We start from the raw sequence: 55,850 nt of genomic DNA, 5'->3' as shown, positions 1-55,850 counted from the left end.
CCCGGAGAGCGTGGACGGCGAGAAGCGCTCGCGCCGCTACAACCAGTGGCTGGATGAATTGCGTGCCAGTCCCATCGCCATCGAGACCCGGGCCGCCAACCAGCAGCACTACGAGGTGCCGGCGGATTTCTTCAAGCTGCACCTGGGCCCTCGCCTGAAGTATTCCTGCGCGCTCTATCCCGAGGGCGGCGAGAGCCTGGGCCAGGCCGAGGAGAAGATGCTGGCGCTCTACGCCGAGCGCGCGGGCCTCGAGGACGGCATGCGCATCCTGGACCTGGGCTGCGGCTGGGGCTCCCTCTCGCTGTGGCTGGCGGAGAAGTATCCCGCCGCGCAGATCGTCGGCCTGTCCAACTCCCATGGCCAGCGCGAGTTCATCGAGAAGCGGGCGAAGGAGCGCGGGCTGGACAACGTCCGCATCCTCACCGGCAATGTCGTGGAGTTCGATTTTCCGGCCAACGGCATCGACTCCGGTTTCGACCGCGTGATGTCGATCGAGATGTTCGAGCACATGCGCAACTACGGCCTGCTGCTGGCCAAGGTCTCGCGCTGGCTGAAGCCCCAGGGCAAGCTGTTCGTGCACATCTTCGCGCACAAGCTGCTGAGCTATCCCTACGAGGTCAGGGACGATACCGACTGGATGACGCAGCACTTCTTCCTGGGCGGCATCATGCCCTCGGAGAACCTGCTCCTGAACTTCCAGGACCACCTGAAGGTGGAGCGGCAATGGTGGGTTTCGGGCCAGCACTACGAGAAGACCTCCAACCACTGGCTCGCCGGCATGGACGCGGCGAAGCGGCAGATCATGCCGGTGTTCGAGAAGGCCTACGGCAGCGATGCGGGCATCTGGTTCCAGCGCTGGCGCATGTTCTACATGGCCGTGGCCGAGTTCTTCGGCTACGCCGACGGCAACGAGTGGGGCGTGGCCCACTACCTGTTCGCGCCGAGGAGCTGAGATGCCCCGCTACACCGGCCCGGTCTCCGACCACTTCGACGGCGAGCGCTTCCACAACGGCACGCCCTTCGGCAAGACGGCGGCGGAGCTGCTGCGCTGGCGGCTGTCGCGCAAGCGCGGCCAGTGGGAGCGCGATCTCAGCCCTCACGATCAGCCGCGGCCGCCGGAGCGGGTGGGCGAGGGCGGCTTGCGGGCCACCTGGATCAACCAGGCGACCGTGCTGCTGCAGGCCGACGGTCTCAACCTGCTGACGGACCCCGTATGGTCGGATCGCGTCAGCCCGGTGCAGTGGGCCGGGCCGCGGCGCTATCGTGCCCCCGGGATTCCCTTCGGCGACCTGCCACGCGTCGACGTGGTGGTGATCAGCCACAACCACTACGACCACATGGATGCCGGCACGCTGCGGCGCCTGTGGCGCGAGCACGATCCGGTCTTCGTCACCGCCCTGGGCGATGCGCACCACCTGCGCGGCTGGGGCCTGGAGAAGGTGGTGGAGCTCGACTGGGGCCAGTCCTGGACCCTGCCCAATGGCCGCCCGCTCACCGCGGCCCGCGCGCAGCACTGGAGCGGGCGCGCCGGCCACGACGCCAACCGGACCCTGTGGATGGCTTGCGTGATCGGAACGGCCGGTGGGCCGGTGTACTTCGCCGGCGACAGCGGCTACGGCGCACATTTCGCCGAGGCGCGCCGCCGCCACGGGGCGATGCGCCTGTCGCTGCTGCCGATCGGCGCCTACCTGCCGCGCTGGTTCATGGCCTACCAGCACATGGATCCTGCCGAGGCCGTGAGGGCGCATCTCGATCTCGGGTCCGCCTTCAGCCTGGGCATCCACTACGGCAGCTTCGAGCTGGCCGACGACGGGCAGCACCAGGCCGTGGACGACCTGCACCAGGCCCTGGACGCACAGGGGCTGCCGCGTGAACGGTTTCACGCCGCCGCTTTTGGCAGGGGCTATGATGTTCCTGCACTCGCCGCAGGTTCCCACCGATGAAGATGACGCTCGCCGTGCTGCTGATGCTGCTGGGGACGGCCGCGCAGGCCGAAGTCCAGCGCTTCTACGGCCACGCCTATGACCTGAAGAGCGGCGCCTATCTCTACACCGAGGTGCACGCGCAGAACATCGAGGGCGAACGCTGGCTCGGCGGCACGATCGACTACTTCGGCCCGCGGGGCGAGAAGCTGGGCCACAAGACGCTGGACTTCCGCAACGACGAGTTCGTGCCGGTGTTCCGTCTCGACATGGCCTACGGCTACATGGAGGCGATCACCGAGAACCGCCAGGCGGTGACCATGGAGCGCCGCGAGCGCGCGGGCGGCCGGACCGAGTCCGAGACCATCGGCAAGGCCTCGCCGATGTGCGCCGACTCCGGCTTCCACAGCTGCCTGCGGACGCATTTCGCCGAACTGCAGGCGGGCAAGACGGTGAAGTTCACGCTGGCGGTGGCCGGCAGTCTCGACAGCTTCCGCTTCCGGGCCGCCAAGGCCGGCGAAACCCAGTGGCAGGGCATCCGGGCGGTGCTGATCAAGGTGGAGCCGGATTCCCTGCTGCGCCTGCTGGCCGGCCCGCTGGAGCTGGTCTACGAGCCCGGCCAGCGCCGCCTGCTGGAATTCCGGGGCATTTCCAACATCCACAACCCGCGCTCCGGCAAGCCCTACGACGTGAGGATCATCTACCCGGACAAGGCTCCGGCCGACGCTCCCTCGCCGCTGCCGCCCCTGGGCGGCTGAAGCGCGGCGGGGGCATTGGGGCAGACGGGGGCGGGTGAACCCCCTACAATCCGCGCTTTCGCCTGCCGCTGTCCGCGTCATGACCACCCTGCCCGAAACCACCGCCCGACTGCTGATCACCTGCCCGGACCGCCCGGGCATCGTCTCGGCGGTGACCACCTTCCTGTACCACCACGGCCTCAACATCACCGAGCTGGACCAGCACTCCAGCGATCCCAGCGGCGGCAAATTCTTCATGCGCCTGGAATTCCAGACGCCGAGCATGGACGTCTCGCGGCCGGCGCTGGCGCAGGCCTTCGGCGAGGTGGTGGCCAAGCGCTTCGAGATGGACTGGCGCCTGAGCTTTGCCGCCGACAAGCCGCGCATGGCGCTGCTGGTGTCCAGGCACGACCATGCCCTGCTGGAACTGCTGTGGCGCTGGCAGCGCGGCGAGCTGCGTGCCGACATCCCGATGGTGATCTCCAACCACCCGGACCTGCGCGAGAGCGTGGAGCGCTTCGGCGTGCGCTTCGAGCACGTGGCCATCGATGCGGCCACGCATGCCGAGGCCGAGGCCAAAATGCTGGCCCTGCTGGCCGGCCAGACCGACCTGATCGTGCTGGCGCGCTACATGCGCATCCTCAGCGGCGAGTTCGTGGCCCACTATCCCAGCCGCATCATCAACATCCACCACTCCTTCCTGCCGGCCTTCGTCGGCGCCGATCCCTACCAGCAGGCGCAGCTGCGCGGCGTGAAGATCATCGGCGCCACCGCGCACTACGTGACCGCGGACCTGGACCAGGGGCCGATCATCGAGCAGGACGTGGTGCGCGTGTCGCATCGCGACGAGCTGGTTGACCTGAAGAACCTCGGCCGCGACCTCGAGCGGCAGGTGCTGGCCCGCGCCGTGCGCTGGCATATCGAGGATCGCGTCATCGTGGACGGCAACAAGACCGTGGTCTTCTCCTGATCGAGCGCGGCAACGAAAAAGGCCGGCGCATGCGCCGGCCTTTTTCGTTGAACTCCTGGGGATTCAGAAGGAATCGCCCGGCACGCGCACCGTGCCTTCCATCAGCACGCGGGCCGAGCGCGACATGATGGCCTTCTTCACCACCCACTGCCCGTTCTCCTGGACGGCGGCCGCGCCCACGCGCAGGGTGCCGGAGGGGTGGCCGAAGCGCACCGCCTCGCGGGCGCCGCCGCCGGCCGCCAGGTTCACCAGCGTGCCGGGGATGGCCGCGGCCGTGCCGATGGCCACGGCGGCCGTGCCCATCATGGCGTGGTGCAGCTTGCCCATGGACAGCGCGCGCACGTTGAGGTCCACGTCCCTGGCGTCCACCTGCTTGCCGCTCGAGGACTTGTAGCTGGCCGGCGGCGCCACGAAGGCGACCTTGGGCGTGTGCTGGCGCTTGGCGGCCTCGCTGACGTCCTTGATCAGGCCCATGCGCAGGGCGCCGTAGGCGCGGATGGTCTCGAACTTCAGCAGCGCCGCGGGATCGGTGTTGACCGCCTCGCGCAGCTCGGTGCCGGTGTAGCCGATCTCGGCGGCGTTGATGAACACGGTGGGGATGCCGGCATTGATCATCGTCGCCTTGAGCGTGCCGATGCTGGGCACCTCCAGGTCGTCCACCAGGTTGCCGGTGGGGAACATCGAGCCGCCCTCGTCGCCTTCCTCGGCCGGATCGAGGAACTCGATCTGCACCTCGGCCGCCGGGAAGGTCACGCCGTCCAGCTCGAAGTCGCCGGTCTCCTGGACCTGGCCGTTGGTGATCGGCACGTGGGCGATGATGGTCTTGTTGATCTGCGTCTGCCAGATGCGCACGACGCAGACACCGTCCTTCGGGACGCGCGAAGCGTCCACCAGGCCGTTGCTGATCGCGAACGAGCCCACCGCGGCGGTCAGGTTGCCGCAGTTGCCCGACCAGTCCACGAAGGCCTTGTCGATCGACACCTGGCCGAACATGTAGTCGACGTCATGATCCGGCTTGCTGCTCTTGGCCAGGATCACGGTCTTGGAGGTCGAGGAGGTAGCGCCGCCCATGCCGTCGATCTGCGCGCCGTAGGGATCGGGGCTGCCGATCACGCGCAGCAGCAGCTTGTCGCGGGCCTCGCCGGCTACCTGGGCGCGCTCCGGCAGGTCCTGCAGGCGGAAGAACACGCCCTTGCTGGTGCCGCCGCGCATGTAGGTGGCGGGAATCTTGATCTGGGGTACGTGAGCCATTTTGTTTCCTTGAGTTCCCCCTCCCGCCTGCGGGAGAGGGGGTTTGCTTGCCGGAGAGTGGCATCAAGTCACTCTCCGGCCCTGGCAAAACCCGGGAGAGGGTGCTGTAAAGCCTTCAAGCGCTACAGAACCCTCTCCCCCAACCCCTCTCCCGCAAGCGGGAGAGGGGACCCGATACCGCTTACGCCGCCTTGTTCGACGCCAGGAAGTCCTGCGCAAACCGCTGCAGCACGCCGCCGGCCTGGTAGACCGACACTTCTTCGTCGGAGTCCAGGCGGCAGGTCATCGGCACTTCCAGCTTCTCGCCGTTCCTGCGCGTGATGACCAGGGTCAGCGTCGTGCGCGGCGCCAGCTGGCCGACCACGTCGTAGGTCTCGGTGCCGTCGATGCCCAGGGTCAGGCGGGTGGTGCCCGGCTTGAACTCCAGCGGCAGCACGCCCATGCCGATCAGGTTGGTGCGGTGGATGCGCTCGAAGCCCTCGGCCGCGATCACCTCCACGCCGGCGAGGCGCACGCCCTTGGCGGCCCAGTCACGCGAGGAGCCCTGGCCGTAGTCGGCACCGGCCACGATGATCAGCGGCTGCTTGCGGTTCATGTAGGTCTCGATGGCTTCCCACATGCGCATGATCTTGCCTTCCGGCTCCACGCGCGCCAGCGAACCCTTCTTGACCTTGCCATCCACCACCACCATCTCGTTGACCAGCTGCGGATTGGCGAAGGTGGCGCGCTGCGCGGTGAGGTGGTCGCCGCGGTGCGTGGCGTAGGAATTGAAGTCCTCCTCCGGCAGGCCCATCTTGTGCAGGTACTCGCCGGCGGCGCTGTCCATCAGGATGGCGTTGGAAGGCGAGAGGTGGTCCGTGGTGATGTTGTCCGGCAGCACGGCCAGCGGACGCAGGCCCTTGAGCGTGCGCTCGCCGGCCAGCGCGCCTTCCCAGTACGGCGGGCGGCGGATGTAGGTGCTCTGCGGGCGCCAGTCGTACTGCGGCTTGGTCTTGTTGTCCTCGACGATCTTGAAGTTGAACATCGGCTCGTAGACCTGGCGGAAGTGCTCCGGCTTCACGCTCTTGGCGATGACGGCGTCGATCTCCGCGTCGCTCGGCCAGATGTCCTTCAGGCGGATTTCCCGGCCGTCCTGGTCCTTGCCCAGCACGTCCTTCTCGATGTCGAAGCGGATGGTGCCGGCGATGGCGTAGGCCACGACCAGCGGCGGCGAGGCCAGGAAGGCCTGCTTGGCGTAGGGGTGGATGCGGCCGTCGAAGTTGCGGTTGCCCGACAGCACGGCGGTCGCGTACAGGTCGCGGTCGATGATTTCCTGCTGGATCTTCGGATCCAGCGCGCCGGACATGCCGTTGCAGGTGGTGCAGGCGAAGGCCACGATGCCGAAGCCGAGCTGCTCCAGGTCGCCGAGCAGGTTGGCCTCCTTCAGGTACAGCTCCACGGCCTTGGAGCCGGGAGCGAGCGAGGACTTGACCCAGGGCTTGCGCGCCAGGCCGGCCTTCACCGCGTTGCGCGCCAGCAGGCCGGCGGCGATGACGTTGCGCGGGTTGGAGGTGTTGGTGCAGCTGGTGATGGCGGCGATGATCACGCCGCCGTCCGGGATCAGGCCCTTGGCCTCCTCGGCGCGGGCGGCCTGCAGCTTGTCGTGGGTAGCGATCTCGCGCTCGCCCAGCGCGCTGACCGGCAGGCGCTTGTGCGGGTTGGACGGGCCGGCCAGGTTGCGCACCACGGTGGAGAGGTCGAACTTCAGCACGCGCTCGTACTGCGCGGTCTTGAGGTCGTCCGCCCACAGGCCGGCGGCCTTGGCGTAGGTTTCCACCAGCTTCACCTGCGCGGCCTCGCGGCCGGTCAGGGTCAGGTAGTCCAGCGTCTGCTGGTCGATGTAGAACATCGCCGCGGTGGCGCCGTACTCCGGGCACATGTTGGAGATGGTGGCGCGGTCGCCGATGGTCAGTGCCGAGGCGCCCTCGCCGAAGAACTCGAGATACGCGCCGACGACCTTCTCCTTGCGCAGGAACTCGGTCAGGGCCAGCACCACGTCGGTGGCGGTGATGTTCGGCTGCGGACGGCCGGTCAGCTCCACGCCGACGATGTCCGGCAGGCGCATCCAGGAGGCGCGGCCCAGCATGACGTTCTCGGCTTCCAGGCCGCCGACGCCGATGGCGATGACACCGAGGGCGTCCACGTGCGGCGTGTGCGAGTCGGTGCCGACGCAGGTGTCCGGGAAGGCGACGCCGTCCTGGGTGTAGATCACCGGCGACATCCGCTCCAGGTTGATCTGGTGCATGATGCCGTTGCCCGCCGGGATCACGTCGACGTTCTTGAACGCCAGCTTGGTCCAGTCGATGAAGTGGAAGCGATCGTCGTTGCGGCGATCCTCGATCGCACGGTTCTTGGCGAAGGCATCCTTCTCGAAGCCGCCATGCTCCACGGCCAGCGAATGGTCCACGATCAGCTGCACCGGCACCACCGGGTTGACCTTGGCCGGGTCGCCGCCCTGGTCGGCGATCGCGTCGCGCAGGCCGGCGAGGTCCACCAGCGCGGTCTGGCCGAGGATGTCGTGGCAGACCACGCGCACCGGGAACCAGGGGAAGTCGAGATCGCGCTTGCGCTCGATCAGCTGGCCCAGGTAGGCGTTGATCTTCTCGGGCTCGCCCTTGCGCACGAGGTTCTCGGCGTGGACGCGGGCGGTGTAGGGCAGGGTGGCGTAGGCGCCGGGCTTGATTGCATCGACGGCGGCGCGCGCGTCGTAGAAATCGAGCTTCGTGCCGGGGAGGTTCTTGCGGAAGGCAGTATTCATGGAGCGACTCGAAAATTGGCGGCGGCTAATTCTTCGCGCTGACTCGTAACGCTAGGATCCCCGCGCTTGCGCGCGGGGGCCCTCCACGCTACTCGCAGCTTTACTTCCGGTCCTTGATCGGGACGAACTTCAGGTCCTCGGGGCCGACGTAGTTCGCCGACGGGCGGATGATCTTGCCGTCGATGCGCTGCTCGATGATGTGCGCGCTCCAGCCGGAGGTGCGGGCGATCACGAACAGCGGGGTGAACATGTCGGTGGGCACGCCCATCACGTGGTAGCTGACGGCGGAGAACCAGTCCAGGTTCGGGAACATCTTCTTGATGTCCCACATCACCGTCTCCAGGCGTTCGGCGATGTCGAACATCTTCATGCTGCCGGCTTCCCTGGACAGGTCGCGCGCCACTTCCTTGATCACCTTGTTGCGCGGATCGGCGATGGTGTAGACCGGGTGGCCGAAGCCGATGACGACTTCCTTCTTCTCGACGCGGGCCTTGATGTCGGCTTCCGCCTCATCCGGGTTGTCGTAGCGCTTCTGGATCTCGAAGGCCACTTCGTTGGCGCCGCCGTGCTTCGGACCGCGCAGGGCGCCGATGCCGCCGCAGATCGCGGAGTAGATGTCGGAGCCGGTGCCGGCGACGACGCGGGTGGTGAAGGTGGAGGCGTTGAACTCGTGCTCGGCGTACAGCACCAGCGAGGTGTGCATGGCCTTGACCCAGCTTTCCGGCGGCTTGGTGCCGTGCAGCAGGTGCAGGAAGTGGCCGCCGATGGAGTCGTCGTCGGTCTCGACGTCGATCACCTTGCCGTTGTAGGCGTAGTGGTACCAGTACAGCAGCATCGAGCCCAGGCTGGCCATCAGCTTGTCGGCGATGTCGCGGGCGCCCGGGTGGTTGTGATCGTCCTTCTCCGGCTTGACGCAGCCGAGCACGGACACGCCGGTGCGCATCACGTCCATCGGGTGGGCGGAGGGCGGCAACTGCTCGAGCGCGGTCTTCACGGCGGCCGGCAGGCCGCGCAGCGACTTCAGCTTGGCCTTGTAGGCAGCCAGTTCGGCGACGGTCGGCAGCTTGCCGTGCACCAGCAGGTGGGCGATCTCTTCGAATTCGCACTGGGCGGCGACATCGAGGATGTCGTAGCCGCGGTAGTGCAGGTCGTTGCCGGAACGGCCGACCGTGCAGAGGGCGGTGTTGCCGGCGGCGGTGCCGGACAGCGCGACGGACTTCTTGGGCTTGAACGTCGGGGCGGTAGGTTCGCTCATGGTTCTCTCCTGGGAAATGGGGGAAGCGTCTTACTTCTTCTTGGCGGCAAAGAGGGCGTCGAGCTTGTTCTCGAACGCGTGATAACCGATGCGGTCGTACAGTTCCGCGCGCGTCTGCATCAGGTCGATCACGTCCTTCTGGTGGCCGTTCTGGCGGATCGAAGTGTAGACCGCCTCGGCGGCCTTGTTGGCGGCGCGGAAGGCCGACAGCGGGTACAGCTGGATGCCGACGCCGACCGAGGCCAGCTCCTCGCGGGTGAACAGCGGGGTGGCGCCGAACTCGGTGATGTTGGCCAGTACCGGCACCTTCAGCGCATCGACGAACTTCTTGTAGGTGGGCAGGTCGTAGGCGGCCTCGGCGAAGATCGCGTCGGCGCCGGCCTCGACGCAGGCGATGGCGCGCTCGATGGCGGCATCCACGCCCTCGGCCTGGATCGCATCGGTGCGGGCGATCAGGAAGAAGTTCGGGTCGGTGCGCGCGTCGGCGGCGGCCTTCACGCGGTCGGTCATCTCGCCCTGGGTCACGATCTCCTTGCCCGGACGGTGGCCGCAGCGCTTGGCGCCGACCTGGTCCTCGATATGGCAGGCGGCGGCGCCGGCCTTGATCAGGCTCTTGATGGTGCGCTCGATGTTGAAGGCCGAGGGGCCGAAGCCGGTGTCGATGTCGACCAGCAGCGGCAGGTCGCAGACGTCGGTGATGCGGCGCGTGTCGGTCAGCACGTCGTCCATGGTGTTGATGCCCAGGTCCGGCAGGCCGAGGCTGCCCGCGGCGACGCCGCCGCCCGACAGGTAGATGGCCTTGAAGCCGGCGCGCTTGGCCAGCAGGGCATGGTTGGCGTTGATGGCGCCGATCACCTGCAGCGGCTTTTCGGCGGCAATGGCGGCGCGGAAGTTGGCGCCGGCGGAAAACGTCATGGGGTTGCTCCTCGGTTGGCGGGGACAGGCGGCGATTCGTACCCAAGAGCTGTGCCAGCCCGGAGTGACGCTACAACAACATGAAATAAAAAGAATTTTTCACTTCGCATGGGGGATGCTTGCGTTGCATCCTGTGGGGTCGTGTGTTTCATGAAACAAATGAAACGCAAAATGAAACATAATGCGCGGCATGCAGACCAGCGACGCCCCGCTTCCCACGATCTGGACCGTCAGCGTCACCCGCCTGTCGAGCCTGATGCGCGAGGTGACCCCGGACTTCGACGGCCGGGCCCATATCGAGACCATCGACCTCGGCTTCGAGGAGGCGGTCACGCACATCCGCGAGCGCCTGCGTAGCGAAGACTGCGACGTGGTGCTGTCCGCCGGCTCCAACGGCGAGTACCTGCGCAACCGCATCGACAAGCCCATCGTGCTGGTGCGTCCCGACGGCTTCGACCTGATGCAGGCCCTGACCCGCGCGCGGCGCCATTCGGACCGCATCGGCGTGGTGACCTACGGCGCGCCGCTGCCGGCCTTCACCGCCTTCAAGCAGCAGTTCGGCCTGGAGATCGAGCAGCGCTCCTATACCAACACCGAGGAGGCGAGGGACCTCGTCGCCGAGCTGATCTCGATGGGTTGCGGCGCCATCGTCGGCACCGGCTACGTCTCCGAACTGGCCGACCGATCCGGTGTCGCCGGCATCCTGATGTACTCGCCGGACGCGATCCGGCGCGCCTTCGAGCAGGCGATCGATCTCGCGCGCATGCTGTCGGCGGCCCGCGCCGGCCCGCGGCGCGACCCGGCGGTGGCGCCGGACTCGCGCTACAGCCTGCGCCGCCTGATCGGCAACAGCGAATCCATGGTCGCCCTGCGCGACCAGGTGCGCCTCTACGGTGCCAGCGACCGCACCGTGCTGATCAGCGGCGAGACCGGCACGGGCAAGGAGCTGGTGGCGCAGGCCCTTCACGGGGCCAGCCCGCGCCGCGCGGCGCCCTTCGTCGCGGTCAACTGCGGCGCCATCGCCGAGTCGCTGCTGGAGTCCGAGCTGTTCGGCTACGCCGACGGCGCCTTCACCGGCTCGCGCCGCGGCGGCCGCGTCGGCCTGATCGAGGCCGCCAATGGCGGCACCCTGTTCCTCGACGAGATCGGCGAGATGCCGCTGCCGCTGCAGACGCGCCTGCTGCGCGTGCTGGAGGAGCGCGAGGTGCTGCGCGTGGGCAGTGTGCGCCCCACGCCGGTGGATGTTCGCGTGATCGCCGCCACGCACCGTGAACTGGACGGCCTGGTGGCCGAAGGGCGCTTCCGCCGCGATCTCTACTACCGGCTCAACGTGCTGCGCCTGGCGCTGGCGCCGCTGCGCGAGCATGCCGAGGACGTGCCGCTGCTGCTGATGGGCTTCCTGCGCGCGGCCGGGGCCGGCGCCATGGTGATCGACGAGCCGGCGCGCGCGCTGCTGCTGGGGCATTCCTGGCCGGGCAACGTGCGCGAGCTGCGCAACCTGGCCGAGCGCATCGCCGTGCTGGTGCCGGCACAGTCGCCGCTGTCGGCGCTGACGCGGCCCTTGTTGCTGCGCTACGCGCCGGAGTTGGCGGGGACGGTGGCGCCGGCGGTTGCGGAAGCCTTGCCGGCGCCCAGGGGGCGGCAGCGGCCGGATGCGGCGGCGATCGGGCGGGCCTTGCAGGCTGCGGGTGGAGACCGGGCGAAGGCGGCAGAGATGCTGGGGGTTTCGCGGACGACGCTTTGGCGTTGGCTTAGCGCGGGTTGATTGCGCGCCCTGCCGGAGCGGCCGTTGGCCGCGACAGGGAGGCCTCATGATCACCGGCGTGTCGCGGCCAACGGCCGCTCCTGCAAGGCGGGTGCTACCACCTCAGAAGAGCAGCACCCCAGGTCATCCCGCCACCCACTGCTTCAAGAAGTACCGTCTGGCCGCGCTGGATGCGTCCGTCGCGCACCGCCGTGTCCAGTGCCAGCGGCACCGACGCTGCCGACGTATTGCCCTGGCGCTCCAGCGTGGTGACGATGCGGTCGGTCGGCATGCCCAGCTTCTCGGCGGTGGCCATGATGATGCGGATGTTGGCCTGGTGGGGCACCAGCCAGTCGATGTCCTTGCCCTCGATGCCGTTGGCGGCCAGGGTTTCCTTGCAGATTTCGTCCAGCGCTTTCACTGCGAAGCGGAACACCGCCTGGCCGTCCATCTGCACGAAGGCATGGCCGCCGATCTCGCCGTTGTCGACGAAGCCGGGGACCTGGAGGATGTGCGACTGCGAGCCGTCGGCCTTCAGGTGGGTGGACAGGATGCCGTGCTCCGGATCGGGCTTGAGCACCACCGCGCCGGCGCCGTCGCCGAACAGCACGCAGGTGCGGCGGTCGCTCCAGTCCAGCAGGCGCGAGAACTTCTCGGCCCCCACCACCAGCGCGCACTTCGACTGGCCGCTGTTGACGAACTTGTCGGCCGTGGCCAGGGCGTAGACGAAGCCGGTGCAGACCGCCTGCACGTCGAAGGCCGCGCAGCTGCGCGCGCCCAGCTTGGCCTGCAGCAGGCAGGCGGTGGACGGGAAGATCATGTCCGGCGTGGTGGTGGCCACGATGATCAGGTCGAGGTCGGCGGCGGTGACGCCCGCCATCTCCATGGCCTGCCTGGCGGCCTGCAGCGCCAGGTCGGAAGTGTGCTCGTTCTCGGCGGCGACGTGGCGGCTGCGGATGCCGGTGCGCTGGAAGATCCACTCGTCGGTGGTGTCGATGCGGCTCTCGAGCTCCTGGTTGCTGAGGCTCTGGGCGGGCAGGTAGCTGCCGGTGCCGACGATCCGTGAACGCATGTACCGCTCCTGCGAGGAAGAGGGGGAGGGGCGGGCATCTTAACCGAGGCGCCATTCGGGTACGCCACCCAAGGGGACTAAATCCACCGCTGCTACACTCGCCGCCTCCCGGAGGAGCCGCATGGAACTGATCAAGGCCTACAAGAACGAGGAATTCCTGATGAGCGAGGAGGCGCGGGCCATCCGCATCCTCGCCGAGTACATGGAGCCGGCCCGGCGCTTCAAGAAGCTGGGCATCCGCAACGCGGTGATCTTCTTCGGCTCCGCCCGCACCCGCGCGAAGCCGGACCTGGGGCGGGACTTCTACACCGAGGCCGCGGATTTCGCCGAGAAGCTGGCGCGCTGGACCACGGAATCGCACGGCCAGGGCGAGCGCTACTACGTCTGCACCGGCGGCGGTCCCGGCATCATGGAGGCCGCCCACGAGGGCGCCGCCCGGGTAGACCGCAGCCTCAACATCGGCCTGGGCATCTCGCTGCCCTTCGAGCAGCACGGCAACCCGCACGTGGAGTTCGCGCAGGCGCTGGAGTTCCACTACTTCTTCATGCGCAAGTTCTGGTTCATGAACCTGGCCCGGGCCGCGGTGATCTTCCCGGGCGGCTTCGGCACGATGGACGAACTGTTCGAGCTGCTGACGCTGACCCAGACCGGCAAGTCGGCACCGATGCCGATCGTGCTCTACGGCCGCGAGTTCTGGGAGGACCTGTTCGACTTCCGCCTGCTGGCGGATCGCAAGCTGATCAGCGAGAAGGACCTGGAACTGTTCCGCATCTGCGACAGCATCGACGAGGCGATGGGATACCTCGTGCCGGAACTCGAGAAGTACCACTCGCCGGGGACGGCATAGGCGCGGGAGCGTCGAGGCTGCCGAACGCCCGGCCATGATGGCCGGGCCGGGCTTGAGGGCTTGCTGAAGTCTTGCCGCGGACGGTGCCATCCCTGCGCCATGGCCATTCCGTCCATGGTCCGGCCGGCTCACCACCCACGGCCGTGCCGCGGTTCGATGGCGGCCTTATCGGCGCCGGCGGGGTTCGTCGAAGTCCGGATCTTCGTCGATCGCCCGGCGCAGGGCGCGTTCTTCCTTGAACTTCTCGACGTCGCGCCAGTCGCGCAGTTTCGACTGCGCCTGCGCATTGCGAGCGTTCTCCGCGCTGGAGACGTCTTCGTCAACGCCCTCGGCCTCGTCCACGAACTCGTCGTAGCTCTTGGGGGCTTCAGGCTGCTGTTGGGCTTTCTTCGGCTTGCGCGGCATCGATGCTTTGACCTCAGTAAAACTCGCGTCAAAATCGGGAGGCGTATTTATCAAGCTTTTTTTCGCGAGGGAAGCCCCCTGCAAAAGCGCTTGCCGATCATCGGCTTGGCGAGGCAGTTTTAGCGCCCCCCGCATTCGTTGCGCAAGCATCCAGGATCCGCCATGACCCGCATCCACCAGCAGTCGCTGAGCTTCGGCACCCGCGGCCGCGGCTTCACCGAGATCAGCGGCGAGGTGGCCGGCGTGGCGCGCAGCGCTGGCATCGCCATGGGGCTCTGCCACGTCTTCCTGCGCCACACCTCGGCGTCGGTGTGCATCACCGAGAACGCGGCGCCGGCGGTGCGGGTGGACCTGGAGCGCTGGATGGGCGACGCGGTGCCGGACGGCGATCCGCGCTTCGAACATGACGAGGAAGGTCCTGACGACATGCCGGCGCATGTGCGCAACCTGCTGGGCGGGCATGAGCTGACCATCCCCGTGCGCGACGGCCGGCTGGCGCTGGGGACCTGGCAGGGCATCTACCTCTGGGAGCACCGCCGCCAGGGGCAGCGGCGCGAACTCGTGGTCACCGTGCTGGGCGCCTGAGGCCGGGCTGCTGCGCTGGCGTTTTGGCGTCGAGTTGCTAGAATACGCCCCCTTCACGGGGCGATAGCTCAGCTGGGAGAGCGCCGCGTTCGCAATGCGGAGGTCGAGGGTTCGATCCCCTTTCGCTCCACCAAGACCCGGGAAAGGAAAAGCCAGGCTCGCGCCTGGCTTTTTTCTTTTGTCTGGCCCTGCCCGAATCCTTCAGTGCAGGGAATAGCGCTGGCGCATGCCGCGCAGGTCCTGGTGATGGCGGCGCAGGCTCTCGTACTGGCGCTGCACCAGGGCATGCATCTCCTGCGGCATGTCCACGCCCAGCGCGTGCTCGTAGCGCCGTTCCGCGTCATGCTCGAAGCGCTCCACCTCGTCCAGGATCGCGCCCTCGTCGCGGCCCAGCGCCAGCGCTTTCAGGTGCAGCCAGCCGCGGCCCAGGCTGGACGCCGTGGTGCCGATCTCCTCGGGCCTGCCGCCCATTGACCGCACCGCGGCCTGCAGTTCCGTGGCGGCATGGGCGCTGTCGCGCGCGCAGTCCTTCAGCAGTTCCTTGAGTTCGGCGTGATAGGCCTCCTCGGAGGCGGCACGGAAGCCGCGCTCGGTATCCAGCGAGGTCTCGATCAGCTCGTTGAAGGCGGTGATGGTATCCAGGTCGGTCATGGTCGCTCCTTCCTCTCGCAGCTCGGGACCGGGGTCCCGGGGCGCCGGAGGAGTCCTGACCACGGGCTCGCCGCCGGCGGTTTTCTTCGCACGCCAAAGATGCGCCGAAAAATCCCATGCGTAAACAGGCCCTTGGGTAGCATCTTCAGATAAGGGAAAACCTTACAATCGGGCTCGGATGGATTTTCAATCCAGACCAGTATGATTTCTCTACATTACTGATTTAAAAAGATTAAATTGCCGTCGGTCCCTTGACGTCTGCCGTTCGTAGGCTGCGACAGTTTCCCGTCGCGGGCTGATGTAAGTATTCACTTACACACCCCGTGTACCAGGAGACAGCGGTATGAACAGGTTCCAGATTGCAGCGGCCGGCGTCATGGCCATGGCCGGCGCGGCCCCCGCCGTGGCGGCGACGGTTACCGGCAATTTCCAGGCGCAGATCACCATCCAGAACACCTGCGCGCTGACGACGGCGCCGACCAATCTCAACTTCGGCCCGCAGGGCGTGCTGGTCGCCAACGTCGACACCACCTCGACGATCAAGGTCACCTGCACCACCGGCGCCGACTTCGACCTCGGCCTGGACGCGGGCGCCAACGAGTCCGCGGCCAACAACGTCAACACCCGCCGCATGACCGACGGCTCTTCCCACTACGTCAGCTACAACATGTACAGCGACAGCGGCCGCAACACGGTCTGGGGCGAGGCGGTGGATACCAACACCGTCGGCAGCACCGGCACCGGCACGGAGCAGTCCTTCACCGTCTATGGCCGCGTGCCGGCACAGACAACGCCCCCGGCGGGCAGCTATGCTGACACGGTGGTGGTGACGGTCACCTACTGAGGGCGTACCGCTTCCGCCTTCAGGGGAGGGGGCCGATGCCAAGGGGATACCGGGTGTTGTCGAGCGGGCTGGCGGCTGCCGCCAGCCTGCTGGCCGCCACGGCGGCAGGGGCTGCCGGCCTCAGCGTGACCCCGATATCGCTGGAATTCTCCCGTGCCGCGCCGGCGCAGGCGCTGTGGCTGAGCAATACCGGCGACCAGAAGATCGATGCGCAGCTGCGCGCCTTCGCCTGGACCCAGGAGGGAGGCAAGGACCAGTTGCTGCCGACCCGCGACCTGGTGCTGAGTCCGCCGATGATCGCGCTGCAGCCGGGCCAGAAGCAGCTGGTGCGCGTGATCCGCGCCGCATCCCCCGGCACGGCGGAGGGCAGCTACCGCATCCTGGTGGACGAACTTCCCGACCCGGCGAAGCCGCAGCAGGGCCTGCACTTCGTCATGCAGTTCTCGATTCCCGCCTTTGCCGACACGGCGCCTTCCACGGCCCCGGCGCTGGAATGGCGGGTGGAGCGGCAGGGCGACAAGCTGACGTTGATCACCGACAACAAGGGGGCGCGGCGTGCCAAGGTCACCGACATCGAACTGCTCGACGGCCAGGGCCGCAACCTGCTCCGGCGTCCCGGCCTGCTGGGCTACGTGCTGGCCGGCGCCAGCTGCCGCTGGCCGCTGAAGCTGGATGCAGCCGCCCTCGCCACCACCGAGGTCCGGGCCAGGATCGATGGCACCCCGGAGCGCTATCCGCTGCGCCTGGCCGCTGGTGTTCGCTAGCCTGCTGCTGTCCGCGGCCGGCGCCGCGCCAGCCCTGGAGGCGGATACCCCCAACATCGGCCTGCTGCGCGGCCCGGGCATGGCCGGCAGCCAGATGGATCTCTACCTGGAGGTCTGGCTCAACGGCGTCGGCACGCAGCGCGTGCTGCACGTGGCGATGACGGCCGACGGCCGCTACCACGTCTGGCCGGAAAACCTCCGCGATGCCGGCATCCGCACCGATGGCCTGCCGCAGGACCGCTACCTCGACCTCGCCTCGATCCCCGGCCTGGACTATGCCGTGGACATGCCCAACCAGAGGCTCGACTTCACCGCCGCCGGAGCCCGCATCGGCCGAGCCACGCAGCGTCTCAACCTCGAACCCGCCGCGAGCCATCCGGCGCGCGTCACTCCCGGCGCCCTGCTCAACTACGATCTCTATGGCAACGCCGGCGAGGGCGGCACGCGCAGCTTCAGCGCGCTGACCGAACTGCGCGGCTTCGGCGGCTGGGGCCTGTTCAGCAGCACCGGCCTCTCTGCTTTCGGCAGCGAACGCCAGGACGAACCCTACATCCGCCTCGATACCACCTGGAGCGCCTCCTTCCAGGACCGCCTGGCCACGCTCAATCTCGGTGACTTCGCCGGCGGCAGCCTCGGCTGGACCCGCGCCACGCGCATGGGCGGCGTGCAGCTGCGGCGCAATTTCGCCCTGCAGCCCGGACTCATCACCTATCCGCTCCCGGCTTTCTTCGGCCAGGCGACCCTGCCGTCCAGCGTGGAGCTGTATGTCAACGGCATGCGCCAGTACGAGGGCGAGGTGGCCCCGGGGCCGTTCCAGCTGTTCGCGGTGCCCGGCGTCAACGGCGCCGGGCAGGCCCAGGTCGTCGTGACGGATGCGCTGGGGCGGCGCAATGCCATCAGCTTCCCGTTCTACAGCAGCAGCCAGTTGCTGGGGGCCGGCCTCAGCGACTGGTCGCTCGAAGCCGGCGCGGTGCGCCGCGAATATGGCCTGCGTTCCTTCCGCTACGGCGATGTGCCAGCGGCCAGCGGCAGCCTGCGCCACGGCTGGCGCGAGTGGCTGACCCTGGAGGGCCATGCCGAGGCCGGGGAGGGGCTGGTGCTCGGCGGTCTCGGTGCCGTGCTGCGCCTGGGCAGCGCCGGCGTGGTCAACGCCGCCTATGCGGCCAGTGGCGGCGACGCGGCGGGCGGCCTCGCCAGCCTGGGCTACAGCTGGGTGCAGCCGCGTTTCAACCTCGGCTTCGGCATCAACGAGGCCTTCGACGACTACCGCGACATCGCCGGCGTCGAGGGCGAGGCGCCGCCGCGGCGCAGCGCGCAGGCGGTGGCCGGCCTGCAGTTCGGCCCCGCGGGCAGCGTCTCGCTGAACTACAGCCGCCTCGACACCGACGAGGAGGGACGCCAGCACTATGCCGGTGTCGGCTATAGCCTGGGCCTGCCGCGCGGCGCCAGCCTGTTCGCCAACGCGACGCGCAACCTCGACGATGCCGACGACCTCTCGCTGTTCGCCGGACTGGTCTGGAACTTCAGCTCGCGGACCTTCCTCAGCGCCAACCTGCAGCGCAGCCGGGGACGGGACCTGTACGGCGCCGACCTCGCCAGCACGCCCCCGGTGGATGGCGGCGCCGGCTGGAGCCTGCGTACCCGCCAGGGCGGCGGCGTCCAGGACTGGCAGGCCGAGGGTTCCTACCGCGGCGACCATGGCCAGGTCGTCGCGGGGCTCGGCTCGGTCGATACCGTGGAGGCTGCCTATGCCAGCTATTCCGGCGGCCTGTTGTGGATGGACCGCGACGTCTTCGCCGGCCGCCGCGTCGACGATGCCTTCGTGCTGGTTTCCAGCAGCGGGGTTCCCGGCGTGCCGGTCTACCTGGAGAACCGCCCCATCGGCCGCACCGACGCGCAGGGGCACTACCTGCTGGGCAATCTCAATGCCTGGCAGTCCAACCGCGTCTCCATCGACGCCCTGGAGCTGCCGGCACAGCTGCAGGCGGCGGCGGTGGAGGGGCGGGTGGTGCCGCGCGACCGCGCCGGCGTGCTGCTCGACTTCGGCCTGCGCGAGGTGCGCGCGGCGGTGCTGACGCTGACCGATGCGCAAGGCCAGCCGCTGCCGCTGGGCAGCCGGGTGCGGCTGCAGGGCGGCGCGTCCGCACCGCAGATGCTGGGCTACGACGGGCAGGTGTACCTGGAGGGCCTTTCGGCCGACAACCGCATCAGCGTCGTGACGCCGCAGGGCGAGGCCTGCGAGATCCGCTTCGCCTGGACGGCGCAGGCCGTCGGTATCCCGGCGCTGGGTCCCTTCACCTGCCGGGGGGAGCCGCCATGAGGCGCCTCGCGGTCCTGCTGCTGCTCCTGCTGGGGCTGGGCGCGCGGCCGGCGCAGGCCTCCACCAGCTGCTCGGCCAGCCTGTCCGACATCAACTTCGGTCCGGTCAGCCCCTTCGGCGGCAACGTCGACGTGACGGCGACGCTGAACTACAGCTGCACCATCACCAGCATCCTGTCTTCCTCGCGCGTGCGCCTGTGCTTCAGCATCGGCGCGGGCGCGCAGGGCGCTGGCAACTTCAACCCGCGGCAGATGACCAGCGGCGCCAATCCGTTGTACTTCAACCTCTACAAGGATTCCGGCCGCAGCCTGATCTGGGGCACGCGCTCCAACAGCTACGGCGCCGTGGAGACGACCATGGAGATCGGCGCGCTGCTCGGCAGCGCCAGCGCCAGCGGCAGCTTCACGGTCTACGGCCGCGTGCCCGCCGGGCAGACCACCGCGGTGCCGGGCAGCTATTCCAATGCCTTCAGCGGCAGTCACACCGAGCTGGTCTACCAGTACAACGAATTCCTGCTGGGCCTGCTGGGCTACCCGGCCAGCTGCGCCAGCGGCGGCAACGGCAGCGGCTCCGGCAGCTTCGCCTTCACCGCGCAGGCGCAGGCCACGGCGCAGTGCGATCCCAGCTTCACGGTGGAGAACATCGATTTCGGCACCCGGGGCCTGCTGGTCTCCAACTACGACACCACCGCCATCGTGAAGCCGCGCTGCACCAACACCACGCCCTACCAGCTGGGCCTCAACAACGGCCTCAACGCCTCCGGCTCGACGCGGCGCATGAAGAGCGCCGCCGGCAACCATGTGAGCTACGAGCTCTACCGCGACAGCGGCTACAGCCAGCGCTGGGGCAACACCCAGGGGTCGGACACCGTGGCCGGCACCGGCACCGGCAGCGCGCAGAACGTCACCATCTATGGCCGGGTGGCGCCGCAGCCGACACCCCGGGCCGGGGCCTACAGCGATACCGTTACGGTCACGATCTACTACTAGGGCCCGTTGCCGCGCCCGCCGTCGTGCCCCGCGAAAGCCCACCCTGGCAAGGCGGGCGTGGGGGGATATAATTCGACCCCTGGGTCCGCGAGGCGGACCTTTTGCCGTTGTGGAGAAGGAAGATGTCGCAGCTCGATCGCCAGCTGTTCAACGAGGTGATGGTTCCCAACTACGCCCCCGCGGAGATCATCCCCGTGCGCGGCGAAGGCTCGCGCATCTGGGACCAGCAGGGCCGCGACTACCTGGACCTGGCCTGCGGCATCGCCGTGACCGGCCTGGGCCACTGCCATCCGCTGCTGGTCAAGGCCATTGCCGAGCAGTCGCAGAAGCTCTGGCACATCTCCAACGTCATGACCAACGAGCCGGCGCTGAAGCTGGCGAAGCGGCTCACCGAGCTGACCTTCGCCGAGCGCGTGTTCTTCTGCAACAGCGGTTCCGAGGCCAACGAGGCGGCCTTCAAGCTGGCGCGGCGCTGGGGCAACAACCAGAGCCCGGAGAAGAACGAGATCATCTCGTTCTACAACGGCTTCCACGGCCGCACGCTGTTCACGGTGAGCGTGGGCGGGCAGGAGAAGTACACCAAGGGCTTCGAGCCGCTGCCGGGCAACATCACGCACCTGCCGTACAACGACCTGGAAACGCTGGCGGACCACATCAGCGACAAGACCTGCGCCGTGGTGCTGGAGCCGGTTCAGGGGGAGGGCGGCGTGACGCCGGCCACCGAGGCCTTTCTCAAGGGCGTCCGCGCCCTGTGCGAGAAGCACCATGCACTGATGATCTTCGACGAGGTGCAGACCGGCAATGGCCGCAGCGGCGCGCTGTTCGCGTACATGGAGATGGGCGTGACCCCGGACATCCTGACCACGGCCAAGGGCCTCGGCGGCGGCTTCCCGGTGGGCGCCATGCTGACCACGGCGAAGCTGGCCGAGACGCTGGCCTTCGGCACGCACGGCTCGACCTACGGCGGCAATCCGCTGGCCTGCGCCGTGGCCGGCGCGGCGCTGGAGGAGATCGCGCGGCCCGAGACCCTGGCCAACGTGCGGGCCCGCGGCGTGCAGCTGCGCCAGGGCCTGGAGCAGATCGGCCGCCGCTACGGCCTGTTCGGCGAGGTGCGCGGCCTGGGGCTGCTGCTGGGCGCGCCGCTGGCGGAAGCCTGGAAGGGCCGCGCCAAGGACGTGGTCAGCGCCGGCCTGAAGCAGGGTGTATGGCTGCTGGTGGCCGGCCCGGACGTGCTGCGCTTCGCGCCGGCCCTGAACATCTCCGAGGCCGACCTGGCCGAGGCGCTGCGCCGCCTCGACGCGGCCTGCGCGGAGCTCGCCGGCTCGGCTGGAGCCGCGGTGGCCTGAACGCACAGCCGCGGGAACGGACGGGGGAGCGGCTTGCCGTTCCCCCGTTTTCGTTTCAGCGGGCGATCGGCAGCAGGGCGCGCTGGCCCTGGTGCTCGAAGACGATGCCGTCCGGCGTGATCTCGGCCAGGCGCGGGCCCTCGGCCAGTGCCTCGCCTTCCCGGTAGCGGCGCGAGCCGACCATCACCCAGCGTTTGGCGGGATTGTCGTCATAGACGTGGACTTCCACCGTGAGCGGGGGGAAGGAGGCGCGCCAGGCCGGGGGCATGTCGCGCACCAGCGGCAGGACGGCTTCCTCCTCCGCCTCCGGCTCCTCGACGGCCTCGGGTTCCGCCTGGGCGGTGGCCGGCGTGCCTGCCGCCGGTCGGGGCTCGATGGCGGCGGGCTCGGCCATGGGCGAGCCGGGCAGGTCCTCCTCGGCCGGCGGCAATGCAGGCTCCGGCGGGGCGAGGTCGTCGAAGCTGCTGACCGCGTCCCCGGGCAGGGCCGCGGCGGCCGCAGGCGCCGGCGCGGGCGCCGGCTGGGCCGGGACCTCGGCGGTGGCCGGCAGGTTGGCGGCGCGGCGGTACTTCCAGGCCAGCGCCGCGAGCGTGGCGATCAGCAGCAGCGCGGCCAGCGCCAGCAGGGCGGGCCACAGCGGGCGCCGGGCCGGACGGTGCAGGGCCGAAGGTTGCGTGACCGCCTGCATCGAAGGCGGCTGGCCGAGGTTGCGTTCGCGCTCGGCCTTGCGCAGGGCGTCGAGGATGTAGCTCATCGGGGGTTCCCCAGCAGCGTCGGGGTGGAGGGCTGGCCGTCGCCCAGCGCGATCAGCGTGCGGGTGTTCAGCACGCCGTCCACCGGCAGTCCGCGCTGGTGCTGGAACTGCCGCAGCGCATCCTCCAGCTTGCGTCCGAAGTAGGTGTTCACCTCCGGCGGGATGGCGATGCCGTCGAGCTCCGCCAGGCGCTCCCAGACCAGGGGCACCGCGGGGCTGCGGTCGCCGGGGCGCAGCGGGGCCTCCGCGGTGTCGCGGCGCCACAGCAGCAGGAAGTCGCCGCTCCAGAGCGTGTCGAGTTCGCTCAGCGCCACCCGCACCACGCCGAAGGGTGTATCGAAGCCGGCATGCGTCGTCGTGAGTTCGCGCAGCAGCACATGCTGCTCGCCCTGCGGCAGCTTCAGCACCAGGATCGCGGGCCGGTTGATCTGGCCCAGGTCCGACCAGCTGCCGTTGCTGCGGTAGCACTCCAGCCGGTCGCGGCTCAGGGCCTCGCAGGGGTTGCCCCCGCGCGGCAGGCGCAGCTGGGCGCCCCACAGGCGCACCAGCTGGCCCATCAGGTCCGGCAGCGGCTGGGGCATGCGCAGCAGCTGCTCCATCTGGCTGGCCGGCAGGGCGGGAGGGGCGGCGGGGGACGCAGCCCCTGGCGCCGCCGGGGGCGCGCCGGCGGGAGCCACGGCGGGGGCCGGCGCGGCAGCGGCCGGGGCTTCCGCCTGCAGGCGCGGAGCGATGACGAAGGTATAGAGGAAGGCCAGCGTGCAGACCGCCAGGGCGACGGCGCTGAGCGTCTCGATGCTGGCCCAGCGCCGCGGCGCGCCGGGGTCGAAGGTGGTCGGCAACTCGCCGATGGCCTCGCGCGCGGCATGCCTGATCATTTCCGGGGTGATGCGGCGCTGGCCCTGGGAGTAGGCCCCGAGCAGGGCGCGGTCGCAGACGATGTTGATCAGGCGCGGGATGCCGCGGGCGTAGCGGTGCACCTGCTGGCAGGCGGCCGGAGTGAAGATTTCCGTCTCGGCCCCGGCGACCCGCAGGCGGTGCTGGATGTACTCGGTGGTTTCGGCCGCGCTCAGCGGGGTCAGGTGGAAGCGGGCGGTGATGCGCTGCGCCAGCTGGCGCAGGTCCGGGCGCGCCAGCAGCTCGGACAGCTCCGGCTGGCCGATCAGCATGATGCGCAGCAGCTTGTCCTTGGTGGTCTCGAGGTTGGTTAGCAGGCGGACCTGCTCCAGCACCTCCGGCCGCAGGTTCTGCGCCTCGTCGATGATCAGGACGGTGCGGCGCCCCTCGGCATGGCTCTTCAGCAAGTGGCTGTTGAGGGCGTCGACCAGGGTCTTGAGCGTGACCGGGGCCTGGTAGCCGACGTGCAGTTCATCGCAGATCGACTGCACGAACTCCATCTCGGACTGCCGCGGATTGTGCACCATGGCCACGTCGACATCGGCCAGGCGCTGATCCAGCAGCGTCCGCACGATCGTGGTCTTGCCGGTGCCGACCTCGCCGGTGAGCTGCACGAAGCCGCCATGCTGGCCGGTGCCGTACAGCAGATGCCCCAGCGCCTCCTGGTGGCGCGGCGACATATAGAGATAGGCGGGATCCGGGGTGATGGCGAATGGCATCTCCCGGAGATGGAAGAACTGGGTATACACAGTTTGGGATCTTTGCGACCGGTCCTTGGACCGGTTCGAGTATAGCGGATGGCTTACAGCCGCTTTGACCGGGGCGGCGCTACAATATGCGGACCCCGGCGCCAGGGATAAAGTCACGCGCCGGCCCCCAGACGTCGCCTGACCGTGCCAAGACGCCTTTGTAGCTCAGTGGATAGAGCGACCGCCTCCTAAGCGGTAGGTCGCAGGTTCGATTCCTGCCAAGGGCACCACACTGGTGCGCACTTTGCACGCTACTTTCACTTGTTGCCTGACTTTCTTGTTTTGATTGATTTTCTGGGATAGCATCGGGCTGACTTTTACCTCGAGCCGCGGGGGACGCGGCGGGCTGGAGCAAAATGTTCAACAACACTCGTGGGTTGCTGTTTGCGGCTGTTTCGTCGCTGATGCTGGCCGCCTGCGGTGGCGGGTCGGTCGGCAATGGCACCGGCAACCCTAATCCCGGCGGTCCGGCAGATCCGGTATACAGCATGGGTGTTCTGAACGGCTCCACCTTCACCGCAGGGGCCATCGAGATCGGCACGACGCCGGTGGCGGCCGGCGGTAGCACCACCCTGCGCGTCAATATTGTTGATACCGCGAACGGGAACGCCCTGGTCACGAGCCTCGTGGAGGTATCGTTCTCCTCCCCTTGCACTTCGAATGACCGCGCGTCGATCGACACCCCCGCATTCGCCACCGCCGGCCAGGCCTCGGTTACCTATCGGGCACTGGGGTGCTCGGGCAGCGACGTGGTTCGCGCCACCGCGGTCGTCAACGGCACGACGGTCGTGGCGCAGGGCACGGTTACCGTGCAGCCCTCGCCGATCAGTTCGCTGCAGTTCGATTCCGCCACCCCCACAGCGATCCGGCTGCGCGGCGCTGGCCAGCCGGAGACTTCGGCGGTGCGGTTCCGCGCGCTGAACTCCGCCGGCGGCCCGGTGGCCAATGTCGATGTAACCTTCAGTCTCGATACGACGGTCGGTGGCATTACGCTGAACCCCACGACCGGCAAGACGGACAGCAACGGCTACGTGCAGACGACCGTCCGTTCCGGCACGGTAGCCACCAGCGTGCGCGTTACCGCCGAAACCGGCTTGCCCAACGTTCCGCCGGCGCAGTCGGACTCGCTGGTCATCTCGACGGGATTGGCGGATCAGGACAGCTTCTCGCTGAGCGTGGGCTGCTTCAACATCGAGGGCGGTGACTACGACGGCACCACGACCAACGTCAACATCCGCGCTGCCGATCGCTTCAATAACCCTGTGCCGGATGGAACGGCTGTGGCCTTCCGGGCAGAGGGCGGAGCGATCCAGCCGCAATGCCTTACCACCGACGGCGCCTGCTCCGTGACCTTTACCTCGCAGCAGCCGCGCGTCGCGAACCGTCGCGTGACGATCCTGGCGACGGCCATCGGCGAAGAAAGCTTCACCGACGTCAATGGCGATGGCCGCTACGACGCTGGCGAGCCCTTCGCTGACCTGGATGAGGCTTTCGTCGACAATGACGAGGATGGTGTCCGCGACACCAACGAGCCCTTCCTGGATTTCAACAACAACGGCAGCTTCACGACCGGCAGCGGCAACTTCACCGGCGTGCTCTGCGATTCGGGTTGCGACACGGCCACCTCGCTGCATGTGCGTGATTCGCAGCGCATCATCATGTCCGGCTCCGCCGCGACCATCCTGATCTCCCCCAGCCCCATCGATCTGTCCAATGGCGCTGTGGGTGTGAACGTACTGGTCTCCGACAGCGTCGGCCAGCCCATGCCGGGCCAGACCACGGTGACGGCCACGACGTCGCTGGGCTCCATCGTAGGAGACAGCACCTACATACAACCTTGCACCAGTGTGGGCGCGCCGTATCCCTATAATTTTGCGATCCAGCCGCCGGACGGGCTCGACGAGCCGCGCTCGGGCATCTTCACGATCAAGGTGACCACTCCGCGAGGCGTCGTGAGCACCCAGACGGCCACGGTGACGTTCACGCCGGATCCCGAGCCGCCTCTGCCGCCGCCGGGTCCGCTGAACTCGATCAGCTTCGTCTCCGCGACGCCGACCACGATCGGCATCAAGGGCACCGGCTTGAACGAGGTCTCGGAACTGGTCTTCCAGGTCCGCACCACCAACGGTGGCCCGCTGCCGAACCAGACCGTCACCTTCACGCCCAACACCGTTGTTGGCGGGATTCAGCTGGAACCGACCAGTGCGGTGACCGATGCCAATGGACGCGTCGTGACTCGCCTGCGCGCGGGTACAGTGCAGACCACCGTCCGCGTGACGGCAACGGCCAGCCAGATCAACAGTGGCGTGGAGACGAAGGTATCGACCGTCTCCAGCAACCTGACGATCACCACGGGCCTGCCCGACCAGGACAGCGTGTCGCTGTCGCTGTCGACGCATAATCCTGAAGCCTGGACCCGCGATGGCACCCCCGTGACGGCAACGATTCGCGCCGCGGACCGCTTCAACAATCCGGCGCCGGATGGTACCGCCTTCGCTTTCCGCACCAACGGCGGCTCGATTGTGGGCTCTTGCCTCATCGAGAATGGCACCTGCTCCGCCACTTGGCGCAGCCAGAATCCGCGGCGTGCGCGCAGCCAGGTCCTGGCTTACGCCATCGGCGAGGAAAGCTTCGTGGATCTCAACGGCAACGGAATTTATGACACCGGGGAGCCGTTCGAGGACCTGCCGGAGCCTTGGCTGGACAACGATCTGGACGGCATCTACGACGCTGGGTCGGAAGAGTTCGTGGACTTCAACAGTAACGGCGTGCGCGATGACTCCAATGGCCTGTTCACCGGCACGCTTTGCGCCGGCGCTGGCTGCGACACGAGGAAGAGCCTTTACGTGTTCGATACGGAGACCCTGGTCATGTCGGATTCCAGGCCCGTGATCGATATTAATCCTCCGACTGCCGACATCGTGGTGAGCGGGGGCAGCTTCGTGCTCGAAGACGGCACTGTGCCGACCGTGACGATCCCGACGCGCGCAGGAACCGGCGGCACGGTGGCCTTCCGCGTGGTTGTCCGCGATGTCAACGATCAGCCGATGCCTTCTGGAACCACGATCACCTTGGCGAACGACGGCGGCGACGTAACGATCACTCCGGTCGATTCCTTCGTTGTACCCGACACGATCGACGACACCGCAGAGGGCAACACTTACTCCTGGACCATCGTCGACGAGGCTTATGTGCCGGGTGACCAGTTGGGCGCCCTGACGCTACGGGTAGTCAGCCCCAGCGGCATCGACACGCGGTATGAACTGCGTCTGCGCCTTGACGATGTGACGCCTCCCTGACGCTGAGAGCGGCAGACAAACAAGAAGGGCGGCGCAAGCCGCCCTTCTTGTTTGCGGCGACACCTCTCAAGCCGACTTGCTAGGGCGTGCGCAACCGCAACAGCAGGTACCCCCCGCCGAACAGCAGCATCAGCATCGCCGAGGCAAAGCCCTGCTGGGCCTCGCGGCGTTCGCGGGCGATGTCGGCGTCGATCTCCTGGCGGATCTGCCGGCGCAGGCGTTCGCGGTCCTCGGTGGAGGGCTGCAGCTGCGGGCCGCGGCGTTCCAGGTCCATGGCGAGGTTCAGTTCCACCGAGGCCTGCAGGTCCTGCTCGCTGTACTGCGGCAGGCGCCACCAGAGTTCGCCGTAGTAGGCGCCCAGGCCCAGGCCGAGGGCGGCGGCGATGATCGGCAGGGTGTGCAGGCGGGGCTTGGGATTCAAGGGCTTCATGGGGTCGGCGGCGGCAGGCGCTTGTGCTTGTATTCGCAGAGGTCGGCGATGCCGCAGCGCATGCACTCGGGCTTGAGGGCCTTGCAGACGTAGCGGCCGTGCAGGATCAGCCAATGATGGGCGTCGCGCCGGAATTCCTCCGGCGTGAACTTCAGCAGGCGGTCCTCCACCTGGCGCACGTTCTTGCCGGGTGCCAGGCCGGTGCGGTTGGACACGCGGAAGATGTGCGTGTCCACGGCGATGGTGGCCGCGCCGAAGGCGGTGTTCATCACCACGTTGGCGGTCTTGCGGCCGACGCCGGGCAGGGCCTCCAGGGCCTCGCGGTCGCGCGGCACCTCGCCGCCATGCAGGTCCAGCAGCTGCCGGCACAGGCCGATGACGTTCTTCGCCTTGGTCTGGTACAGGCCGATGGTCCTGATGTGCTGCTTCAGGCCCTCCTCGCCCAGGTCCAGGATCGCCTGCGGCGTATTGGCCACGGGAAAGAGCCTGGCCGTGGCCTTGTTGACGCCGACGTCGGTGGCCTGGGCCGACAGCACCACGGCCACCAGCAGCTCGAAGGGCGTGCTGTAGTTCAGCTCCGTGGTCGGTGCCGGGTTGGCGGCGCGCAGGCGCGAAAAGATCTCGTGTCGCTTGGCAGGGTTCATTGGGGTTTCGCGGCTTTCGCGCGGGCGGCAGCCAGCGCCCGGGCCACCGGGTCGAGCGCCGGGGCCTCGCTGGGATCACCGGCCGAGGCGCGGGCCTTGAGCATGGCCTTGCGCTGTTCGTGGCTGCTGCGCCGCTGCTCGGCCAGGCGCGCCAGGCGGCGCTCGCGCTGCTCGTAGCGGCGGCGGAACTGCGGCGCCCGCGCGGGCATCGAGAGCTGTGGCGCCTCAACCATGGCGATGCAGTCCACCGGGCAGGCGGGGATGCAGAGTTCGCAACCGCTGCATTCCGCGGCGATCACGCTGTGCATCCGCTGGCTGGCGCCAAGGATGGCGTCGGTGGGGCAGACCTGGATGCACTTGGTGCAGCCGATGCAGACCGGCTCGTCGATCACGGCGACGAAGCTCTGCGTGATCGGTGCGCCGTTGGCGGGGTTCATCGCCGTGACCGGGCGGCCGGTCAGTTCGGCCAGGGCGGCGATGCCCTCGTCGCCGCCCGGAGGGCACTGGTTGATGCCGGCGGTTCCTTCCGCCACGGCCTCGGCATAGGGCCGGCAGGCGGGGTAGCCGCAGCGCTGGCACTGGGTCTGCGGCAGCAGGGCGTCGATGCGATCGGCTAGCAAGCTCATGGGGCAGAAGAAGTCGCTGGCTGGATTCGTCGGGCGGCATCCCCCGCCCCTTGCCCCTCTCTGGAGGGGAGGGGGCTAAGGCGGGATTACTTGATCCGCATGCCCGGTTCGGCGCCGCTGTCCGGCGAGAGCAGGAAGGGCTTGCCGTCGCCGTGGCTGGCGGCCAGCACCATGCCCTCGGACAGGCCGAACTTCATCTTGCGCGGCGCCAGGTTGGCCACCATCACCGTGAGACGGCCCACCAGCTGTTCCGGAGCGTAGGCGGACTTGATGCCGGCGAAGACCTGGCGCTTGCCCAGCGGGCCCAGGTCCAGGGTCAGCTTCAGCAGCTTGTCGGCGCCCTCCACATGCTCGGCGTTCTCGATGCGCGCGATGCGCAGGTCGACCTTGCCGAAGTCCTCGATGCCGATGTGCGCGGCATCGCCGGCAGCCGCCGGGGCGGCGGCCTTGGCGGCGGCGGTTTCGGGCTTCTTGTCCGCGGGGGCGGCGCTGGCGGCTTCTTCGGCGAGCATGGCTTCGGTGGCTTTGGTGTCGACGCGGGTGATCAGGGCGGCGTAGGGGCGGATGTCGGTGCCCAGCAGGGGCTTGTGCGCATCGGCCCAGCACAGGGGCTGTTCGGCGCGCAGGAACTGCTCCACCTGCGCGGCCACGCCTGGCAGCACCGGCTTGAGGTAGATCGTCAGCTGGCGGAACAGGTTGAGGAAGGTCGTGCAGACCTGGTGCAGCTCCTCGCGACGCGCCTCGTCCTTGGCCATGGTCCAGGGTGCGAGCTTCTGCACCTCGGCGTTGGCGTCGTCCGCCATCAGCATGATCTCGCGCATCGCGCCGGCATAGTCGCCCGACTCGTACAGGCGCGCGAGGTTCTCCGCCTCGGCGGCGAAGTCCTCGAACAGCGTGCGGTCGTGCATGGCCACGGCCAGGCGGCCGCCGAACAGCTTCTCGACGAAACCGGCGCAGCGGCTGGCGATGTTGACGTACTTGCCCACCAGGTCGCTGTTCACGCGGTTGGTGAAGTCTTCCAGGCTGAGGTCCAGGTCATCCGGGCCGTCGCCGAGCTTGGCCGCGAAGTAGTAGCGCAGGTACTCCGGATTCAGATGGTTCAGGTAGGTGCGGGCACGGATGAAGGTGCCGCGCGACTTCGACATCTTGGCGCCGTTGATGGTCAGGTAGCCGTTGACGTGCAGGCGCGTCGGCGTGCGGTGCTGCGAGCCCTGCAGCATCGCCGGCCAGAACAGGCCGTGGAAGTTGACGATGTCCTTGCCGATGAAGTGATGCAGCTCGGCCTTCGATCCGGCGGCCCAGAACGCGTCGAAATCCAGCTTGCGCGGTGCGCAGAGCGCGCGGAAGGCGGCCATGTAGCCGATCGGCGCGTCCAGCCAGACGTAGAAGTACTTGCCCGGCGCGCCGGGAATGGCGAAGCCGAAGTAGGGGGCGTCGCGCGAGATGTCCCAGTCGCGCAGGCCGCCGTCGAACCACTCCTGCAGCTTGGCGCGGATCGACGAATGGGCCACCTCGCCGGCCAGCCAGTCCTGCAGGAAGGCCTGGAAGCGCGGCAGCTCGAAGAAGTAGTGCTCGGAGTCCTTCATCACCGGCGTGGCGCCGGAGACCACGGAGCGCGGGTTCTTCAGGTCGGTGGGCGCGTAGGCGGCGCCGCAGTTCTCGCAGTTGTCGCCGTACTGGTCGGCCGTGCCGCAGCGCGGGCACTCGCCCTTGATGTAGCGGTCCGGCAGGAACATGTCCTTCACCGGATCGTAGAGCTGCTGGATCGTGCGGCTGGCGATGGCGCCGCCCTGCTTCAGGCGGGTGTAGATCAGGGCCGACAGCTCCTCGTTCTCGGGCGAGTGCGTGGAGTGGTAGATGTCGAAGTCCACGCCGAAGTCGCGGAAGTCGCGCTCGTGCTCGACCTTGACCCCGGCGATGAAGGCTTCCGGCGTGACGCCGGCTTTTTCAGCGGCCAGCATGATCGGCGTGCCGTGGGCATCGTCGGCGCAGACGTAGTGCACCTCGTGTCCCTGCAGGCGCTGGTAGCGCACCCAGATGTCCGCCTGGATGTAGCCGACCATATGGCCCAGGTGGATCGGGCCGTTGGCGTAGGGGAGGGCATTGGTGACCAGGATCTGGCGGCTCATGGGCGGACAGGTATTTGTATGGACTCGGATTATCGCACCTGCCAAGGGGCGGCGGACAGTTCAGGCCCAATTCATCGGCGCCCCCTAAGCTGGCCCCAAGTCCTGCAAAGAGCCACCCCGGAGGCACCCATGAACCGCAAACTGCTCGCTCCCCTCGTGCTGGCGCTCGGCGCCACGCTGCTGCCCCTGGAGGCGGCGTTTGCCCACCCGCCCGACTGGGCGCCGGCCCATGGCTACCGGGCCAAGCACCGCTACATGTACTACCCCTCCCACCAGATCTACTACGAGCCGGCCAGCACCACCTGGTTCTGGCTGGACGGCGGCAACTGGCGCTTCGGTGCCAGCCTGCCGGTGTACTACCAGCAGTACACGCGGGGCGGCGTCTGGGTGGACCTGGATGAAGACCGGCCGTACCACCAGCACGACTACGTGGTCCGGCACTACGGCCGACCGCGCCCGGTGGTCGTGGAGCATCATTACCATGACCGGCCGCGCAAGGTCGTCGTGGAGCACCGCTACGACGACGACCGCCGCCGCGGCAAGGACCTCAAGCACCACAAGCGCCACAAGCACGATCGCGACGATTGACCCTGCAGCCCGGCCCCGCGCCGGGCTTTTTCATGGGGCGGCGGGTTAAACTGCCCGCCCCATGAGTACCCTGACCCCCGATGCCATCGCCGCGGTCCTGGACCGCCACGTCCATCCCCTGATCGGCCGCAGCCTGATGGCCGCCGGCGCCGTGCGCCGCATCGAGGCCGGCCGCAAGCCCGCCATCGACCTGGAAATCGGCTTTCCGGCCGCCGGCCTGCGCGATTCGCTCGCGGCGGCGGTGCGGGCCGACGTCAAGGCGGCGCTGGGCGTGGAGCCGGACGTGCGGATCGGCTGGAAGATCCTGTCTCAGGCCGTGCAGAAGAACCTGCAGCCGCTGCCCGGCATCCGCAACATCATCGCCGTGGCCAGCGGCAAGGGCGGTGTCGGCAAGTCCACCGTCTCGGTGAACCTGGCGCTGGCGCTGCAGGCCGAGGGCGCGCGCGTCGGCATCCTGGACGCCGACATCTATGGCCCCAGCCAGCCGCAGATGCTGGGCAGCCGCGGCCGTCCGCAGTCGCCGGACGGCAAGAACATGTACCCGGTCGTCGCCCATGGCCTGCAGGCCATGAGCATCGGCTTCCTGGTGCCGCAGGACGACCAGCCGATGATCTGGCGCGGCCCGATGATCGCCCAGGCCCTGGGCCAGCTGCTCAACGAGACCCGCTGGGACGACCTGGACTACCTGGTGATCGACCTGCCGCCGGGTACCGGCGACATCCAGCTGTCGCTGTCGCAGCGCGTGCCGGTCAGCGGCGCCGTGGTGGTGACCACGCCGCAGGACATCGCCCTGCTGGACGCGAAGAAGGCCTTGCAGATGTTCCGCAAGGTCGAGGTGCCGGTACTGGGCGTGGTGGAGAACATGAGCACGTTCTGCTGCCCCAACTGCGGCCACAGCACGCCGATCTTCGGCGAGGGCGGCGGCGCGCGCATGGCGCAGGACTACGGCGTGGAGATGCTGGGCCGCCTGCCGCTGGACATCCGCATCCGCCAGCAGGCCGACAGCGGCAAGCCCACCGTGGCGGCGGACCCGGAGTCCGAGCTGTCGCAGCTCTACCGCGACATCGCCCGCCGCGCCGCCGCGGGCCTGGCCTACGGCACCGCCGACGACGCATTTCCGAGCATCGAGATCACGGAAGACTGATGAGCATCAAATCCGACAAGTGGATCCGCCGCATGGCGGAGCAGGGCATGATCGAGCCGTTCGCGCCGCAGCAGGTGCGCCATGCGGCCGATGGCCACAAGATCGTGTCCTACGGCGTCTCCAGCTACGGCTACGACGTGCGCTGCGCCGACGAGTTCAAGATCTTCACCAACATCAACTCCACCATCGTGGACCCGAAGGCCTTCGACCCGAAGAGCTTCGTGGACGTGAAGTCCGACGTCTGCATCATCCCGCCCAATTCCTTCGTGCTGGCGCGCACCGTGGAGTACTTCCGCATCCCGCGCAGCACGCTGGTGGTCTGCCTGGGCAAGAGCACCTACGCGCGCTGCGGCATCATCGTGAACGTGACGCCGCTGGAGCCGGAGTGGGAGGGCCATGTGACGCTGGAGTTCTCCAACACCACGCCGCTGCCCGCCAAGATCTACGCCAACGAGGGCGTGGCGCAGATGCTGTTCTACGAATCCGACGAGGTCTGCGAGACCTCGTATGCGGACCGTGGCGGCAAGTACATGGGCCAGCAGGGCGTGACGCTGCCGAAGACCTGAGCTTGTCTCCCTATGCCCGCAAGCAGGGATGCCGGCGACTACGCCGGTCAGGTGCTGTGGTTCTCTGATGGTTTATTTCGCCTAAGGGCGAGTTACTTCTCTTTGATATACGTCAAAGAGAAGTAACCAAGAGAAAACGTACCCTGCCATCCGCGGCCCCGCTGAAGCGGGGCAACCTGCCTGGTGGACGAGTGCGACGGGTCGGACCCACAGGCCATCCCTGGCCTGAGGGTTCTCGGCCGGACATCCTGTCCGGCTCGACCCTGCACTCGACCCCCAGGCAGGCGCTGCTGGAAGGGAACCCGGAACGTCAACGGCATTCGCTCGCGCTCACCAAGACTTCGGAAGAGTCGCGGATGCCTTTACTCGCTCACATCTTCTGATTGCGCAGAAAAGCCAAAGCCCCCTCTCCCCTTGCGGGAGAGGGGTTGGGGACGAGGGCATGGATGCCCGAGGTAGGGCAACGCAGGAGCAGTTGCCGAGAGGGGGAACGTGAAGTGACTAAACCAACCGTTCGCCCTGAGCCTGTCGAAGGGTGAGCCAGGGCTGTCGCGGAGTGCCTTGAATGGCACTCCACGCCGGCGAACGCCCGGCCATGGATGGCCGGGCGGGGCTCGATCCGGAAGTGAAGTCCCGCCATGGACGGCGCCCCCAAAAAACGGAACTCCGTTAGGAACTCCACCACTCCAAAACTAAAATATCCCCACCAGCCCAGGTGCGCCTCGGGCTACAGGCGCAAGGCTCCGCGCCGGCACAGACGGTTCGGCAGACAACCGAGTAGGGCTCTGCCCCTGCATCCGCGAAAGGGTCCGGGGACTCGCCTGTCTCTTTTACAAGGTAGAGGTACTGCCCGCCGGGTCCGCAAGGACCCGGTGCGGCAGCTTGTACTGCCAACAAAACGAAAGTTTTTTCTTGGGGGAAGGGGCTGAAGTGACGGGTTCCTGTTCGCTTCGCAGCCCCGAGCTTGCCGAGGGATCACAGGCTGAACGCGTTCAGGTCAGTGCGGCCTGCTGCGTCTCCTGCCACCGCGCCGGCGCCACTCCCGTCCACCTCCGGAACGCTCTCGCGAAATTGCTCGGATCGGTGAACCCCAGCAGCCAGGTCACCTCCGCCGCGCTGCGCCCCTGCCTCAGGTACGACAGCGCCAGCTCGCGCCGCGTCTCGTTCAGCAGTTCCTTGTAGTTGGCATCCTCCGCCGCCAGGCGGCGCAGCATCGTGCGCGGCGTCAGCTTCAGGGCGGCGGCCACGGCCGCGCGCGAAGGTTCGCCGGCGGGGAGCTGGCGGATCAGGTGCTCGCGCACGCGCTGCGATACCGGCTGGGCGTCGAAGCGGCCCAGGTAGTCGGCGGCGGCGGCGTCGTAGTAGCGCAGCTGCCGCGGGTCGGCGCCGGGCAGGGGCTTCTGCAGCTCGGCCAGGTCGAACACCAGGCGGTTCTGCGGCTGGCCGAAGCGCACCGGGCAGCCGAAGGCGGCCAGGTAGGGGGCCGTGTCGGCCGGGGCCGCATGGCGGAACTCGCAGGCCAGCAGCGCCTGGTTCTGGGCGGAGAGGCCGCGGCCCAGCTGCACCGTGGTGGCCATGAAGGCCTCGAAGGCGGCGTCGGCCAGGGGCACGTCGTGGTGCGGCGGGCGGAACACCAGGGACAGGCGCGGACCTTCCCGCTCCAGCGCGATGTGGGCGGCGTCGCTGACGATGCGCGAATAGCGGGCCAGGCGCAGCAGGCCGTCGTGCAGGCTGGGGCTGATGACCAGGGCCGGGCCCAGGGCGTGCAGGGTCCCGGGCTGCACCTGCCGCGGCAGGTCCAGGGCGAAGGCGGGCTCGCCGGTGGCGATCACCGCCAGCTGCCAGAGGCGGGTCATGCCGCGCAGGGGGTAGCGGGCCTCGGGCTCCTCGCGGCGGGCGTAGTCCAGGCCGGCCTGGGCGAACAGGGCGGGGGCGTCGCAGCCGCGGGCCTGCAGGGCGCGGGCGATGGCGGCGGCCCAGCTGGCGAGGGTGGTCGGTTCCGGCAAGGTTCGGGGCGGAATGGGGCTCTGGCGAAAACACTGTCCCAAACGGACCAGTCCTGCAAGGGCGGGGCTCCTTAAGCTGGCGAAAACCATTCGAGGAGACCGTCCATGATCCGCCCGATCGCCGCCCTGGCCGTCGCCGGCCTGCTGGCCCTGCTGTCCGCCTGCAAGGAAAAGGCCGCCGCCCCGGCCGCGCCGCCGGCGGCCAGCCCCGAGGCCCTGAGCGCCCACAGCGCCGAGTTCCGCAAGGAAGTCATCCAGGCCGCGGAAGGCGTCTACGTGGCGGTGGGCTACGGCATCGCCAACTCCATCATGCTGGTGGGCGACGACGGCATCATCATCGTCGACACCATGGAGGACGAGGCCACGGCCAAGGCCGTGCTGGCGGAGTTCCGCAAGATCACCGACAAGCCGGTCAAGGCGCTGGTCTACACGCACTCGCATCCGGACCACATCGGCGGCGCGCGCGTGTTCACCGGCGGCTCCGACGCCGTGCCGGTCTACGCGCAGCGCGAGGTGATCCGCAACATGGATCGCACCACCTTCGAGCTGCAGGAGGCCATCACCCGCCGCTCGCTGCGCATGTACGGGCCGATGCTGCCGCCCGAGGAGATGGTCAATGTCGGCCTGGGGCCTGGCCTGGAGATGCACGAGGGCAGCGTGGTCGACATCCTGCGGCCCAACAAGCTGTTCGACGACCGGCTGGCGGATCGCGTGGCCGGCATCGACTTCGAGCTGATCCATGCGCCGGGCGAGACCACCGACCAGCTGTTCGTGTGGCTGCCGAAGCAGCGCGTGCTGCTGCCGGGGGACAACCTCTACAAGACCTTCCCCAACCTCTACACCATCCGCGGCACCACCTACCGCGAGCCGAGGCTGTGGGCCGATTCGCTCGACAAGATGCGCGCGCTGAAGCCCGCCGTGCTGGTGCCCAGCCACACGCGCCCGCTGCAGGGCGAGCAGCAGATCGACGAGATCCTGACGACCTACCGCGACGGCATCCGCTACGTCAACGACCAAGCCCTGCGGCTGATCAACCTCGGCTATACCCCGGACGAGATCGCGCCGCGCATCAAGCTGCCGCCGCACCTGGCGGCCTCGCCGTTCCTGCAGGAGTTCTACGGCAAGCCGGGCTGGTCGGCCCGCAGCATCTTCAGCGGCAACCTCGGCTGGTTCGACGGCAACCCGACCAACCTGCAACCGCTGCCGCCGGAGGAGCAGGCGCAGAAGATGATCGCGCTGGCGGGCGGCGCCGAGGCGATGCTGAAGCAGGCGAAGGACGCCGATGCCAAGGGGGAGTCGCAGTGGGTGCTGCAGCTCACCGACTACCTGCTGCGCGCGCAGCCCGGTGCGCCGGAGGCGAAACAGCTGCGCATCAAGGCACTGCGGGCCCTGGGCGAGCGCGAGGCCAACCCCAACGCGCGCCACTGGTACCTGGTGACGGCGCGCGAACTGGCCGGCGAGTTCAAGCTGCCGGGCCGCATCATGAAGCCCACGCCGGAAATGCTGGCGCAGCTGCCGCTGCACCGCTTCTTCGATGCGCTGGCGATCAACCTCGATCCGGAAGCCTCGGCGGAGGTCACGACCTCGGTGGCCTTCGAGTTCACCGACAGCCCGGAGCGCTACACCTACATCGTGCGCCGCGGTGCCAGCGAGGTGGTGCCGGAGCTGCGCGGCGACGCCGACCTCGTCGTGCGCGTCTCCGGGCAGGCCTTCAAGGAAATGCTGGCGCGGCTGCGCAATCCGGCGGTATCGCTGGTGCGCGACTTCGAGGTCACCAAGGGTGGCAAGCTGGAGTTCGCGAAGTTCATGAAGCTGTTCGAGCCGGTGGAGGAAGGTCACTGATGCGCCACGCCGCGATAACGGCGCTGGCCCTGCTGCTCACCGCCTGCGGCAGCGGCAGCAGCGCGCCCGATACCGCCGCGCCGGCGCCTTTGCCTGAGCCCACGCCGGAAACCCAGGCGCTGGCGCTCAACTGCAGCTGGCTGCTGCGCAGCGACCAGGACCTGCTGAACCTCGCCTTCCCGGACGAGGCGGCCACCTACTGGGTGGCGGCCCTGCCGGCGTTGCCGGGAACACGCGTGCGCATCGACGGCGAATACCCGAAGTCGCGCTACTTCTCCTTCAACGCCTACGATCCGGCGCTGCGGCCCACCGACGTGATCACCGACTACCAGCTCGACCCGGCCGAAGGCGGCAATCCGTATCGCAGCGCCGGGGCGGCGGGCGGACGCTACGTGGCCTACCTGCGTCCCGGCACGGCACCGGAGCCGCGCGAGCCGAACACGCTCTACGCCGGCGGCATCGACCTGCTGGGCCGTGCCGAGCTGCCGAATCCCGCATGGCTGGTGCTGTACCGCATCTACCTGGCCGAGGGCAGCCGCAGCGGCGGCGTGCCGCTGCCGCGACTGACGCTGGAGACCGCCGATGGCGGCAGGACCCCGGTAGCCTTCGAGAGCTGCAATCCGCTGCCGCCCGAGGGCGTGCCGAGCCTGCTCAACGACCTGATCCGCCAGACCAGCAACCCGCTGCCGGGCCTGCCGTTCCCGCTGGCGCCCGAGCAACCGCAGGTGGTGCGCTTCTACGGCCTGCCGGAAACCCTGCGGCAACTCTTGAGCAACGCCGTGGGTTTCCCCCTGCCGCTGGGGGCGATCACCGGCGCCGATACCGGCGGCGGCTTCCTCAGCAACGTCGACAACGCCTACGTCACGAGCATCGCCAGCCGCGACAAGGGCTCGCTGTACATCCTGCGCGGGCGCGCGCCGAGGCATGCGCGCGTTCCCTCGGAGGCCCCGCTGGGCGCCGCGCAGCTCCGCTACTGGTCGCTCTGCACCAACGAATTCGTCAGCCAGCGCTATGTCGACTGTCTCTCGGACTACGAGGTGCCCGTGGATGCGCAGGGCTTCTTCACGCTGGTGGTGTCCGACCCCGCGCAGAAGCCGGCCAATGCCACGGACACGAATGCCATCGCCTGGCTGCCCTGGGGATCGATCTACCCGGACTCGGTGCTGATCTACCGCCACATGCTGCCCTCGCCGCATTTCACGCAGGCGGTGCAGAACGTGCCCTACGGTACGCCGGCGGCGGAGGTGATGGGCGACTACCTGCCGCGCATCGCGTATTGCGACAAGGCGACCATCGAGGCGGCGGGCAGCGCGGCACAGGCGTTCGAGACTTGCGCGGCGCGGTGACTGTGGCGTCGGTGGCGGCCGCTCCTACGGGTTTGCCTCAGCGCACTGCAAACCCGTTGGCCTTGGCCAGGTCGCGCAGGCCCAGCCACTCGAGGTTGTGCTGGGCCTGCTTGATGTCGGCGCTGGTCAGCGAGCCGAGCAGGCTGGTGAGGCCGCCGTTGGGCAGGATCACCGGCAGGCCGTTGCTGCAGTTGGCGCCGAACGGCCCTGCCGGCACCGCGAAGTCCGGCTTGTCCGTGCGTGCCTCGCTGCGGAAATCCAGCGCATGCGCGAGGTTCATCGACCAGTCGCCGCGCGCGCCCAGCTTCTCCAGGCCGAAGCGCCAGCAGATGAAGTTGAGGATCGAATTCACGTCGAGCTGCAGGTGGCTGACATGGCCCTTGCGCGCACGCGGCCCGATCAGCACGCAGGGCGTGCGGAAGCCCAGGCGGCCGTCGTTGGGCAGCGCGGCCTCGTTGGCCGTCACCGGCCCCACCGGCGGCACCACGTGGTCGTAGAAGCCGCCCCATTCGTCGTAGCAGACGATCATCAGCGTGCGTTCCCACTTCGGCCCGTCGCGCAGCGCGCGGTAGATGCCGTCGAGGAAGGCCTGGCCGTTGCGTACATCGGCCTGCGGGTGGTCGTCGTTGGAGGCGCCATCCGGCGACTCCTGCAGGAAGCGCGGGTCCACGTAGCAGACATCGGGCAGCAGGCCCAGCGCCGCGTCGGTGTAGAAGGTGGCCGCAGGGCGCGAGATCAGCAGGTGCTTCGTGCCCCATAGCGCCGTCAGCGGCAGGTCGTTGAAGTAGTAGAGGCCGCTGCGTCCCTTGTCGGCGAGGCGGCTCCAGATCGTCGGCAGCTGCGAGATCGTGAAGTCGTTGGAACGGCGGTCGGTTTCCCCGGAGTGCATGTAGAAGCGGTTGGGGAAGGTCGAGGCCAGGATGCCGTGGAAGTAGCGGTCGCAGACCGTGAAGTGCTCCGCCGCGCCCTTGTAGAACGGCAGGTCGTCGGCCTCGTAGTAGCCGATGGGGAAGTGGTCCGTATCCACCACGGTATCGCCGACGGTGTCGAGCCAGCCGTCCATCCTGCCGTTGTTGAGATGCTTGCGGCCGCCGTCGTAGCCGTGGTTCGGATCTTCCTTGCCGCAGCCCTGGTAGCCGTAGGCCTCATGCTGCGACAGACGGAAGGTCTCGATCTGGCGCCCGGCCTTGTCCGGGAACTTGAGCCCGGCCTGGCGGCCGTCGGCCCCCGGCACCCAGCCCAGCATATGGTCGAAGGAGCGGTTCTCCATCATCACCACCACGATGTGGTCGATGCCGGAGTCCTCCGGCTTCGGCAGCGTCTCCGCCGGCGGTGCGGCGGCGGGATCGGTGCCGTCGCTGCTGCCGCAGGCCGACAGGCCCATGGCAGGCGCGGCCGCCAGGCCCGCGAGCAGGCGGCGGCGCGAGTTGTCGATGGAATCGTCCTTGGGCTTGCTCATGAGTTCCCCCTGGCCTTGTCGAGGCCACTCAGGCTGGCGTTTTCTTGTGTCAGTGTTTTGAAGCAAAAGCGCCCGGCCCACCAGTCGCGGCGGCTAGTAAAAATGGCCTTGACGCAAAAATTTCACTTCCGCCCCCGGCCCGCGCAGGCATCCTTGCCGCTTTGCGACCCGACCGAAGCCCATGCCCAAGTTCCTGCCGCGCCTGTCCGTTCCCGGCCTTTTGCTGCTGCTCTCCGCCTGCGGCAGTTCGGACCCCTCGGGGGTTGCTCCGGGTACGGGCAATCCGGGAGCCGCCAGGTCGTGCGATGCTTATGCCGGCCCATCGCTGGCCTCGCTGCGGCACTACCGCGGCGCCCTGCACGAGCACAGCTCCTACTCCGACGGCGACATCCACTCGATTCCCGCGGACTATTTCGCGGCCGGCAAGGCGGCGGGCCTGGACTTCATGGGCAGCAGCGAGCACACCGACAATCTCGACCCGCTGGTGTTCATCTCCCTGGGCAGCGACTGCTTCAGCACGCCGGACGGGCTGCTGACCTGCCTCACGCCCAGCGTGGACGAGCTGAACAAGTGGGAGTCGATCCGCCGGCAGACCGAGGAGGCGAGCGGCGAGGACTTCCTGGCCTTCCGCGGCTTCGAGTGGACCTCCGACCGCTTCGGCCACATCAATGTGTTCTTCGGCAAGGACCAGACCAACGCCAAGACCGACGGCGGCTACCTGCTGACCATGGAATCCTTCTGGAGCTGGTTCACGCGCTCGCCCGACACGCCGCTGCTGGGCGGCGGCGGCGACAGCATCGCCATCTTCAACCACCCGGGCGACAAGACCCTGGGCGACTTCGATCCGGGCCGCAACTGGTGGATGCTGCGCCACGTGCCGCAGGCGGACGAGCGCATGGTGGGCATGGAACTGTTCAACGGCGGCAGCAGCGACCGCTACGTCGACTGGTACGCCCTGGCGCTGGACAACGGCTGGCATGTCGGTGCGGTGAGCGGCGAGGACGAGCACGGCACGAACTGGGCCTCGCCGGAACTGCCCAAGACCGTGATCCTGGCGGCGGACCTGGCGCCGGCCACCCTCAAGGACGCGATGCTGGCGCGGCGCATGTACGCCGTCGTCGGCAACCAGGACCTGGTCGTGGAGATGGACGCCGAGGGACACCCGATGGGCTCGCGCCTGGGCTGCGATGGCAGCGCCACCGTTCCCCTCAAGGTCTCGGTGCGCCGCCGCGACGGCAGCCCCTTCACCGGGCGCATCGCGCTGTTCGACAAGGCCGGCGAGCCGCTGCTGCGCAGCAGCGGCGCAAGCCTGGAGCAGGCCTTGCCGGTGTCCGCCAACGAGCGCTGGTACTACGCGCGCGTCGAGGACGAGGCCGGCGAGGCCCTGGCCTACACCAGCCCGGTCTGGATCAGGGCGCGCTAGGAACTTCCGAGAAGTCCGCTCGTGCCGAGCCTGTCGAAGCACGGGCGGACTTCCCCCACGACCGGTCAACGAGTCGCCGTCCAACCTTCGGCGGGCTCAGGGCGAACGGTGATCTTTTCAGGGCGTCCCCAGAAGCGAATCGCCACGCCGGCGAACGCCGGCATCCAGTCCCGACCAGGAGTAGCCCACCCACGGCTGGATACCGGCTTTCGCCGGTATGACGATTTCTTCCTGATGCCGCTCCGAGGGTGGTACCGGAACAAGACACCCTAGCGGTCCGCTCCGGCGTCCTCGTGACGCGGCAGGCCATCGGCGGTCTCGAACCAGCCGATGCGGCTCTGCCGCCAGATGTGGTACTCGGGCGGCACGCGCTCCGGGGCGTCGAGGCTGGCCAGGGTGACGTCCACGGTCGTGGCGCCGGCCCGGCGGCGGAAGGCGAGCTGCGTGCCGCAGCGGCCGCAGAATTCGCGCTGGCTGTGCGGGCTCGAGTCGAAGATGGCCGGTCGGCCGGCGCCATAGGCGAAGCCTGCGACCGGCACCGTCAGCCAGGCCAGGACCGGCGCGCCCGCGGAACGCTGGCAGAGGCGGCAGTGGCAGTAGCCGGCATCGACGATATCGGCGCTGATCCGGTAGCGGACCGCACCGCAGAGACAGCCGCCGTCGAGTGCTTCCACGGCGGCGGGGGCGGCTAGCCGGCCGCGGCCTGCAGCTTGCAGCCGCTGAAGAGGGCCTTGCCGTCGCGCTCGATGGTGGCCTCGTCGCCCCTGCCCCAGAACACCAGCTTGTCGCCGGCGTACTTGGCGCCGGAGGCGGATTCCGCCTGGCTCAATTCCACCGCCGCCTCGCCGGGCAGGGTCAGCGCGATCCGCTCGGACTCCGCGTCGAGCATCGCCACCGTGACCTTCGCATCGCCCTCGCAGCGGTAGAGCATGGTCATGGGCTGGGCCGTGGCGGGTTCTTCGATGACCACGTTCTCCGGCGCGGGCAGCGGCGCGGCGGGCGCCGGTGCTTCGGCGGGAGCGGCCGCCTCCGGCCCGGCGCCGCGCGAGCAGCCGGCAAGCAGGGCGGCGATCAGCAGCAGGCGCAGGGCGGGCATCGGGTGATCCTCAGCGGGGACGCAGCGGCGTCCAGTTCTCGCCGTTGTCCGAGGTCAGGATGTTCCTGGCGTCGGCGGCCAGGTAGAGCTTGCCCCAGTAGCCGTACTTGTAGCCGGTTTCGTCGTACTGGTTGGGCGTCTGGTCCAGGGCATCGCCGCAGGCCGGCAGGGGCAGGTTGCCCACGGCCTTCCAGGCGCCTTCGCCGTAGACGCTGCAGCTGCGTTCCTCGACCTGCGGCACCGCGGACGGCGGCGGCAGGACCTCGGCGGCGGCCACCGGCAGCGCCGCCGGCTGCAGCGGTGCGGCAGCGTCGAGGATCGCCTTGACCGAGCCACGGTAGCCGAAGGCGCTCCAGCTGCGGCCCAGGTCCTCGGAGCGGTAGAAGTAGTTGTTGTCCGCCGCCACCAGCTGGCGGCCGGCCAGGCCGAACTTGAAGCCCTGGCTGTTGAAGGCGGGAACGGCCTGGTCCATGGCCCGCAGGCAGGATTCCAGGGAGCCGCGGCCCAGGGTCTGCCACTGCCCGTTGTCGTAGGCGCGGCACAGCGCCGCGGGAGCGTCCTGCGCGGCGGCGGCAAGGCTGGAAAGGCTGAGCAGCGCGAACAGCGCGGCACGCATCGGGTGGACCATCTTCGACGCTCCTGGAAACGGGTGCGCCGACTCTACCATGCCAGCCTGCCGGGCGAGCCCGGCGGGGAAGGATCAGGCCCCCGGGCTGGCGGTGGCGCGGCCGCGGATGCGGGACAGCAGGCCCATCACCCGGTTGGCCACGCTGCCGCCGGCCTCTTCCGGCTGGCGGATCTTCTCCACCTGGTAGGCGGCACGCAGCTTGGGAGCGTCGCGCAGCGCGCGGTGATGGCGCAGGGCCGAGGCGATGTTCATGCCCAGGGGGCCGCGGCGTACCGGCTTGGGCAGCAGGCGGTAGACCTGGCCCTGGTTGATCAGGCCGATGAACACGCTGACGTCCTGGAACGGCGTCAGCACCAGGGTGACCACCTCGGGATGCTGGGCCTTGAGCAGCTTGAGCAGCGGCGTCACCGTCTCGCGCTTCACCACCAGCTCGGACACGATCACCGCGATCTCGTGCTGCTCGATCGCCGCCATCGCGGCGTCCAGGGTCTGGGCCCAGAGCACGGTCATCGAGGGGCCGACGATCTCCTGCACGGCCTGCACCACCTCGGCGTCGTCGTCGATCACCAGCAGGGTCTCGCCCGGCGCCGGCTGCCGGCCCGGCAAGGCCAGGGCGGCCGGCGCCACGAAGCTGCCGGTCTCGGTGAACAGCGGCTGCGGCGGTGCGACCGGGCCGGCGGCCATCAGCGAGCGCGAGATTTCCGCGGCCTGGCGCACGGTGTCGCGCAGCTCGGCGGCGTCCCAGGGCTTGTTGATGAAGCGGAAGATCTCGCCCTCGTTGACCGAGGCGACCACGGCCTCCAGCTCGGAGTAGCCGGTCAGCAGCAGGCGCATGGTGTTGGGCGATTTCTCGCGCACCTGGCGCAGCAGCTCGGCGCCGCGCATGACCGGCATGCGCTGGTCGCTGACGATGACGTGCACCGGCTCGCGGCCGATGATGGCCAGGGCCTCGTGCGGGTCGGTGGTGGCATGCAGGCGGTAGTCGCCGCGGAACAGCATCGCCAGCGAGCGCAGGATGCGTTCCTCGTCGTCGATCAGCAGCAGCGTTGGCTTGGGGGTCATGGGGGATCTCGGCTTCAGGCGGCGATGGCGGCCACCCGCTCGGCCGGTTCGGCCGAAGACCCTGCCGACTCGACCGGCAGGCTGATGACGAACTTGGTGCCGCGGCCCGGCTCCGACACCACGTCGATGCGGCCGCCATGGGCCTGCACGATCTGGAAGCTGATCGACAGCCCCAGCCCGGTGCCCTGGCCGATCGGCTTGGTGGTGAAGAAGGGATCGAAGATCTTCTTCAGGACCTCCGGCGGCATGCCCTTGCCGTTGTCCTGGATGTGGATGCGGACCCAGCGCTCGTCCGCCTCGGTGCGCAGCAGCAGCTTGCCCTGGTCATGCTCGATCGCCTGGGCGGCGTTGGTCATGATGTTGAGCAGCACCTGGTTGATCTGCGAGGGCGAGCAGCGGACCGGCGGGATGTCGCCGAAGCGGCGGATCACCTCGACCCGGGCCTTGAGCACGTTGTTGGCGATGGTCAGGGTCTGTTCCAGGCAGTCGTTGAGCGAGACGTCGGCGACGCGGGCCTGGTCCAGGCGCGAGAAGTTGCGCAGGCTCACCACCAGGTCCTTGATCGTGTCCACGCCGAACAGGGTGTCGCCGAACAGCGCCCGGGTATCCTCCAGCAGCTGGCTCTCGCGCAGGTCGGCCATCAGCGCGGCGCACCGTGCCATCTGGTCACCCAGGCTCTGCTCGTCCGCGGCCTCGTCGCCGAGCATCCGGCCCAGATTGTCCTGCGCCTCGATGATTTCGCCGAGCTGGTCGAACACGCCGCGCACCATCTCGACGTTGTTGCGCACGTAGCCCAGCGGCGTGTTGATCTCGTGGGCCACGCCGGCGACCATCTGGCCCAGCGAGGCCATCTTCTCCGACTGCACCAGCTGCGCCTGCGAGGCCTGCAGCTGGCCGTAGGCCTCGCCCAGTTCGCGGGCGGACTGCTCCACGCGGCGCTGCAGCGCCGAGATCAGGTCCAGCACGATGCCCATGCCCAGGTAGCGGCCCTGGTCCACGATCACGAAGTCCTCGGTGATCGGCGAGCCCAGCTTGGCGGTGATGCGGGCCGCGGCCTGTTCCAGGGTGCTGCTCACGTCGACCACCAGCGGCTCGGTGTTCATCGCCTGCGTGACCGGGCGCGGGCCGAAGATCTCGCGGCCGAAGCGGCGCAGGAAGATGCCGTTGAGGGTGTGGCGGCTCAGCGTGCCGACCGGCGTGCCGTCCTGCGTCACCACCGGCAGGCACAGCATGCGCGCGTACTGCGGGTTTAGGAACAGGTCGGCCGCGGCGTCGATCGTCAGCTTGGGGCCGACGGGCGCCACCGTCTGCAGCAGTCCGCCGATCTCGCCGGACGCGGCGGCCGGATGGGGCAGGGTGGGGAGAGCGGCGGTCATAGCCCTCTCAGGCTACGCGGCCGCGGTTACGGCTTTGTTTCAGCGCGGTGACGACGCGCCGTTCAATCGCGGCGGCGTCAGCTGGCCCTGATCTGCCAGCAGCGGTGCGCCGGCGGCGGACGCTTGAAGTCCTCGTCCAGCGTCTGCGCCGTGATGTCCTTGATGGCCAGCCCTTCCAGCTGCGCCTCGTCCAGCTTGAAGCCGCGGCGGTTGGTGGAGAAGTACAGCACGCCGCCCGGCGCCAGCAGCGCCGTGCAGCCGCGGATCATCTCGACGTGGTCGCGCTGCACGTCGAGGATGCCTTCCATCTTCTTGGAGTTGGAGAAGGTCGGCGGGTCGCAGAAGATCAGGTCGTAGCGCTCGGCCGGCTTGCTGGCGGCGACCTTGAGCCACTGCATGCAGTCGGCGCGCACCAGTTCGTGGGGCGCCTGCTGCTTCGCCCGCCAGGGCGAGGCGCCGCCGGCGGGCCGGCGCTGTTCGCGGCGGTCGCGCAGGGTGCCGGTCTGCTGGCTGTCGAAGCCGTTGAGGCGCAGGTTCTCCGCGGCCCAGTCGAGGTAGGTATTGGACAGGTCCACCGACACCGAGCGGCTGGCGCCGCCCATCGCGGCATGCACGGTGGCGGCCCCGGTGTAGCAGAACAGGTTGAGGAAGCGCTTGCGGGCGCTCTCCTCCTGGATGCGCTTGCGGATCGGCCGGTGGTCCAGGAACACGCCGGTGTCGAGGTAGTCCTCGAAGTTCACGCGCAGCTTGCAGCCGTACTCGTCGATCTCGAGGAAGCGGCCGATCTCGTCGTGCTTCTCGTACTGCGCCGTGCCCTTCTGCGACTTGCGCATCTTGAAGTGGATGCGCGAGGCCGGCACCTGCAGGATCTCGCTGGTATGCGCCAGGGCCTCGCGCAGGCGGATCTCCGCCTTCACCGGGTCCACGGTCTTGGGCGCGGCGTACTCCTGCACGTGCACATGCAGTTCCTCGTCGGCCTGGTAGAGGTCCACGGCGATGGCGTAGTCCGGCAGGTCGGCGTCGTAGACGCGGTAGTTGGTGACGCCGCAGCGCTTGGCCCACTTGCCCAGGTGCCGCAGGTTCTTCTGCAGGCGGTTGGCGTACTCCTCGCCGCCACGCGGCTGCGGTACGGCGGGCGCGGGGTTGATGTCGAAGTTCAGCAGCTTGCAGGACAGCGCGCCGTTGAACAGCGAGTACATGCGGCCGGCGCGCAGGCCCAGCCGCGGCCCCAGGTCCGGCCGGCTGGTGAAGACCGCGGCCTTCCAGCCGGGGAAGTGCTGCTTCAGCGACATGCCGAACAGCGAGTACAGCTTGATGATCTCGCCCTCCGCGCCCAGGCGCTCGCCGTAGGGCGGGTTGGTGACGACCAGGCCGGACATCGCGCCGATGGGGCGGGCCTCCAGCGCGTCGCGCTGGGTCCAGTCGATCTTGCCGGTCAGGCCGGCCTGCGCCGCGTTCTTGCGCGCCGACTTCAGCGCGCCGAGGTCGATGTCGCTGCCCGCCATCGGCGGCAGCTTCTTCAGGCCCTCGTTGCGCCGGGCCACGGCCTCGGCATGCAGGTCGGACCAGAGCTTGGGCTTGTGGTCCAGCCAGGCCTCGAAGCCCCAGTTCTCGCGCATCAGGCCCGGCGCCACGTCCGCGGCCATCCAGGCGGCCTCGATCACCAGCGTGCCGGATCCGCACATCGGGTCCACCAGCGGCGCGCCCTGGGCGGCGAGTTCCGGCCAGCCGGCGCGGATCAGGATCGCCGCGGCGAGGTTCTCCTTCAGCGGCGCCTCGACGCCGCGCAGGCGGTAGCCGCGGCGGTGCAGGCTGTCGCCGGCCAGGTCCAGGCTCAGCGTCGCCTGCTCCTTGTCCAGGTGCAGGTGGATGCGGATGTCCGGGTTGTCGGTATCCACGTCCGGGCGGTGTCCCACCGTGTCGCGGAAGTGGTCGACGATGGCGTCCTTCACCTTCAGCGCGGCGTAGTGCGTGTGCGTCACCGCCGCCGAATGCCCGGCGACCTCGATGGCGAAGCGGTGCGAGGCGGTGAACAGGTCGTCCCAGGCCAGCTCGCGCGCGGCGCCGTAGAGCGCGTCGGCGCCGTCCAGCGGGAAGGTCCGCAGCGGCAGCAGCACGCGGCTGGCCAGGCGCGACCACAGGCAGGCGCGGTAGGCCACGGCGGTATCGCCCACGCAGGCGACGCCGCCGATGCGCTCCTTGACCTCGGTGGCGCCGAGCTGGCTCAGTTCGGCGGCGAGCAGGGGCTCGACGCCGCGGGGCGTGGTGACGAACAGGGGAAATGCGGACATCCCGCAATTATCGCACGCCGGCCTGTCAGGCCGGGCGCGCCAGCTCGCGCTCGTAGGCGTCCAGGATGGCCTCGCTGAAGCAGGCGAAGATCACCTCCACCGGCTGGCGCCGGGCGGTGACGAAGGCGCGGACCTCGCGCACCGCGATGGCGGTGGCGGCGGCCACGGGATAGCCGTAGACGCCGCAGCTGATGGCCGGGAAGGCGATGCGCGCCACGCCATGCTCCAGCGCCAGGCGCAGGCTGTTGCGGTAGCAGAGCGCCAGCAGCTCCGGCTCCCCCGCTTGCCCGCCCTGCCAGACCGGGCCGACGGTGTGGATCACCCGGGAGGCCGGCAGGCGGTAGCCGGCGGTGACGCGGGCCTCCCCGGTGGGGCAGCCGCCGAGGCCGCGGCACTCGGCCAGCAGTTCCGGCCCGGCGGCGCGGTGGATCGCGCCGTCCACGCCGCCGCCGCCCAGCAGGCTTTCGTTGGCGGCGTTGACGATGGCGTCGACGTGCAGCCGGGTGATGTCGGCGAGTTCGGCGTAGAGCTGCGGCGCGGTCATGCGCCGCAGCTTATCTCCCGCGGGAGGGCAGAGGAATTACCAGGCGAAGCCCGCCGCCTGCGCCAGCGCCGGCGCGGTGAAGCCCGGCGGAGTGGCGCGAGCCCGGCGAGGCAGGGGCCGCGGCGCCTCGTGCTTGGCTTCCAGGCGTTCCAGCAGGTTCAGGCCGTCGGCCCAGGGGCCATAGCCGCTCTCGGTGTTGACGTGCCCGGCGTCGCCCAGGCTGAGGAACTCGCTGTCCCAGGTGGCGGCCAGCGCGCGGGCGCGTGACTGGCTGAGCCAGGGGTCGGACTGGCTGCCGACCAGGATGCTGGGAATGCCCAGGGGCGCCTGCGGCAGCAGGCGGGTGATGCCGAACTTCTCCGGTGCCGCCGGGGCCACCAGCAGCAGGCCGCGGACCTTGGGCGCCACGCGGCGCAGGGCATGGACGCTGGCCAGGGTGCCGAAGCTGTGCGCGATCAGCACCACCGGGCGGGGGTCCGGGTTCACCGCCGCCACGACCTGGGCGCTCCAGCGTTCCAGGTCGGGCGTGTTCCAGTCAGCCTGCTCGACGCGCGAGGCGCCCAGGGACTGTTCCCAGTGGGTCTGCCAGTGCCCGGGGCCGCTGTTGCGCAGGCCGGGAACGATCAGGTACCGCAGGTTGGCTTGCCAGCTCATGTCCATTTCTCCAGTTGCCGGCAGGTTACTGGAGGGACATTCAACAAAAAAGGAATTTGGAATTGTATTTATATTCCAAAACGGGCATCCCGCCGCTGGATTTCCAGCGACTCGAAGCAGGCCGGCTCTTGCCAGGGGCGGCGCAGCAGGCCCAGCCCCAGGGCCGCCGCGGCCAGGGCCGCCAGCGCCGACCACAGGATCAGCAGGGGGCGGCCTGTGTACTGCAGGGCGCTGCCGCTGGGCACCGCTGTATACAGATCGGCATTCAGCGGCTGGGCGGGATCGTAGCGCACCCACAGCGGCTGCCCCGGCGCCAGCGGCGCGTCGCGCAGGAAGCGGCGCTGGTGGCCGTCATAGCGCAACTCGTAGAGATACTGCTTCGGACCGGCGCCGCGGTCCTGCGGCAGTTGCTGGGCCTGCTCCAGCAGCAGGGTGGCCGGGGCGGTGCGGCCGTCACGGTCCAGCACGGCGGCGCGGCGCAGTTCGTGGACCAGCCCGGCCCCCAGGGCCAGAGCCGCAGCGATCAGGGCCACGCCCAGCAGGCTGCGCAGGCCCTGCGGCAGCGCGGGCTGCGGGGCTCCGGGGTGAAGCGGGCGGGCGGTGGACATGGCGCACTCCTTGTCGAGGGTGGCCGCCAGTGTCGCCCCAGCCCCTGTCTTGCGGCAGACACAGGGATCGCCGGCTTGCGAGCCATTCTGTGCCCCTGGAGTGGAATCCGGGGGGGTACAGATGCTCAGTCCTGCCTCTGTGCCCGATGCCGCAGCCAGGCCAGCCAGAGCCCGCCGGCGACCAGGATCGCCGCCAGCAGGGCATAGCCGCCGGGTCCGGGGTCGCGCAGCAGCCGGCGCAACTGGTGGCCGAAGGCGGTCACCAGCAGGTTGCCGGGCAGCAGGCCGATCAGGGTGCCGGCCATGAAGGCCCGGAAGCGCACGCGCAGCGCCCCGGCCGCCAGGTTGACGACACTGAAGGGTGCGACCGGCAGCAGCCGCAGGCCGGCCACGCCCGGTACGCCGCCCCGGCGCAGCAGGCGGCTGAGCTTGTCGATGCTGCCGATGTGCAGGGCCTGCAGGCGCTCCTGGCCGTAGCGCGCGCCCAGGCCGTAGAACACGGCGGCGGCGCCCAGGCTGCCGCCGAGGGCGTAGGCCAGGCCGAGGCCGCTGCCCATGGCCAGGATCACCGCGACGTTCAGCAGGGTGTTGGGGAACAGCAAGGCGCTGGCCAGCAGGTACAGGCCCAGCACCGCCAGCGGCATCCAGGGGCTGTGCCGCAGGCTCATCAGCCAGTGCGCGATCTCCCGCGGCTCGGCGATGTCGTGAAGCGGCGTCCAGCGCCAGGCGCCGGCCGCCAGCAGGGCTGCCGCCAGTACGGCGGCCGCGGTGAGCATGAGAATCCGCCGGCTTGCGTCCGGCTGTGGGCGGAGAGAGGGCATGCGTCCTTGCCTGCCGGGGGTGATGCCTCATCTGACCGGGAATCCGGCCCGCGGTTGCATGCGGTGCTCAGATCGGCAACTGCAGGGTGTGCTTGACCTCGCGCAGCGCCAGGCTGGTGTACATGTCCTGGAAGTGGGGCAGGTGGGCGATCTTCTTCTTCACGATCGCTTCGTAGCTGCCGACCGAGGCCGTCACCACCTTGAGCACGTAGTCGTAGTTGCCGGTGGTGGAGTAGCAGTCGAGGATTTCCGGGATGTCCAGCACCGCGCGCTCGAACTCGATCAGCGCCTTCTCGTCGTGCCGCGACAGCTTGATCGAGGCGAAGGCCGTGATGTCCAGGCCCAGGGGCTCGCGGTTGAGGCGGCAATGGCTGCCCAGGATCACCCGGTCGCGTTCCAGGCGGTCGATGCGCTTCCAGGTCGGCGTGTGGCTCAGGCCCACGGCCGCGCCGATCCGCTCGATCGACAGCTTGGCGTCCTGCTGCAGCAAGCGCAGGATGGCCTTGTCCGTCTCGTCCATGGGCTCTCTCCTCCGCAGGATGATCCTGCCATTGAAGTGCCTCTATGCAGGATAAAAATCTACTCCTGCGGCAAATCAATAGATAGTGCGCAAGGACTCGCCTACCGCACCCTTCCTAGAATCGGATCCATCCGGTCTGGAGGTGCACCATGGACCTGCCGCTCGCCGAACCGCCCGCGGGGCTTCGAAACCTCAGCCTGCAGGACAAGTACCGCTGCAGCGGGGAGCCGGTCTACCTGAGCGGCACGCAGGCCTTCGTGCGCCTGCTGATGCTGCAGAAGGAGCGTGACCTGCTCGCCGGCCTGAACACGGCCGGCTTCGTCTCCGGCTACCGCGGTTCGCCGCTGGGCGGCGTGGACCGGGCGCTGTGGCAGGCCGGCGCCGAACTGCAGCGCCATGGCATCCGCTTCCAGCCGGGGCTCAACGAGGACCTGGCGGCCACCGCGGTCTGGGGCACGCAGCAGGTCGGCCTGCAGCCCGGCGCCAAGGTCGATGGCGTGTTCTCCCTGTGGTACGGCAAGGGTCCGGGCGTGGACCGCTCGCTGGACGCGCTCAAGCACGCCAATGCGGCGGGCACCGCGGCCTACGGCGGCGTGATCGCGCTGGCGGGCGACGACCATGCCGCCAAGTCCTCCTCGCTGCCGCACCAGAGCGACCATGTCTTCGCCGCAGCCGGCATGCCCGTGGTGTTTCCGGCCAGCGTGCAGGAGATCCTGGACCTCGGCCTGCATGCCTGGGCCATGAGCCGCTATGCCGGCGTCTGGGTGGCGATGAAGTGCATCTCCGACGTGGTGGAGTCCGCGTCGTCGGTGATCGCCGATGCGCGGCGCGTGGAGCCGCGCCTGCCCACGGATTTCCCGCTGCCCGAGGGCGGGCTGTCGATCCGCTGGCCCGACTCGCCGCTGCAGCAGGAAGCCCGCCTGCTCAACCACAAGCTCTATGCGGTGCTGGCCTACATCCGCGCCAACGGCCTCAACCACGACGTGACGCATCCTCGCCATCCGCGCTTCGGCATCATCGCCTCGGGCAAGGCCTGGCTCGACACGCTGCAGGCCCTGGCCGACCTGGGCCTGGGCCTGCGCGACTGCGAGGAGATCGGCATCCGCCTGCACAAGGTCTCGGTGATCTGGCCGCTGGACGCCACCACCTCGCGCGGCTTCGCCACCGGGCTGCAGGAAATCCTGGTGGTGGAGGAGAAGCGCCAGCTGATCGAGTACGCGCTGAAGGAGGAGCTGTATGGCTGGCGCGACGACGTGAGGCCGCGCGTCATCGGCAAGTTCGACTCCCGCGACGGCGGCGAGCACGCGGTGCCGCAGGGCGAGTGGATGCTGCCGATCCGCGGCGAGCTGTCGCCGGCGCAGATCGCCAACGCCGTCGCCTCGCGCGTGCTGCGGATGGAACTGCCCGAGGGCCTGCGCGAGCGCGTCTCGCAGCGGCTGGCGCAGATCAACCGCCTCTGCGCGCGCAGCGCCGATCCGCTGGAGGCGCGGCTGGCGTACTACTGCTCCGGCTGCCCGCACAACACCTCGACCCAGGTGCCGGAGGGTTCGCGCGCCCTCGGCGGCATCGGCTGCCACTACATGGCGCTGTGGATGCCCGAGCGCCGCACCGCGACCTTCACGCAGATGGGCGGCGAGGGCGTGCCCTGGATCGGGCAGGCGCCGTTCACCGCCGAGAAGCATGTGTTCGCCAACCTGGGCGACGGCACCTACTTCCATTCCGGCACGCTGGCGATCCGCGCGGCGGTGGCGGCGGGCGTCAACATCACCTACAAGATCCTCTACAACGACGCCGTGGCGATGACCGGAGGGCAGCCGCTCGACGGCGTGCTGACCGTGCCCCAGATCGTGCGCCAGCTGCAGGCCGAGCGTGTCGCGAAGATCGTCGTGGTGTCCGACGACATCGACAAGTACGCGCAGGCCGAGGAGCCGATTCCCGCGGGCACCGAGGTCCACCACCGCGACCACCTGGAAGCGGTGCAGCAGCGGCTGCGCGAGCTGCCGGGCTGCACGGTGATCGTCTACGACCAGGTCTGCGCGGCGGAGAAGCGCCGCCGCCGCAAGCAGATCGTCGACGGCCGGCCGCTGATGGAGGACCCGCCGCGGCGGCTGTGGATCAACGAAGCGGTCTGCGAGGGCTGCGGCGACTGTTCCGCCCAGTCCAGCTGCCTGTCGATCGAGCCGGTGGAGACCGCGCTCGGCCGCAAGCGCCAGATCAACCAGTCCACCTGCAACAAGGACTATTCCTGCGCGAAAGGCTTCTGCCCGAGCTTCGTGACCGTGAAGGGCGGTCGCCTGCGCCGCCAGGCCGGGGCGTCGCAGGGCGAGCTGCAGCCGCCGGCGGTCCCGCCGCCGCGGCTGCCGGCCCTGGAGGCGCCCTACGGCATCCTGGTGACCGGCATCGGCGGCAGCGGCGTGGTGACCATCGGCCAGTTGCTGGGCATGGCCGCGCATCTCGAGGGCAAGGCGGTGACGACGCTGGACATCACCGGGGTTTCGCAGAAGGGCGGCGCGGTGCTCAGCCACGTGCGCCTGGCTCCGGCCGGCGCGGCGATGACGGCGGCGCGCATCGGCACCGGCAGCGCCGACGCGGTGATCGGCTGCGACCTGGTGGTCACCGCCGGCGAGGAGGCCTTGTCCAAGATGTCGCCCGGACGTACGCACGCGGTGGTGAACAGCCATGTCGCGCCGACGGCGCGATTCCTGCACGACCGCGACTGGCGCTATCCGGCGGAAGCGGCGCAGGCGAAGCTGCGGGAAGCCTGCGGCGAGGACCGCAGCGATTTCGTCGAGGCGGGGCGGCTGGCGGCGGCCCTTGCCGGCGACAGCCTCGCGGTGAATCCCTTCATGCTGGGCTATGCCTGGCAGCGCGGGCTGCTGCCGCTGTCGCGCGAGGCCCTGCGCCGGGCGATCGAGCTCAACGGCGTGGCGGTGGCGCAGAACCAGCAGGCTTTCGAATGGGGGCGCTACGCCGCGCATGACGCCGCCGGGCTGCGGCGCCTGCTGGCGCCGGCGCAGGTCGTGTCCCTTCCGCCGCGCGAGCCGCCGCTGGCGCAGCGGGTGGTGCAGTGCTCGGCCCTGCTGGCGGACTATGGCAACGGCGCCTATGCGGCCCGCTACCGCCATCTGGTGGAGCGGGTCGAGCAGGCCGAGGCCGGCCTGTCCGCCCAGCGGCGCCTGAGCGAGGCGGTAGCGCGCAACTATGCCCGGCTGCTGGCCTACAAGGACGAGTACGAGGTGGCGCGCCTGTATTCCTCGCCGGCCTTCCGCGAACAGCTCGCGCGGGTCTTCGAGGGTGACTATCGCATCGAGTACAACCTGGCGCCGCCGCTGCTGGCACGCCGCAACGACCGCGGCGAGCCGCTGAAGCGCTCCTTCGGTGCCTGGATGGGCGTGGTGCTGCGGCTGCTGGCGAAGCTGCGCTTCCTGCGCGGCACGCCGTTCGACGTGTTCGGCTACACGCAGGACCGGCGCGACGAGCGCGAGCTGATCCGCCGCTACGAGCGGACCATGGAGGAGATCCTGCCGGCGCTGTCGCCGGCCAACCTGGCGACCGCGGTGGAGATCGCCGCGCTGCCGGAGCAGATCCGCGGCTTCGGCCACGTCAAGCGGGCGAGCCTGCGGGCGGTGGAGCCGCAGTGGGAGCGCCTGATGGCGCGGTTCCGCTCCGCCGCGCCGGCGAAGCTCAGCGCCCGCTGAAGCGCGGCGCGCGCCGGGCCAGGGCGGCCTCCACGGCTTCGCGGTGGTCCTCGGTTTCGTGCGCCAGCGCCTGGAAGGCGGCCGAGAGCTGCAGCACGTCGCCGAGGCGCTGCTGCTGGCCCTCGCGCAGCAGTCGCTTGGACAGGCGCAGGGTCTTGGCCGGGTTGGCGGCGATGCGCTGCGCCATCGCCAGGGCTTCGGGCAGCAGCGATTCGGCCGGCAGCACGCGCGAGACCAGGCCCAGGGATTTCGCCGTGGGCGGGTCGATGCTGTCGCCGGTCAGGATCAGTTCCGAGGCGGCGGACAGGCCGATGATGCGCGGCAGGATCCAGGCGCCGCCGTCGCCCGGGATCAGGCCCAGGCGGATGAAGCTGGAGGCGAAGCTCGCCTTCTCCGAGGCCAGCCGGATGTCGCAGAGGCAGGCCAGGTCCAGGCCCAGGCCGATGGCCGGGCCGTTGATCGCGGCGATCATCGGCAGCTCGCATTCCCACAGCGCCTCGATGGCGCGCTGCACGCCGCGGCGGTAGCTGGCGCGGATGTCCACGGCACCGTCGGTGGCATCGGCGATGCCCTGGCGCTGCTGGATCGCCTGCAGGCTGCCGCCGGCGCAGAAGGCGCTGCCGGCGCCGGTCAGCACGATGCAACTGGCGCGGCTTTCCTGGGCCTGGCGCAGCGCGGCCGACAGGTCCTCGCAGTCGGAAACCTCGGCGATGGCGTTGCGGCGCTCGGGACGGTCCAGGCGCAGGGTGACGATGCCGTTGTCGAGGCTGTAGTGGACGAAGGGGGTGCTCATCGAGGGGTCCTGTCATGCGGGCGCGAACGGCGGCGAGGGTAGCAGGGCCGACGCGACCCGGTTTCCTTGACATCGTTAATTTAACGACGTTAATGTTTCCCCATGCCCAGAGCCCAACTCACCGCCGACGAGCTGGAAGCCATGCGCCGCCGCCTGTCCGCGGCGGGGCTGGAAATCTATCGCCAGGACGGCCTGGAGGCGGTCAGCTTCCGCCGCCTGGCCGAGCAGCTGAGGGTCAGCCACACGCTGCCCTACCGCTACTTCGACAACAAGGACGCGCTGCTGGCGCGCATGCGGGTGGACGCGCTGGCGCGCTTCGAGAGCGAGGTGCGCGAGCACGAGTCGCGCGCCGACGGGCCGATGGCGCAGGTACATGCGGTGGCCGAGGCCTATGTCGCCTTCGCGCACCGCAACCAGGCGGAGTACCTGCTGATCTTCGCCACGCA

General features: G+C 69.1%; 47 protein-coding genes, 2 tRNA genes and 1 pseudogene (2 of these 50 cut by a window edge). 23 read left to right on the top strand and 27 right to left on the bottom strand.

Translation table 11 applies throughout. The annotated features are described in order from the left end of the window. The 4 genes from C3942_RS06865 to purU all read left to right on the top strand — a co-directional run. Nucleotides 1-952, top strand: the 3' portion of a protein-coding gene (locus tag C3942_RS06865) for an SAM-dependent methyltransferase (RefSeq protein ID WP_104229641.1). The gene continues 92 nt to the left of window position 1, outside the view; only the last 952 of its 1,044 coding nucleotides appear in the window; its start codon lies off the left edge, out of view; it ends in the stop codon at nt 950-952. Between the two features lies 1 nt (nt 953). Next, complete coding sequence (locus C3942_RS06860) at nt 954-1,943, top strand: MBL fold metallo-hydrolase (protein WP_165797358.1); 990 nt, start codon at nt 954-956, stop codon at nt 1,941-1,943. Next, nucleotides 1,940-2,680 (top strand): hypothetical protein, encoded by a 741-nt coding sequence (locus C3942_RS06855; protein ID WP_104229639.1) that lies wholly within the window; start codon nt 1,940-1,942, stop codon nt 2,678-2,680. Before C3942_RS06860 ends, C3942_RS06855 begins: the two co-directional genes overlap by 4 nt. 79 nt (nt 2,681-2,759) lie before the next feature. Further along, nucleotides 2,760-3,629 carry a formyltetrahydrofolate deformylase gene (gene purU, locus C3942_RS06850; protein WP_104229638.1) on the top strand — a complete coding sequence of 290 codons (870 nt, stop codon included), beginning with the start codon at nt 2,760-2,762 and terminating at the stop codon, nt 3,627-3,629. 63 nt (nt 3,630-3,692) lie between these two features. On the opposite strand, the gene prpF is transcribed toward purU, so the two are convergent. The 4 genes from prpF to prpB all read right to left on the bottom strand — a co-directional run bounded on the left by prpF (nt 3,693) and on the right by prpB (nt 9,847). Further along, the gene (gene prpF / locus C3942_RS06845; protein ID WP_104229637.1) at nt 3,693-4,880 is read right to left on the bottom strand and encodes a 2-methylaconitate cis-trans isomerase PrpF; all 1,188 of its coding nucleotides are present in this window, start codon (nt 4,878-4,880) and stop codon (nt 3,693-3,695) included. Between the two features lie 181 nt (nt 4,881-5,061). Further along, nucleotides 5,062-7,677, bottom strand: coding sequence for a Fe/S-dependent 2-methylisocitrate dehydratase AcnD (gene acnD / locus C3942_RS06840; protein ID WP_104229636.1), 2,616 nt, complete (start codon nt 7,675-7,677; stop codon nt 5,062-5,064). 100 nt (nt 7,678-7,777) lie between these two features. Next, entirely contained in the window at nt 7,778-8,932 is a 1,155-nt protein-coding gene (gene prpC / locus C3942_RS06835) for a bifunctional 2-methylcitrate synthase/citrate synthase (protein WP_104229635.1), read from the bottom strand. A 30-nt stretch (nt 8,933-8,962) separates the two neighbouring features. After that, a complete protein-coding gene (gene prpB / locus C3942_RS06830; protein WP_104229634.1) occupies nt 8,963-9,847 on the bottom strand; it encodes a methylisocitrate lyase in 885 nt (294 codons plus the stop codon). A gap of 190 nt (nt 9,848-10,037) precedes the next feature. On the opposite strand from prpB, the gene prpR reads away from it, so the two are divergent. Then, a complete protein-coding gene (gene prpR / locus C3942_RS06825; protein ID WP_243393534.1) occupies nt 10,038-11,612 on the top strand; it encodes a propionate catabolism operon regulatory protein PrpR in 1,575 nt (524 codons plus the stop codon). Nucleotides 11,613-11,706: 94 nt separating this feature from the next. On the opposite strand, the gene C3942_RS06820 is transcribed toward prpR, so the two are convergent. Beyond that, nucleotides 11,707-12,663, bottom strand: a complete 957-nt coding sequence (locus tag C3942_RS06820) for a beta-ketoacyl-ACP synthase III (protein ID WP_104229632.1) — start codon at nt 12,661-12,663, stop codon at nt 11,707-11,709. A gap of 121 nt (nt 12,664-12,784) precedes the next feature. Between C3942_RS06820 and C3942_RS06815 the strand changes: the two genes are divergently transcribed. Continuing rightward, nucleotides 12,785-13,510: an LOG family protein gene (locus C3942_RS06815; RefSeq protein ID WP_104229631.1), complete on the top strand. Its 726-nt coding sequence runs from the start codon at nt 12,785-12,787 to the stop codon at nt 13,508-13,510. Between the two features lie 165 nt (nt 13,511-13,675). Here the strand turns inward: C3942_RS06815 and C3942_RS21990 are convergent, their stop codons facing one another. Further along, nucleotides 13,676-14,065: a hypothetical protein gene (locus C3942_RS21990; protein ID WP_133164248.1), complete on the bottom strand. Its 390-nt coding sequence runs from the start codon at nt 14,063-14,065 to the stop codon at nt 13,676-13,678. A gap of 12 nt (nt 14,066-14,077) precedes the next feature. Here C3942_RS21990 and C3942_RS06805 point away from each other — a divergent pair, with 12 nt between their 5' ends. Beyond that, the gene (locus C3942_RS06805) at nt 14,078-14,500 is read left to right on the top strand and encodes a secondary thiamine-phosphate synthase enzyme YjbQ (RefSeq protein WP_104229629.1); all 423 of its coding nucleotides are present in this window, start codon (nt 14,078-14,080) and stop codon (nt 14,498-14,500) included. Between the two features lie 57 nt (nt 14,501-14,557). Then, nucleotides 14,558-14,633 (top strand) — tRNA-Ala (locus C3942_RS06800). A gap of 68 nt (nt 14,634-14,701) precedes the next feature. Here C3942_RS06800 and C3942_RS06795 read toward each other — a convergent pair. Next, nucleotides 14,702-15,151, bottom strand: coding sequence for a PA2169 family four-helix-bundle protein (locus C3942_RS06795; protein ID WP_104229628.1), 450 nt, complete (start codon nt 15,149-15,151; stop codon nt 14,702-14,704). A 343-nt stretch (nt 15,152-15,494) separates the two neighbouring features. Here C3942_RS06795 and C3942_RS06790 point away from each other — a divergent pair, with 343 nt between their 5' ends. The 5 genes from C3942_RS06790 to C3942_RS06770 all read left to right on the top strand — a co-directional run bounded on the left by C3942_RS06790 (nt 15,495) and on the right by C3942_RS06770 (nt 21,414). Then, nucleotides 15,495-15,995 carry a Csu type fimbrial protein gene (locus C3942_RS06790; protein ID WP_104229627.1) on the top strand — a complete coding sequence of 167 codons (501 nt, stop codon included), beginning with the start codon at nt 15,495-15,497 and terminating at the stop codon, nt 15,993-15,995. 35 nt (nt 15,996-16,030) lie between these two features. Further along, nucleotides 16,031-16,759 (top strand): fimbrial biogenesis chaperone, encoded by a 729-nt coding sequence (locus tag C3942_RS06785; protein WP_104229626.1) that lies wholly within the window; start codon nt 16,031-16,033, stop codon nt 16,757-16,759. Beyond that, the gene (locus C3942_RS06780; RefSeq protein ID WP_165797357.1) at nt 16,710-19,079 is read left to right on the top strand and encodes a fimbria/pilus outer membrane usher protein; all 2,370 of its coding nucleotides are present in this window, start codon (nt 16,710-16,712) and stop codon (nt 19,077-19,079) included. The genes C3942_RS06785 and C3942_RS06780 overlap by 50 nt, the downstream gene beginning before the upstream one ends. Next, entirely contained in the window at nt 19,076-20,068 is a 993-nt protein-coding gene (locus tag C3942_RS06775) for a Csu type fimbrial protein (protein ID WP_104229624.1), read from the top strand. Before C3942_RS06780 ends, C3942_RS06775 begins: the two co-directional genes overlap by 4 nt. A gap of 122 nt (nt 20,069-20,190) precedes the next feature. Beyond that, a complete protein-coding gene (locus C3942_RS06770) occupies nt 20,191-21,414 on the top strand; it encodes an acetylornithine/succinyldiaminopimelate transaminase (RefSeq protein WP_104229623.1) in 1,224 nt (407 codons plus the stop codon). 55 nt (nt 21,415-21,469) lie between these two features. On the opposite strand, the gene C3942_RS06765 is transcribed toward C3942_RS06770, so the two are convergent. Next, the gene (locus tag C3942_RS06765; RefSeq protein WP_104229622.1) at nt 21,470-22,168 is read right to left on the bottom strand and encodes a general secretion pathway protein GspB; all 699 of its coding nucleotides are present in this window, start codon (nt 22,166-22,168) and stop codon (nt 21,470-21,472) included. Further along, complete coding sequence (locus C3942_RS06760) at nt 22,165-23,781, bottom strand: ExeA family protein (RefSeq protein ID WP_243393533.1); 1,617 nt, start codon at nt 23,779-23,781, stop codon at nt 22,165-22,167. Before C3942_RS06760 ends, C3942_RS06765 begins: the two co-directional genes overlap by 4 nt. A gap of 184 nt (nt 23,782-23,965) precedes the next feature. Between C3942_RS06760 and C3942_RS06755 the strand changes: the two genes are divergently transcribed. Further along, nucleotides 23,966-24,041 (top strand) — tRNA-Arg (locus tag C3942_RS06755). Between the two features lie 126 nt (nt 24,042-24,167). Next, complete coding sequence (locus C3942_RS06750) at nt 24,168-27,110, top strand: Ig-like domain-containing protein (protein WP_133164247.1); 2,943 nt, start codon at nt 24,168-24,170, stop codon at nt 27,108-27,110. A 79-nt stretch (nt 27,111-27,189) separates the two neighbouring features. On the opposite strand, the gene C3942_RS06745 is transcribed toward C3942_RS06750, so the two are convergent. The 4 genes and pseudogenes from C3942_RS06745 to metG form a co-directional block, all read right to left on the bottom strand. After that, nucleotides 27,190-27,540 carry a hypothetical protein gene (locus C3942_RS06745; RefSeq protein ID WP_104229619.1) on the bottom strand — a complete coding sequence of 117 codons (351 nt, stop codon included), beginning with the start codon at nt 27,538-27,540 and terminating at the stop codon, nt 27,190-27,192. Beyond that, complete coding sequence (gene nth / locus C3942_RS06740; RefSeq protein WP_104229618.1) at nt 27,537-28,184, bottom strand: endonuclease III; 648 nt, start codon at nt 28,182-28,184, stop codon at nt 27,537-27,539. Before nth ends, C3942_RS06745 begins: the two co-directional genes overlap by 4 nt. Next, nucleotides 28,181-28,816 (bottom strand): annotated as a pseudogene (locus C3942_RS06735) (RnfABCDGE type electron transport complex subunit B); the annotation flags it as partial. The gene nth and the pseudogene C3942_RS06735, both read right to left, overlap by 4 nt. Nucleotides 28,817-28,896: 80 nt before the next feature. Beyond that, on the bottom strand, nt 28,897-30,939 hold the full coding sequence (gene metG / locus C3942_RS06730) for a methionine--tRNA ligase (RefSeq protein ID WP_104229616.1): 2,043 nt from the start codon (nt 30,937-30,939) through the stop codon (nt 28,897-28,899). Nucleotides 30,940-31,068: 129 nt separating this feature from the next. Here metG and C3942_RS06725 point away from each other — a divergent pair, with 129 nt between their 5' ends. The 3 genes from C3942_RS06725 to dcd all read left to right on the top strand — a co-directional run bounded on the left by C3942_RS06725 (nt 31,069) and on the right by dcd (nt 33,237). After that, nucleotides 31,069-31,527, top strand: coding sequence for a hypothetical protein (locus tag C3942_RS06725; protein ID WP_104229615.1), 459 nt, complete (start codon nt 31,069-31,071; stop codon nt 31,525-31,527). A gap of 61 nt (nt 31,528-31,588) precedes the next feature. Then, nucleotides 31,589-32,671, top strand: coding sequence for an iron-sulfur cluster carrier protein ApbC (apbC, locus tag C3942_RS06720; RefSeq protein WP_104229614.1), 1,083 nt, complete (start codon nt 31,589-31,591; stop codon nt 32,669-32,671). Beyond that, nucleotides 32,671-33,237, top strand: coding sequence for a dCTP deaminase (gene dcd / locus C3942_RS06715; RefSeq protein WP_104229613.1), 567 nt, complete (start codon nt 32,671-32,673; stop codon nt 33,235-33,237). Before apbC ends, dcd begins: the two co-directional genes overlap by 1 nt. A gap of 992 nt (nt 33,238-34,229) precedes the next feature. On the opposite strand, the gene C3942_RS06710 is transcribed toward dcd, so the two are convergent. After that, entirely contained in the window at nt 34,230-35,243 is a 1,014-nt protein-coding gene (locus tag C3942_RS06710) for an AraC family transcriptional regulator (RefSeq protein WP_165797356.1), read from the bottom strand. Nucleotides 35,244-35,348: 105 nt separating this feature from the next. Here C3942_RS06710 and C3942_RS06705 point away from each other — a divergent pair, with 105 nt between their 5' ends. Both C3942_RS06705 and C3942_RS06700 read left to right on the top strand, forming a co-directional pair. After that, nucleotides 35,349-37,085 (top strand): alkyl sulfatase dimerization domain-containing protein, encoded by a 1,737-nt coding sequence (locus tag C3942_RS06705; protein WP_104229611.1) that lies wholly within the window; start codon nt 35,349-35,351, stop codon nt 37,083-37,085. Then, nucleotides 37,085-38,431, top strand: a complete 1,347-nt coding sequence (locus C3942_RS06700; protein ID WP_104229610.1) for a hypothetical protein — start codon at nt 37,085-37,087, stop codon at nt 38,429-38,431. Before C3942_RS06705 ends, C3942_RS06700 begins: the two co-directional genes overlap by 1 nt. Before the next feature lie 37 nt (nt 38,432-38,468). On the opposite strand, the gene C3942_RS06695 is transcribed toward C3942_RS06700, so the two are convergent. Next, entirely contained in the window at nt 38,469-39,890 is a 1,422-nt protein-coding gene (locus C3942_RS06695; RefSeq protein ID WP_104229609.1) for an alkaline phosphatase family protein, read from the bottom strand. A gap of 181 nt (nt 39,891-40,071) precedes the next feature. Between C3942_RS06695 and C3942_RS06690 the strand changes: the two genes are divergently transcribed. Then, nucleotides 40,072-41,313, top strand: a complete 1,242-nt coding sequence (locus C3942_RS06690; protein WP_207766002.1) for a CehA/McbA family metallohydrolase domain-containing protein — start codon at nt 40,072-40,074, stop codon at nt 41,311-41,313. A 269-nt stretch (nt 41,314-41,582) separates the two neighbouring features. On the opposite strand, the gene C3942_RS06685 is transcribed toward C3942_RS06690, so the two are convergent. The 11 genes from C3942_RS06685 to C3942_RS06635 form a co-directional block, all read right to left on the bottom strand. Continuing rightward, nucleotides 41,583-41,987: a GFA family protein gene (locus tag C3942_RS06685; protein WP_104229608.1), complete on the bottom strand. Its 405-nt coding sequence runs from the start codon at nt 41,985-41,987 to the stop codon at nt 41,583-41,585. A 14-nt stretch (nt 41,988-42,001) separates the two neighbouring features. After that, entirely contained in the window at nt 42,002-42,409 is a 408-nt protein-coding gene (locus C3942_RS06680; RefSeq protein ID WP_104229607.1) for an MliC family protein, read from the bottom strand. Between the two features lie 10 nt (nt 42,410-42,419). After that, on the bottom strand, nt 42,420-43,037 hold the full coding sequence (locus C3942_RS06675; protein ID WP_104229606.1) for a hypothetical protein: 618 nt from the start codon (nt 43,035-43,037) through the stop codon (nt 42,420-42,422). 72 nt (nt 43,038-43,109) lie between these two features. Further along, nucleotides 43,110-44,099, bottom strand: coding sequence for a response regulator (locus tag C3942_RS06670; protein ID WP_104229605.1), 990 nt, complete (start codon nt 44,097-44,099; stop codon nt 43,110-43,112). Between the two features lie 14 nt (nt 44,100-44,113). Beyond that, a complete protein-coding gene (locus C3942_RS06665) occupies nt 44,114-45,475 on the bottom strand; it encodes a sensor histidine kinase (protein WP_104229604.1) in 1,362 nt (453 codons plus the stop codon). Nucleotides 45,476-45,552: 77 nt separating this feature from the next. Beyond that, on the bottom strand, nt 45,553-47,766 hold the full coding sequence (rlmKL, locus tag C3942_RS06660; protein ID WP_104229603.1) for a bifunctional 23S rRNA (guanine(2069)-N(7))-methyltransferase RlmK/23S rRNA (guanine(2445)-N(2))-methyltransferase RlmL: 2,214 nt from the start codon (nt 47,764-47,766) through the stop codon (nt 45,553-45,555). Between the two features lie 25 nt (nt 47,767-47,791). Next, nucleotides 47,792-48,310 (bottom strand): O-acetyl-ADP-ribose deacetylase, encoded by a 519-nt coding sequence (locus C3942_RS06655; protein WP_104229602.1) that lies wholly within the window; start codon nt 48,308-48,310, stop codon nt 47,792-47,794. A gap of 36 nt (nt 48,311-48,346) precedes the next feature. Further along, nucleotides 48,347-48,964 carry an RBBP9/YdeN family alpha/beta hydrolase gene (locus C3942_RS06650; protein WP_104229601.1) on the bottom strand — a complete coding sequence of 206 codons (618 nt, stop codon included), beginning with the start codon at nt 48,962-48,964 and terminating at the stop codon, nt 48,347-48,349. Between the two features lie 68 nt (nt 48,965-49,032). Next, nucleotides 49,033-49,572 carry a DUF3592 domain-containing protein gene (locus C3942_RS06645; protein WP_104229600.1) on the bottom strand — a complete coding sequence of 180 codons (540 nt, stop codon included), beginning with the start codon at nt 49,570-49,572 and terminating at the stop codon, nt 49,033-49,035. A 125-nt stretch (nt 49,573-49,697) separates the two neighbouring features. Then, nucleotides 49,698-50,348 (bottom strand): TVP38/TMEM64 family protein, encoded by a 651-nt coding sequence (locus C3942_RS06640; protein WP_165797355.1) that lies wholly within the window; start codon nt 50,346-50,348, stop codon nt 49,698-49,700. Between the two features lie 112 nt (nt 50,349-50,460). Continuing rightward, on the bottom strand, nt 50,461-50,913 hold the full coding sequence (locus tag C3942_RS06635; RefSeq protein ID WP_104229598.1) for an Lrp/AsnC family transcriptional regulator: 453 nt from the start codon (nt 50,911-50,913) through the stop codon (nt 50,461-50,463). Nucleotides 50,914-51,062: 149 nt separating this feature from the next. Between C3942_RS06635 and C3942_RS06630 the strand changes: the two genes are divergently transcribed. Next, the gene (locus tag C3942_RS06630) at nt 51,063-54,611 is read left to right on the top strand and encodes an indolepyruvate ferredoxin oxidoreductase family protein (RefSeq protein ID WP_104229597.1); all 3,549 of its coding nucleotides are present in this window, start codon (nt 51,063-51,065) and stop codon (nt 54,609-54,611) included. Here the strand turns inward: C3942_RS06630 and C3942_RS06625 are convergent. Next, nucleotides 54,598-55,404 (bottom strand): crotonase/enoyl-CoA hydratase family protein, encoded by an 807-nt coding sequence (locus C3942_RS06625; RefSeq protein WP_104229596.1) that lies wholly within the window; start codon nt 55,402-55,404, stop codon nt 54,598-54,600. The genes C3942_RS06630 and C3942_RS06625 overlap by 14 nt on opposite strands. 102 nt (nt 55,405-55,506) lie before the next feature. On the opposite strand from C3942_RS06625, the gene C3942_RS06620 reads away from it, so the two are divergent. After that, nucleotides 55,507-55,850, top strand: partial view of a TetR/AcrR family transcriptional regulator gene (locus tag C3942_RS06620; RefSeq protein ID WP_104229595.1) — the 5' portion only. It continues 256 nt past the right edge of the window; the window shows 344 of its 600 coding nt (coding positions 1-344); its start codon is at nt 55,507-55,509; its stop codon lies beyond the right edge, outside the window.

Origin of the sequence: Solimonas fluminis, assembly GCF_002930645.1 — a bacterium.
Classification (GTDB): domain Bacteria; phylum Pseudomonadota; class Gammaproteobacteria; order Nevskiales; family Nevskiaceae; genus Solimonas_A; species Solimonas_A fluminis.
This window is presented reverse-complemented; position numbering and strand designations above follow the sequence as displayed.

Excerpts from the sequence above, each read along its gene's own strand:
- C3942_RS06860 (WP_165797358.1), top strand. The coding sequence starts at position 954 with ATGCCCCGCTACACCGGCCCGGTCTCCGACCACTTCGACGGCGAGCGC.
- C3942_RS06855 (WP_104229639.1), top strand. The coding sequence starts at position 1,940 with ATGAAGATGACGCTCGCCGTGCTGCTGATGCTGCTGGGGACGGCCGCG.
- purU (WP_104229638.1), top strand. The coding sequence starts at position 2,760 with ATGACCACCCTGCCCGAAACCACCGCCCGACTGCTGATCACCTGCCCG.
- prpF (WP_104229637.1), bottom strand. The coding sequence starts at position 4,880 with ATGGCTCACGTACCCCAGATCAAGATTCCCGCCACCTACATGCGCGGC.
- acnD (WP_104229636.1), bottom strand. The coding sequence starts at position 7,677 with ATGAATACTGCCTTCCGCAAGAACCTCCCCGGCACGAAGCTCGATTTC.
- prpC (WP_104229635.1), bottom strand. The coding sequence starts at position 8,932 with ATGAGCGAACCTACCGCCCCGACGTTCAAGCCCAAGAAGTCCGTCGCG.
- prpB (WP_104229634.1), bottom strand. The coding sequence starts at position 9,847 with ATGACGTTTTCCGCCGGCGCCAACTTCCGCGCCGCCATTGCCGCCGAA.
- prpR (WP_243393534.1), top strand. The coding sequence starts at position 10,038 with ATGCAGACCAGCGACGCCCCGCTTCCCACGATCTGGACCGTCAGCGTC.
- C3942_RS06820 (WP_104229632.1), bottom strand. The coding sequence starts at position 12,663 with ATGCGTTCACGGATCGTCGGCACCGGCAGCTACCTGCCCGCCCAGAGC.
- C3942_RS06815 (WP_104229631.1), top strand. The coding sequence starts at position 12,785 with ATGGAACTGATCAAGGCCTACAAGAACGAGGAATTCCTGATGAGCGAG.
- C3942_RS21990 (WP_133164248.1), bottom strand. The coding sequence starts at position 14,065 with ATGCTTGCGCAACGAATGCGGGGGGCGCTAAAACTGCCTCGCCAAGCC.
- C3942_RS06805 (WP_104229629.1), top strand. The coding sequence starts at position 14,078 with ATGACCCGCATCCACCAGCAGTCGCTGAGCTTCGGCACCCGCGGCCGC.
- C3942_RS06795 (WP_104229628.1), bottom strand. The coding sequence starts at position 15,151 with ATGACCGACCTGGATACCATCACCGCCTTCAACGAGCTGATCGAGACC.
- C3942_RS06790 (WP_104229627.1), top strand. The coding sequence starts at position 15,495 with ATGAACAGGTTCCAGATTGCAGCGGCCGGCGTCATGGCCATGGCCGGC.
- C3942_RS06785 (WP_104229626.1), top strand. The coding sequence starts at position 16,031 with ATGCCAAGGGGATACCGGGTGTTGTCGAGCGGGCTGGCGGCTGCCGCC.
- C3942_RS06780 (WP_165797357.1), top strand. The coding sequence starts at position 16,710 with ATGGCACCCCGGAGCGCTATCCGCTGCGCCTGGCCGCTGGTGTTCGCT.
- C3942_RS06775 (WP_104229624.1), top strand. The coding sequence starts at position 19,076 with ATGAGGCGCCTCGCGGTCCTGCTGCTGCTCCTGCTGGGGCTGGGCGCG.
- C3942_RS06770 (WP_104229623.1), top strand. The coding sequence starts at position 20,191 with ATGTCGCAGCTCGATCGCCAGCTGTTCAACGAGGTGATGGTTCCCAAC.
- C3942_RS06765 (WP_104229622.1), bottom strand. The coding sequence starts at position 22,168 with ATGAGCTACATCCTCGACGCCCTGCGCAAGGCCGAGCGCGAACGCAAC.
- C3942_RS06760 (WP_243393533.1), bottom strand. The coding sequence starts at position 23,781 with ATGCCATTCGCCATCACCCCGGATCCCGCCTATCTCTATATGTCGCCG.
- C3942_RS06750 (WP_133164247.1), top strand. The coding sequence starts at position 24,168 with ATGTTCAACAACACTCGTGGGTTGCTGTTTGCGGCTGTTTCGTCGCTG.
- C3942_RS06745 (WP_104229619.1), bottom strand. The coding sequence starts at position 27,540 with ATGAAGCCCTTGAATCCCAAGCCCCGCCTGCACACCCTGCCGATCATC.
- nth (WP_104229618.1), bottom strand. The coding sequence starts at position 28,184 with ATGAACCCTGCCAAGCGACACGAGATCTTTTCGCGCCTGCGCGCCGCC.
- metG (WP_104229616.1), bottom strand. The coding sequence starts at position 30,939 with ATGAGCCGCCAGATCCTGGTCACCAATGCCCTCCCCTACGCCAACGGC.
- C3942_RS06725 (WP_104229615.1), top strand. The coding sequence starts at position 31,069 with ATGAACCGCAAACTGCTCGCTCCCCTCGTGCTGGCGCTCGGCGCCACG.
- apbC (WP_104229614.1), top strand. The coding sequence starts at position 31,589 with ATGAGTACCCTGACCCCCGATGCCATCGCCGCGGTCCTGGACCGCCAC.
- dcd (WP_104229613.1), top strand. The coding sequence starts at position 32,671 with ATGAGCATCAAATCCGACAAGTGGATCCGCCGCATGGCGGAGCAGGGC.
- C3942_RS06705 (WP_104229611.1), top strand. The coding sequence starts at position 35,349 with ATGATCCGCCCGATCGCCGCCCTGGCCGTCGCCGGCCTGCTGGCCCTG.
- C3942_RS06700 (WP_104229610.1), top strand. The coding sequence starts at position 37,085 with ATGCGCCACGCCGCGATAACGGCGCTGGCCCTGCTGCTCACCGCCTGC.
- C3942_RS06695 (WP_104229609.1), bottom strand. The coding sequence starts at position 39,890 with ATGAGCAAGCCCAAGGACGATTCCATCGACAACTCGCGCCGCCGCCTG.
- C3942_RS06690 (WP_207766002.1), top strand. The coding sequence starts at position 40,072 with ATGCCCAAGTTCCTGCCGCGCCTGTCCGTTCCCGGCCTTTTGCTGCTG.
- C3942_RS06680 (WP_104229607.1), bottom strand. The coding sequence starts at position 42,409 with ATGCCCGCCCTGCGCCTGCTGCTGATCGCCGCCCTGCTTGCCGGCTGC.
- C3942_RS06675 (WP_104229606.1), bottom strand. The coding sequence starts at position 43,037 with ATGGTCCACCCGATGCGTGCCGCGCTGTTCGCGCTGCTCAGCCTTTCC.
- C3942_RS06670 (WP_104229605.1), bottom strand. The coding sequence starts at position 44,099 with ATGACCCCCAAGCCAACGCTGCTGCTGATCGACGACGAGGAACGCATC.
- C3942_RS06665 (WP_104229604.1), bottom strand. The coding sequence starts at position 45,475 with ATGACCGCCGCTCTCCCCACCCTGCCCCATCCGGCCGCCGCGTCCGGC.
- rlmKL (WP_104229603.1), bottom strand. The coding sequence starts at position 47,766 with ATGTCCGCATTTCCCCTGTTCGTCACCACGCCCCGCGGCGTCGAGCCC.
- C3942_RS06655 (WP_104229602.1), bottom strand. The coding sequence starts at position 48,310 with ATGACCGCGCCGCAGCTCTACGCCGAACTCGCCGACATCACCCGGCTG.
- C3942_RS06650 (WP_104229601.1), bottom strand. The coding sequence starts at position 48,964 with ATGAGCTGGCAAGCCAACCTGCGGTACCTGATCGTTCCCGGCCTGCGC.
- C3942_RS06645 (WP_104229600.1), bottom strand. The coding sequence starts at position 49,572 with ATGTCCACCGCCCGCCCGCTTCACCCCGGAGCCCCGCAGCCCGCGCTG.
- C3942_RS06640 (WP_165797355.1), bottom strand. The coding sequence starts at position 50,348 with ATGCTCACCGCGGCCGCCGTACTGGCGGCAGCCCTGCTGGCGGCCGGC.
- C3942_RS06635 (WP_104229598.1), bottom strand. The coding sequence starts at position 50,913 with ATGGACGAGACGGACAAGGCCATCCTGCGCTTGCTGCAGCAGGACGCC.
- C3942_RS06630 (WP_104229597.1), top strand. The coding sequence starts at position 51,063 with ATGGACCTGCCGCTCGCCGAACCGCCCGCGGGGCTTCGAAACCTCAGC.
- C3942_RS06625 (WP_104229596.1), bottom strand. The coding sequence starts at position 55,404 with ATGAGCACCCCCTTCGTCCACTACAGCCTCGACAACGGCATCGTCACC.